Source organism: Rhizobium laguerreae (assembly GCF_019778565.1).
Taxonomy (GTDB): domain Bacteria; phylum Pseudomonadota; class Alphaproteobacteria; order Rhizobiales; family Rhizobiaceae; genus Rhizobium; species Rhizobium laguerreae.
This window is the reverse complement of the sequence record NZ_JAAXQT010000004.1, coordinates 173014-230684: the sequence shown is the minus strand read 5'-3', so window position 1 is coordinate 230684 and position 57671 is coordinate 173014. Positions and strand designations below refer to the sequence as shown.

At 61.7% G+C, this 57671-nt stretch carries 52 protein-coding genes, 1 pseudogene and 1 riboswitch (2 of these 54 only partly in view); of the genes and pseudogenes, 14 read left to right on the top strand and 39 right to left on the bottom strand.

Going from position 1 to position 57671, the window contains the following annotated elements; all coding sequences use genetic code 11:
- From amaB to hglS, 3 genes are all read right to left on the bottom strand, one after another.
- Positions 1-394: the start of an L-piperidine-6-carboxylate dehydrogenase gene (gene amaB / locus HFO71_RS15080; RefSeq protein WP_077977915.1), read on the bottom strand. The gene continues 1145 nt to the left of window position 1, outside the view; 394 of the gene's 1539 nt are visible here — the first part of the coding sequence; the start codon lies at positions 392-394; its stop codon lies off the left edge, out of view.
- Between the two features lie 45 nt (positions 395-439).
- Complete coding sequence (locus HFO71_RS15075; RefSeq protein ID WP_221988206.1) at positions 440-1723, bottom strand: NAD(P)/FAD-dependent oxidoreductase; 1284 nt, start codon at positions 1721-1723, stop codon at positions 440-442.
- A 69-nt stretch (positions 1724-1792) separates the two neighbouring features.
- On the bottom strand, positions 1793-3223 hold the full coding sequence (gene hglS, locus HFO71_RS15070) for a 2-oxoadipate dioxygenase/decarboxylase HglS (protein ID WP_221988205.1): 1431 nt from the start codon (positions 3221-3223) through the stop codon (positions 1793-1795).
- 84 nt (positions 3224-3307) lie between these two features.
- Here hglS and HFO71_RS15065 point away from each other — a divergent pair, with 84 nt between their 5' ends.
- The 3 genes from HFO71_RS15065 (at position 3308) to HFO71_RS15055 (ending at position 5849) form a co-directional block, all read left to right on the top strand.
- Entirely contained in the window at positions 3308-4216 is a 909-nt protein-coding gene (locus HFO71_RS15065) for a LysR family transcriptional regulator (RefSeq protein ID WP_183594559.1), read from the top strand.
- Positions 4217-4286: 70 nt separating this feature from the next.
- Positions 4287-4523 carry an Lrp/AsnC ligand binding domain-containing protein gene (locus tag HFO71_RS15060; RefSeq protein WP_003543721.1) on the top strand — a complete coding sequence of 79 codons (237 nt, stop codon included), beginning with the start codon at positions 4287-4289 and terminating at the stop codon, positions 4521-4523.
- Between the two features lie 147 nt (positions 4524-4670).
- Positions 4671-5849, top strand: coding sequence for a glycosyltransferase family 4 protein (locus HFO71_RS15055; protein ID WP_131640857.1), 1179 nt, complete (start codon positions 4671-4673; stop codon positions 5847-5849).
- A 69-nt stretch (positions 5850-5918) separates the two neighbouring features.
- Here the strand turns inward: HFO71_RS15055 and HFO71_RS15050 are convergent, their stop codons facing one another.
- From HFO71_RS15050 to epmA, 9 genes are all read right to left on the bottom strand, one after another.
- Entirely contained in the window at positions 5919-9230 is a 3312-nt protein-coding gene (locus HFO71_RS15050) for an oligosaccharide flippase family protein (protein ID WP_221988204.1), read from the bottom strand.
- Between the two features lie 184 nt (positions 9231-9414).
- On the bottom strand, positions 9415-10593 hold the full coding sequence (locus HFO71_RS15045) for a glycosyltransferase family 4 protein (protein ID WP_077977920.1): 1179 nt from the start codon (positions 10591-10593) through the stop codon (positions 9415-9417).
- Positions 10594-10638: 45 nt separating this feature from the next.
- Positions 10639-13119 carry a glycoside hydrolase family 2 protein gene (locus tag HFO71_RS15040; RefSeq protein WP_077977921.1) on the bottom strand — a complete coding sequence of 827 codons (2481 nt, stop codon included), beginning with the start codon at positions 13117-13119 and terminating at the stop codon, positions 10639-10641.
- Between the two features lie 16 nt (positions 13120-13135).
- Positions 13136-14128, bottom strand: a complete 993-nt coding sequence (locus HFO71_RS15035) for a DUF1839 family protein (RefSeq protein WP_183594567.1) — start codon at positions 14126-14128, stop codon at positions 13136-13138.
- Entirely contained in the window at positions 14119-15027 is a 909-nt protein-coding gene (locus HFO71_RS15030; RefSeq protein ID WP_012759415.1) for an amino acid--[acyl-carrier-protein] ligase, read from the bottom strand. The genes HFO71_RS15035 and HFO71_RS15030 overlap by 10 nt, the downstream gene beginning before the upstream one ends.
- Positions 15028-15032: 5 nt before the next feature.
- Positions 15033-16214: an acyl-CoA dehydrogenase family protein gene (locus tag HFO71_RS15025; protein ID WP_025396394.1), complete on the bottom strand. Its 1182-nt coding sequence runs from the start codon at positions 16212-16214 to the stop codon at positions 15033-15035.
- Positions 16214-16465 carry an acyl carrier protein gene (locus HFO71_RS15020; protein ID WP_025396395.1) on the bottom strand — a complete coding sequence of 84 codons (252 nt, stop codon included), beginning with the start codon at positions 16463-16465 and terminating at the stop codon, positions 16214-16216. Before HFO71_RS15020 ends, HFO71_RS15025 begins: the two co-directional genes overlap by 1 nt.
- A 263-nt stretch (positions 16466-16728) precedes the next feature.
- Positions 16729-17781, bottom strand: a complete 1053-nt coding sequence (locus HFO71_RS15015; protein ID WP_131640859.1) for a lysine-2,3-aminomutase-like protein — start codon at positions 17779-17781, stop codon at positions 16729-16731.
- Positions 17778-18839: an EF-P lysine aminoacylase EpmA gene (gene epmA / locus HFO71_RS15010; protein WP_077977923.1), complete on the bottom strand. Its 1062-nt coding sequence runs from the start codon at positions 18837-18839 to the stop codon at positions 17778-17780. The genes HFO71_RS15015 and epmA overlap by 4 nt, the downstream gene beginning before the upstream one ends.
- Positions 18840-18987: 148 nt before the next feature.
- On the opposite strand from epmA, the gene efp reads away from it, so the two are divergent.
- Positions 18988-19557, top strand: coding sequence for an elongation factor P (efp, locus tag HFO71_RS15005; protein ID WP_017962511.1), 570 nt, complete (start codon positions 18988-18990; stop codon positions 19555-19557).
- Positions 19558-19761: 204 nt separating this feature from the next.
- On the opposite strand, the gene HFO71_RS15000 is transcribed toward efp, so the two are convergent.
- From HFO71_RS15000 to metA, 6 genes are all read right to left on the bottom strand, one after another.
- Positions 19762-20490 carry an SIS domain-containing protein gene (locus tag HFO71_RS15000; protein ID WP_077977924.1) on the bottom strand — a complete coding sequence of 243 codons (729 nt, stop codon included), beginning with the start codon at positions 20488-20490 and terminating at the stop codon, positions 19762-19764.
- A gap of 17 nt (positions 20491-20507) precedes the next feature.
- Entirely contained in the window at positions 20508-21659 is a 1152-nt protein-coding gene (gene nagA / locus HFO71_RS14995; RefSeq protein ID WP_077977925.1) for an N-acetylglucosamine-6-phosphate deacetylase, read from the bottom strand.
- Positions 21659-22690 carry an SIS domain-containing protein gene (locus HFO71_RS14990; protein WP_077977926.1) on the bottom strand — a complete coding sequence of 344 codons (1032 nt, stop codon included), beginning with the start codon at positions 22688-22690 and terminating at the stop codon, positions 21659-21661. The genes nagA and HFO71_RS14990 overlap by 1 nt, the downstream gene beginning before the upstream one ends.
- Entirely contained in the window at positions 22687-23460 is a 774-nt protein-coding gene (locus HFO71_RS14985) for a GntR family transcriptional regulator (RefSeq protein WP_003543751.1), read from the bottom strand. Before HFO71_RS14985 ends, HFO71_RS14990 begins: the two co-directional genes overlap by 4 nt.
- Before the next feature lie 161 nt (positions 23461-23621).
- Complete coding sequence (locus HFO71_RS14980) at positions 23622-24644, bottom strand: aldose epimerase family protein (RefSeq protein WP_077977927.1); 1023 nt, start codon at positions 24642-24644, stop codon at positions 23622-23624.
- A gap of 227 nt (positions 24645-24871) precedes the next feature.
- Positions 24872-25795: a homoserine O-acetyltransferase MetA gene (metA, locus tag HFO71_RS14975; protein ID WP_003543755.1), complete on the bottom strand. Its 924-nt coding sequence runs from the start codon at positions 25793-25795 to the stop codon at positions 24872-24874.
- 47 nt (positions 25796-25842) lie between these two features.
- Positions 25843-25920, bottom strand: a riboswitch (SAM riboswitch).
- A gap of 114 nt (positions 25921-26034) precedes the next feature.
- On the opposite strand from metA, the gene HFO71_RS14970 reads away from it, so the two are divergent.
- Entirely contained in the window at positions 26035-27921 is a 1887-nt protein-coding gene (locus HFO71_RS14970) for an ABC transporter ATP-binding protein/permease (RefSeq protein ID WP_183594557.1), read from the top strand.
- A 13-nt stretch (positions 27922-27934) separates the two neighbouring features.
- Here HFO71_RS14970 and HFO71_RS14965 read toward each other — a convergent pair whose 3' ends face one another.
- From HFO71_RS14965 to HFO71_RS14950, 4 genes are all read right to left on the bottom strand, one after another.
- Complete coding sequence (locus HFO71_RS14965; RefSeq protein WP_077977929.1) at positions 27935-28564, bottom strand: hypothetical protein; 630 nt, start codon at positions 28562-28564, stop codon at positions 27935-27937.
- Positions 28565-28683: 119 nt separating this feature from the next.
- On the bottom strand, positions 28684-30501 hold the full coding sequence (locus tag HFO71_RS14960; RefSeq protein WP_077977930.1) for an ABC-F family ATP-binding cassette domain-containing protein: 1818 nt from the start codon (positions 30499-30501) through the stop codon (positions 28684-28686).
- Between the two features lie 3 nt (positions 30502-30504).
- The gene (locus HFO71_RS14955; protein WP_025396406.1) at positions 30505-31161 is read right to left on the bottom strand and encodes a thiamine diphosphokinase; all 657 of its coding nucleotides are present in this window, start codon (positions 31159-31161) and stop codon (positions 30505-30507) included.
- Between the two features lie 57 nt (positions 31162-31218).
- Positions 31219-31746 carry a MarR family winged helix-turn-helix transcriptional regulator gene (locus HFO71_RS14950; protein WP_077977931.1) on the bottom strand — a complete coding sequence of 176 codons (528 nt, stop codon included), beginning with the start codon at positions 31744-31746 and terminating at the stop codon, positions 31219-31221.
- Between the two features lie 116 nt (positions 31747-31862).
- On the opposite strand from HFO71_RS14950, the gene HFO71_RS14945 reads away from it, so the two are divergent.
- Complete coding sequence (locus tag HFO71_RS14945) at positions 31863-33401, top strand: MDR family MFS transporter (RefSeq protein WP_077977932.1); 1539 nt, start codon at positions 31863-31865, stop codon at positions 33399-33401.
- A 389-nt stretch (positions 33402-33790) separates the two neighbouring features.
- Positions 33791-35335, top strand: a complete 1545-nt coding sequence (locus HFO71_RS14940) for a M48 family metalloprotease (protein WP_077977933.1) — start codon at positions 33791-33793, stop codon at positions 35333-35335.
- A 215-nt stretch (positions 35336-35550) separates the two neighbouring features.
- On the opposite strand, the gene HFO71_RS14935 is transcribed toward HFO71_RS14940, so the two are convergent.
- The 5 genes from HFO71_RS14935 to HFO71_RS14915 form a co-directional block, all read right to left on the bottom strand.
- Positions 35551-36414 (bottom strand): RNA polymerase factor sigma-32, encoded by an 864-nt coding sequence (locus HFO71_RS14935; RefSeq protein WP_131640860.1) that lies wholly within the window; start codon positions 36412-36414, stop codon positions 35551-35553.
- Positions 36415-36791: 377 nt separating this feature from the next.
- A complete protein-coding gene (locus HFO71_RS14930) occupies positions 36792-37364 on the bottom strand; it encodes a CarD family transcriptional regulator (RefSeq protein WP_003543775.1) in 573 nt (190 codons plus the stop codon).
- 392 nt (positions 37365-37756) lie between these two features.
- Complete coding sequence (fdxA, locus tag HFO71_RS14925; RefSeq protein WP_003543777.1) at positions 37757-38095, bottom strand: ferredoxin FdxA; 339 nt, start codon at positions 38093-38095, stop codon at positions 37757-37759.
- Between the two features lie 194 nt (positions 38096-38289).
- The gene (locus tag HFO71_RS14920; protein WP_017962526.1) at positions 38290-38694 is read right to left on the bottom strand and encodes an RNA-binding S4 domain-containing protein; all 405 of its coding nucleotides are present in this window, start codon (positions 38692-38694) and stop codon (positions 38290-38292) included.
- 2 nt (positions 38695-38696) lie between these two features.
- Positions 38697-41960, bottom strand: a complete 3264-nt coding sequence (locus HFO71_RS14915) for a helicase-related protein (protein WP_077977935.1) — start codon at positions 41958-41960, stop codon at positions 38697-38699.
- An 807-nt stretch (positions 41961-42767) separates the two neighbouring features.
- Here HFO71_RS14915 and HFO71_RS14910 point away from each other — a divergent pair.
- Together HFO71_RS14910 and HFO71_RS14905 are read left to right on the top strand one after the other, a co-directional pair.
- Positions 42768-42923: a DUF3309 family protein gene (locus tag HFO71_RS14910; protein ID WP_017962528.1), complete on the top strand. Its 156-nt coding sequence runs from the start codon at positions 42768-42770 to the stop codon at positions 42921-42923.
- Positions 42924-42950: 27 nt separating this feature from the next.
- Positions 42951-43211 (top strand): YMGG-like glycine zipper-containing protein, encoded by a 261-nt coding sequence (locus HFO71_RS14905; protein WP_003543792.1) that lies wholly within the window; start codon positions 42951-42953, stop codon positions 43209-43211.
- Positions 43212-43623: 412 nt separating this feature from the next.
- On the opposite strand, the gene phbB is transcribed toward HFO71_RS14905, so the two are convergent.
- Positions 43624-44349, bottom strand: coding sequence for a beta-ketoacyl-ACP reductase (gene phbB, locus HFO71_RS14900; RefSeq protein ID WP_025396412.1), 726 nt, complete (start codon positions 44347-44349; stop codon positions 43624-43626).
- A gap of 71 nt (positions 44350-44420) precedes the next feature.
- Positions 44421-45602 carry an acetyl-CoA C-acetyltransferase gene (locus HFO71_RS14895; protein WP_025396413.1) on the bottom strand — a complete coding sequence of 394 codons (1182 nt, stop codon included), beginning with the start codon at positions 45600-45602 and terminating at the stop codon, positions 44421-44423.
- A gap of 239 nt (positions 45603-45841) precedes the next feature.
- Here HFO71_RS14895 and phaR point away from each other — a divergent pair, with 239 nt between their 5' ends.
- Positions 45842-46414, top strand: coding sequence for a polyhydroxyalkanoate synthesis repressor PhaR (phaR, locus tag HFO71_RS14890; RefSeq protein WP_017962532.1), 573 nt, complete (start codon positions 45842-45844; stop codon positions 46412-46414).
- Here phaR and HFO71_RS14885 read toward each other — a convergent pair.
- The 5 genes and pseudogenes from HFO71_RS14885 to mtgA all read right to left on the bottom strand — a co-directional run bounded on the left by HFO71_RS14885 (position 46409) and on the right by mtgA (position 48880).
- Positions 46409-46816 (bottom strand): hypothetical protein, encoded by a 408-nt coding sequence (locus HFO71_RS14885; protein WP_077977937.1) that lies wholly within the window; start codon positions 46814-46816, stop codon positions 46409-46411. The two genes, phaR and HFO71_RS14885, sit on opposite strands and share 6 nt — an antisense overlap.
- Positions 46817-46961: 145 nt before the next feature.
- On the bottom strand, positions 46962-47147 hold the full coding sequence (gene rpmF, locus HFO71_RS14880) for a 50S ribosomal protein L32 (RefSeq protein ID WP_003543812.1): 186 nt from the start codon (positions 47145-47147) through the stop codon (positions 46962-46964).
- A 155-nt stretch (positions 47148-47302) separates the two neighbouring features.
- Entirely contained in the window at positions 47303-47950 is a 648-nt protein-coding gene (locus tag HFO71_RS14875; RefSeq protein WP_077977938.1) for a glutathione S-transferase family protein, read from the bottom strand.
- A 13-nt stretch (positions 47951-47963) separates the two neighbouring features.
- Positions 47964-48050: pseudogene (locus HFO71_RS35835) on the bottom strand (DUF1868 domain-containing protein); the annotation flags it as partial.
- A gap of 92 nt (positions 48051-48142) precedes the next feature.
- The gene (mtgA, locus tag HFO71_RS14870) at positions 48143-48880 is read right to left on the bottom strand and encodes a monofunctional biosynthetic peptidoglycan transglycosylase (protein ID WP_025396415.1); all 738 of its coding nucleotides are present in this window, start codon (positions 48878-48880) and stop codon (positions 48143-48145) included.
- 135 nt (positions 48881-49015) lie between these two features.
- Between mtgA and HFO71_RS14865 the strand changes: the two genes are divergently transcribed.
- Positions 49016-49930: a polyprenyl synthetase family protein gene (locus HFO71_RS14865; RefSeq protein ID WP_025396416.1), complete on the top strand. Its 915-nt coding sequence runs from the start codon at positions 49016-49018 to the stop codon at positions 49928-49930.
- Between the two features lie 9 nt (positions 49931-49939).
- Here the strand turns inward: HFO71_RS14865 and hisC are convergent, their stop codons facing one another.
- From hisC to HFO71_RS14845, 4 genes are all read right to left on the bottom strand, one after another.
- The gene (gene hisC / locus HFO71_RS14860; protein WP_077977939.1) at positions 49940-51001 is read right to left on the bottom strand and encodes a histidinol-phosphate transaminase; all 1062 of its coding nucleotides are present in this window, start codon (positions 50999-51001) and stop codon (positions 49940-49942) included.
- Between the two features lie 16 nt (positions 51002-51017).
- Positions 51018-52268, bottom strand: a complete 1251-nt coding sequence (gene ispG, locus HFO71_RS14855) for a flavodoxin-dependent (E)-4-hydroxy-3-methylbut-2-enyl-diphosphate synthase (protein ID WP_017962537.1) — start codon at positions 52266-52268, stop codon at positions 51018-51020.
- A 96-nt stretch (positions 52269-52364) separates the two neighbouring features.
- Entirely contained in the window at positions 52365-53555 is a 1191-nt protein-coding gene (locus HFO71_RS14850) for an MFS transporter (protein ID WP_077977940.1), read from the bottom strand.
- A 63-nt stretch (positions 53556-53618) separates the two neighbouring features.
- Positions 53619-54395, bottom strand: coding sequence for a DeoR/GlpR family DNA-binding transcription regulator (locus HFO71_RS14845; protein ID WP_077977941.1), 777 nt, complete (start codon positions 54393-54395; stop codon positions 53619-53621).
- Between the two features lie 516 nt (positions 54396-54911).
- On the opposite strand from HFO71_RS14845, the gene HFO71_RS14840 reads away from it, so the two are divergent.
- From HFO71_RS14840 to HFO71_RS14830, 3 genes are all read left to right on the top strand, one after another.
- A complete protein-coding gene (locus HFO71_RS14840) occupies positions 54912-55685 on the top strand; it encodes an amino acid ABC transporter substrate-binding protein (protein ID WP_011653981.1) in 774 nt (257 codons plus the stop codon).
- A 203-nt stretch (positions 55686-55888) separates the two neighbouring features.
- Positions 55889-56569, top strand: a complete 681-nt coding sequence (locus HFO71_RS14835; protein ID WP_077977942.1) for an amino acid ABC transporter permease — start codon at positions 55889-55891, stop codon at positions 56567-56569.
- On the top strand, positions 56566-57327 hold the full coding sequence (locus tag HFO71_RS14830) for an amino acid ABC transporter ATP-binding protein (protein ID WP_027668543.1): 762 nt from the start codon (positions 56566-56568) through the stop codon (positions 57325-57327). The genes HFO71_RS14835 and HFO71_RS14830 overlap by 4 nt, the downstream gene beginning before the upstream one ends.
- A gap of 39 nt (positions 57328-57366) precedes the next feature.
- Here the strand turns inward: HFO71_RS14830 and HFO71_RS14825 are convergent, their stop codons facing one another.
- Positions 57367-57671: the 3' portion of an NADPH-dependent FMN reductase gene (locus tag HFO71_RS14825; RefSeq protein ID WP_077977943.1), read on the bottom strand. Its footprint extends 268 nt past the window's final position; 305 of the gene's 573 nt are visible here — the last part of the coding sequence; the start codon falls outside the window, past its right edge — the gene reads right to left on this strand; its stop codon occupies positions 57367-57369.

The window sequence follows — 57671 nt, the reverse complement described above, 5'->3', positions numbered from 1 at the left end:
GGCCGTAGAGCTGACGGGAAAGGCCGACGGCGAAATCGCAGATGTCGATCATCTCCTGCACTTCGCCCAGGCCTTCCGAGGTGATCTTGCCGACCTCGATCGAAACGAGACGGCCGAGCGCCGCCTTGGAGGCGCGCAGCTCCTCGCCCAGCAAGCGGACCAGTTCGCCGCGCTTCGGCGCCGGCACGGCACGCCATTCGAGGAAGGCCTGGTGCGCCTCTTCGATCGCCGTCTTCGTCTCGGAAACGGAATGTTCCCTGAGTTTGCCGATTTCCTTGCCGGTGACCGGCGAGGTGACGGAAAGCGTGCCGCCGTGATAGCGGCCGGCATCGACGCCGAGTTCGGCAAGCAGCTTGGCGGTTTCGGAGGCGAGATCGAGGACGGCGATGGTCATTGTCGTGTTTCCAATCTTATTATTCTCAGAAGCGTGTATCGCTTCTCAGAGGCGGGCATCGGCGAAATGGGCGACCTGAGCGCCGGCTTCGTACCATATTTCCTTGAGTGCACGGAAGCTTGGCTCGGTGGGCGAAGTCAGCGGCAGCGGCAGATCGGCTTCCGGAAGCCGGCCGAGGATAAGATCCGCCAGTGTACGGCCGAAGACCGTACCGGGGGCAATGCCGCGGCCGTTGTAGCCCGAAAAGCCGACGACACCAGGTGCGAATTTGTGGAAGCGCGGCAACGCATTATCGGTCATGCCGATCTGGCCATACCATTCGCACTCGAATTCGACGTTGCCGATAACAGGGAAGAGCCGCTTCAATGCGCGCTTGGCCCAGCCCTTGTGTACGGCCAGTCCGGTATTGCGCAGCGCCCCGACACTGCCGAAAACGAGACGGCCGGCCTGGTCCATACGGAAGGAGGAGAGGATTTCTTTGGTATCCCATGCGCCTTCCCGCCCCGGCAGGATCGACTGACGCAGATTGTGGCCGAGCGGCACAGTGGCGAAATTGAAATAGGGCAGATGCACCTGTTCGCTGCGCACCTGCTCCCACGGGCCGGTGCTGTAGGCATCAGTCGCAACGATGATCCACTCCGCGCTGACTTCACCCTTAGCTGTCTTCACCATCCAGCGGCTGCCATTACGCTCCGTCGCGATGACCGGGCTGGATGTATGAATGGCGACGCCCGCCTTGACGGCGGCATGGGCAAGGCCGCGCGCATAGGCAAGCGGCTGCAGCGTGCCGGCGCGTTTGTCGAGCAGCGAGCCTGTATAGCCATCGCTGCCGATACGTTTTGCCGTTTCGGCCGCATCGAGCAGCCTCACGGCTGCGCCGCGCGCGGCCCATTGCGCCGCGCGTGCCTCGATCTCCTTCAGCCCATCAGCGCCGACCGCGCAATGCAGCGTGCCGTTCCGTTCGAGTTCGCAGGCAATCTGATGTTTGTCGATCAGCTCCATGACGAGCTTCGGCGCATTGCCGAGCAGATCGAGAAGACGTTCGCCATGCACCGGACCGAGCACGCCGGGCAGATCGTTCGGCATCACCCACATGCCGGCATTGATCAGCCCGACATTGCGCCCGGCACCGCCGAAGCCGATCTCCTTCGCCTCCAACAGCACCACCTTCGACCCGGCTTCGGCAAGATGCAGGGCGGAAGAGAGGCCGGTGTAGCCACCGCCGACGATGACGACATCGGCCGACATCGCGCCGTCGAGAGGCGACGTCGTCGGCGGTTCGGGCGCTGTATTTTCCCAGAGGCCGTGGGAGCGCGGATCATTCAGCATGGCTCAGTCCGATCAGAGCGAAATCGCGGGATACTCTAATGCATAAAAGAAAGTGTTGAACCTGCCATTTCACGCAACCGTCTTCAACGGCAAGCCCACAAGGCCGAGCGCCTCCAGCGCCGAATCCAGCGATGCCGCCTGGCGTTCGGCGTAGAGCGCCAGCTCGTCCTGGACGGTGGCGCCAAGTGCTGCCTCGAAGGCGTCGCGGTTCGAGCGGGTCGCGTAGTTCTGCTGCTGGTCGGTGCCGAGGTTCGACTGGAAGATGCCGGCCGCGCTGACGGGCAGGAAGTCTTCGTAGACGATCGGGGTGAAGGTGAGGTAACCCGAGGCGATCAGTGCCTCCGGATCACCGGGCAGCGTGCTGCCGGCCGCGGCGGCAATGCCCGCAGGCGTCGCGGAATAGCGGAAGAAGGCCAGATTCTCTCTGCGCAGCTCATCCCAGCTGTCCGGCAGTGCCTTGAAACGTGCGGCGAGTTCGTCGTCGTAGGCACCGGCCTTGGCGCCGCCGTCGCCGACCTGCACCTCGCCGCGAACGGAGGCGAGCAGCTGGTCATAGAGCGTCCGGCCCTTCGCCGTCAGCGCCACGCCGCGCTGTTCGATCTCCCCGAAGCGGGCGGCATGCGTCCCTTGCATCGCGCCGTCATCACCGGAAAAGGCGATCATTTCCTCCAGCGCCTTGAAACTCGTCTGCCGCAGCAGGATATCGCAATGACGACGCGGCGGCCCTTCGATGACCGCCTTTGGCGTAATGCCGCGTTCCGGCATGCGGGCCTGGACTGCGTCGATATCGAGCGTGCGCGGCGTCAGATGGTTGATATGCGGCCCCTTGAAGCTGACGACGTCGGCGATCAGCCGATGGGCGTCATGCAGCCGCTTGTAGGTGTCGGCGCTGACTGTCGCTTCGCCATGCCAGCGGAAGGTTTCAAGCGCCTCGGCGACGAATTCCATCGCTTCTGCCTTGGTCAGGCCGCCGTTCTGCTCGTGGCGCTCGATCAGCGTGACGGCGCGCGGCGTGTAAATCCGCCGTTTCGCCAGAATGGCTTCGGCTTCGCCGCGCAACCCCTCGTCCTCGATCAGCTCCAATCGCAGCAGCGAGGTGAAGACCCGGAATGGATTAACGTTGAGCGCGGCCTCGTCGATTGGCCGGAAGCTGGTGGAATGAACCGGCACGCCGGCGACCGAAAGATCGTAATAGCCGACAGGCTGCATGCCCATGACCGCAAACAGCCGCCGAATGGTGAAGAGCTCGTCGGCCGTACCGAGCCGGATGGCGCCGTGGCGCTCGACATCGATACGCTCCAGCTCGCCGGCGCGGGCCAGGCGATCGCGCAGGTCAGGATCCTTTTCGAGGCAGCCGGCATTCACATCCGCCACCAGTTCGATCAGCGTGCCGTATTGCGGCACCTCCGCCCGGTACATCTGCGACATCGCCTCGGTAAACAGCGATCGGATGCGGTCTCGGGAAACGAAGGCTTGCGGCATTGGGAAACTCCGGCTCATTCCGTTTTTGCAGGATGAACCTCTTTACACGCGCGACAAAGCCGCAAATATCGCTATTTCGGAAATAGCCCATTCTGAAATGGAATGACCATGCTGACATCTAGACGTTTTCTGCCGTCGATTTCGCATCTCGCCGCCTTCGAGGCGGTCGCCCGCACCGGCAGCGTGACGGCAGCGGCGCGCGAACTCGATCTGACGCAGAGCGCCGTCAGCCGCCAGGTGAGCGCGCTGGAGGAGCAGCTTGGCGTCGAGCTCTTCCTGCGCGAACGCCAGACTATGCGGCTGACGCTTGCCGGCGACGGCTATGCCCGCGAGATTCGCGAGGCGCTGCGGCGGATATCGAGCGCCTCGCTGAACCTGCGCGCCAATCCGCATGGCGGCACGCTCAATCTCGCCATCCTGCCGACTTTCGGCACGCGCTGGCTGGCGCCGCGCCTGGGACGCTTTCTCGCCGCCAATGCCGGCGTGACCATCAATCTGGTGACCCGGCTTTCGCCCTTCGATTTCCGCCTCGATTCGATCGACGCCGCCATCCATTTCGGCCACCCGCACTGGCCGGGCGCCGAACTCGCGCTTCTGATGTCGGAGCGCACGGTGCCGGCCTGCAGTCCGGATTTTCTGAAGCGATACGCGATCAAAACACCGGAGGATCTGCTCGCCGTTCCGCTGCTGCACCTGACGACGCGTCCTGACGCCTGGGAGCAATGGTTCGCCGGCAATGGCGTTTCCTTCGAAAATGTGCACGGCATGCTCTTCGACCAGTTCGCTACCGCCGCGCAGGCCGCAATCGCCGGCCTCGGCGTTGCCCTGCTGCCGACATTCCTGATGCAGGAGGAGATCAGGCGCGGCGATCTCGTCGCCGCTGTCGATCGTGAAATGGAAAGCCGCGAGCGCTATTATCTCGCCTTTCCGCCCGAGCGCGCCGACTATGCGCCGCTTGCCGCCTTTCGCGACTGGATCGTCGCGGAAGCGGCCGCCAACCGGGCTCCGTGACGAACGGCTTGCATCGGCATGGCGCTTTCGACCATTATACCTACCAAACAAACCTCTGCAGGAAACCTCCATGAAGCCGATCTTCGTCCAGCTCCAATGCGCACCCGGCAAGACCTATGATGTCGCCGACGCCATCTACCAGACCGAACTGGTTTCGGAGCTTTATTCCACAAGCGGCGACTACGACCTGCTGCTGAAGGTCTATATCGAGGAAGGCCAGGATATCGGCAAGTTCATCAACGACAACATCGCCAATATTCCCGGCATCGTCCGCTCGCTGACGACGCTGACCTTCAAGGCATTCTGAATTCCCGTCAGACACGGTTAACCTCTTTCGCGAAGATTGGCCCTCGCAAGCGGTCGCTTAAACCGTGCCTTAACGCCGGACATATCTGGTCTTTGCTGTGTTAAGAGCCCGCGTCAACACGGGCCGGCGTGCAGCGATAGGTGGAAAATGTCGATCATCGAGGCAGATAGGCTACGCGAAAGCCCGCAGTTGGATACCGCTCCGCTGATCGTCCATGTCGTGCGCCAGTTCCTGCCCAATCGCGGCGGTTTAGAAGATGTCGTCGCCAATCTCGCCCGACAGACCGTGCGCCGCGGTTATCGCGTGCGCGTCGTCACGCTGGATTCGCTCTTCACCGCGCCTGAGGACAAGCTGCCGCTTCGCGAAAATATCGACGGCATCGAAGTGGTGCGCATTACCTGGTTCGGCAGCAGCCGCTATCCGCTGGCACCGCAGGTTTTCCGCCATCTTGCCGATGCCGATCTCGTCCATGTCCATGCCATCGACTTCTTCTTCGACGCGCTCGCCTGGGGCCGGCTGCTGCACGGCAAGCCGATGATCGTCACCACCCATGGCGGCTTCTTCCACACGCGGAAATACGCGACGATCAAGAAAATCTGGTTCCGGACGCTGACCCGCGCTTCGGCGATGGCCTACCGCCGCGTCGTCTGCTGCAGCGCCTCCGACCTCAAGCAGTTTTCCGAGATCGTGCCCGACAGCCTGCTGATCGAAAACGGTGCCGATATCGGCAAATTCGCCGACACCGCTTCGCGCTGGGCAAAGCGCCGCATCGTCACGATCGGCCGGTTTTCGGTGAACAAGCGGCTGGACCACCTGCTCGATGCGATGGCCATGCTGAAGACCCGCGATCCGGAATGGCATCTCGACATCGTCGGCGCCGAATCCGACCTGAACCGGGCGGATGTCGAAGGCGCAATCGAAAGCCGTGATCTCTCCGGACGCGTCACCCTGCATGTGTCGCCCGAGAACGACACCATCCGGCGCATCATCGCAGAAGCCTCGATTTTCGCCTCCGCCTCGGAATATGAAGGTTTCGGCCTGGTGGCGCTGGAGGCGATGAGCGCCGGTCTGCTGCCGGTGCTGAACGCCAACGATGCCTTTTCGACGCTCGCCGACCGGCATCCTGTTCTCCTGCTTGCCGATTTCACCAATCCCGAGAGCGCCGCCACGGCGATCGAAGCCGCCCACCAAGCTCTTTCGCGCCAGCCGGACGCCGTTCGCGCCGGGCTTCTCGACGCCGCCCGCGGCTACTCCTGGGATATCGTCGCCGGACGCTACATCGATCTCTACAGATCGCTTGATGTCGTCGCCGCGAAAAGCATCTGATCCTGTCTTCCTGCGGCATAAGCTACGGGGTTGCGCGTGTGAAAAGACGCGGCGCTGTAAAATCGCCGGTTATGCTCTCGCCAGACGAATGATCTCGTCGAGTACGAATTTGCGCGATTGCGGCGGCGTCAGATTGTGGTCGGCATCCGGCAGCATCAGCAGCCGCACGTTCGGATAGCGCGACAGCCTGGCGCCGCGCGGCCCAAAGTGGAAATAGACGTGGTCGAGCCCGACATCGGCCTCGCTGTAGATCAGCGTCAGCGGTACCTTACGCTTGCCGAACAGCGCGAATGAGTGCCGGACCTCGCGGGCGATATGGCGCCGGTCGGGAAGTAACTCGAGCAGCGGCGCGATCCACGGCGACAGCCGGCGGCCGGCGGCGATGACGATGTTCCGCAGCGCCGCAACCACGTCGACCTGGCCGCGCAGCAGCCGCTTCAGCGTGTCGAGTCGCGCGAGGCGCTGGCTATAATCATCGAGGCTACGGGGCACGGAGACGACATGCTCCCGTCGCACCGGCATGTCGGGATCCCAATAATAGACGAACGGATTGATCGACACGACCGCCTTCAGCCGTTCGTCGGCGACGCCGGCGCGGAAGGCGACATAGCCGCCGCTGCATCGGCCGGCGACCATGACGGGCCCGGCGACGACGCTTTCGAGCAGATCGAGCGCGGCGACCGCATCCGTGGTCTGCGTATCCGAATAAAGCACCTGTTCCGGCGCATCCGGCCGCGGCGGGCTGTCGCCGACATTGGCGGAATCAAAGCGCAGCGAAACGACGCCTTGGCGAGCGAGCTCGCGCGCCATATCAACCGTCGTCCGTCCCCAGCCGGCATGCCGGTCGTAGGCCGTCGACAGGAAGAGCACGGCATTACCCTTGATCTCGCCGAGCGGCCGGCTGACGACGCCGACCAGATGATTATGGCTTCCGAAACGGACCGGCGTTTCCGCAAAACCATCGCCGGCAAGCGGCAGGCTGTCGATCGCTACCGGCGATTGGGCGGCGGATGTCTCCGTCGTCGTTGTCTCTAGCCACGTCGTCAGCAGTGCTACGACAGCCATCGGCGTCTTGGCAAACAGCGGATTGGTGGCGAGCTCGTCATAACCTTCGAAAGCCTTCTGCTCGACATCGGCGCCAAGCGCCTTCAGCGTATCGGCAAAACCGGTATCCTCGGCCTTGGCAGGACGTTCTAGGATCAGATAGCGGGGAGCTGCAAGCTCCTGCGGCGAGGCGATGCTGAGCTTGCCGAGCTCGGCAGCGATCTCTTCGGGCATGACGAGCCCGGCAATCTGCACCTTGGCAGTCTGGACATGCTCCTTGCCGAGGCCGAGATCGGCATCGATGATCTTGGACCACATGTTGAGTTCGCGCAGATAGGCCCGGCCGCTCAGCACCGGCGCCAGCATGACGAGGCTGTCGACGCCGTCGATCGAGGAACCGACGCGATGGGCAAGGGTCGCGCCGAGGCCTTGGGCGATGAGGATGACGCGGTCGCAGCCGCTCAGTGATTTCAGCTTGGCGGCGGCCGCACGGATCGAATCTTCCCAGGTTTCCAGCCTTGCCGGTAGAGCGCCGAAATCGAGCGCATCGCCGGTGCCGCGATAGTCGAAGCGCAGGCTCGCCACGCCGATATCGGCGAAATGCTCGGCCGCGACGCGGAAGAATTTCCGGCTGCACATCTCCTCGAAACCCCAGGGGCTGACGAAGAGCACGGCGGCCGAACGTTTCTTGGCGAGAGGATTCTCAGGCATGAACAGCCCGATCGTGCCGTCGAAGACGACAGGCAGGGCGGCACGGCGTCCCGCACCCTCGGCCGGCTCGAGCGAGAATTCACCAGGCGCGACCTTGGCGCGATCGGGATCGCCGGGAAGTCGTGGCGCGATGAAATTGATCGCACGGCCGACCGGCCGGCGCAGCAGGGACGGCATCTTCTCGAGAATGGAGCGCATGACTTCGACATCCTCGCCCGGCACGGCGCGCAGCACCCGCAGTGCTGCGAAATAGCAGAATGCGCCGGCGATGATCGCGCCGACCAATCCGGCCGGACCCTGGACGAATTCCAGCACGGAAATCGCGCCGCAAGCACACAGCACGGAGGCGAGCGTCACCTTCGTCAAGCTCGCGTAGAGGCCCGAAAGCTGGGATCCGAATCCTGTCTGTCTGATCATCATCACCGACATCGCAACGAATACGAGGATACGCACGAGTGCGGCACCCTCGGCTGCAAGCCTAGGTATGATGAGTAAACAACCCACTACCATCAGAAGGCCACCTATCACACTGATGTTCAGGCGGGAGCGGGCCCTGTCCATCGACAGCAGGTAGAGGCTGAGGATCTGCATGAAGGTATAGGCGGGAGCAACAAGCGCAAGCAGCGCCACCACCGTCCCGCTGCGGCGGAATGCTTCACCGAACACGACGAGCACCAGTTCACTGGAGATCGCGGCAAGCCCCAGGCTCATCGGCAGCACGATATAGGCCATGCTGCGGGTGACGGCGGCAAAGACCTCGACCGGCAACGTCGAATCGTCGCTGCTGTGCCGCCGCTCGGAATAATAGGGCAGCAGGCTGCCGGTCATCTGGATCGGCAGTTGCAGCGCGATATTCGCGATCGACAGACCGACGGCATAATAGCCGACCATCTCCACCGACCAGAACTGCTGCAGGAAGAGCAGCTCGAGCCGGTTGAGGAAAATGGAATCGATGATGAACTGGATCGACAGGATGACGGAGGAGGAGGCGAGATATTTCAGCGAGACCCCGCACCAGTCGCGCCGCGCCAGAAGGATCGGCAGCGTGGCGAAAAACAGCACCAGTTGGCCGAGCGCATAACCGACGAGAACGCCTTCGACGCCGTAAAAAACGGCGCCGACGGCAACGCCGGCAAGCTGCACGATCGAGACGGCGACCGTCAGCTTAAAGAAGGCGCCCAGTTTCTTTTCGCCGATCAGGTAGAATTTGACAAAGGAACCGATCGCCTGGACGAAGAACAGCACGCCCGTGACCAGAGCGACGGAAGGCGCGGTGTCGGCCCAGTGCATCTTTTCGGAGGTCAGGAAGAATAGGGCGTAGAGCGCCAGCAGCACGACGGTCGAGAACATCATGAAGCTGACGAGGATGGCGGCAAAACCCCGGCGGCGGCGCGCGTCGAAGCCGTCCGCCGAAAGTTGCGGCAAGGTCTTCAGCAGCGTGATGCTGGAGCCGAGCTCGGCGATCGAGGCGCCGGTCACCACCAGCCAGAGCGAAAAGGCGACGATGCCGTTGGCTTCCGGCCCGAGCAGCCGCGCGGTTATGATCGAGGAAACGAAGCCCGTCAGAAGCAGCAGCATGCCTGCCGCGCCATTCATCACCGAGTTTGCGACAATACCCTTCGACATCTGTCCATCCGTCAGGATCGGCCTAAAGCGCGTCGCGATCTTCAGATCGCTCCTCGCACTTTAGGTTTTTGTTTTTACGCATGTCGTTATCGCAAAACCGCTGCACACTTTTGCGCGACATGCTCTAAAGCCGCATACCCGCCATCTCTAATGCGAAAATGTTAAAATAAAGCGGAGTGGCACCTTAGCTGGCCTGCATCGCCGCCAGCGTCTGAAGCGCCTTCTCGTAGCTGTTCTCGGCGAGGTAACGCAGCAGGAACTCCCGCGCCTTCTCGGCCTTCTCTCGTGCACGCTCGGGTGTGCGGAAGATGTCCCGCAGGTGCGCGGCCGCCGCCTCGGGTGAGGGATCGGCCCAGACCGCGCCTTCGAGCCCGGCAAATTCGGGATGGGCATCGACCACCGGAATGAGGGGAGAGGCAACCAGCCAGCTATTGTCGGGATCGCAGAAATCCACCGTGCCCGACCAGGCCGTGGAAACGACGGGGGTACGCTGCATGATCGCCTCGGCCACCGTCAGCCCGAAACCCTCGGAACGATGCAGCGAAAGATAGGCGTCTGAACAGCGGATGAGGCCGTTGATATCGGAGTCCGACATCCTGTCGGTGACGATCCTGATCCGGGTATTGCCCGCGACCGAGCTTATCAGTTCGCGCAGGCCCTCATCCTTGTTGATATCGCCGCTGGCCTTCATCAACAGGAAGGCGCTGGGGCATTCGGCGGCAAATATCCTGAAGGCCTCGATGATGGCCTGCGGATTCTTCCGGTTGATCGAGGAGCCGGCGCTGAAGATGAAGCTGACGAGAAAGGCGTCCTCCTCGATGCCGAATTTCTGGCGCATGCCTTCCGTCGCCGGCTTCTCTGTGACGGGATGCGGAACGACGATGACCGGTGCCGCAGTGAGGGGCGCAATCGCCCGCCTGGTGAATTCCGACGGCACGAAGACGGCATTCATGTAATGCATCGCATTGCGCCACTCGGCCGGCACGACTTCGAGCTCCCAGGCGAAATAGCCGATGTTGAAGGCGCGGGTGAAATTGGCAACGCCCTTCTTCAGGATGGCGCGCGGCAGCATCGGCGGATTGAGATGCCAGATCCGGCTCCCCGCGGCTTCGGTGGAGAGATGCGACGGCATCCATCCGGCAAAGGAATTCTCGTCAGGATGCGTGCTGACGTCGGAGAGTGAAATCGCCCGCCCAGCTTCCGACAATGCGCCAGCGCAGAGCCTTGCCGATTCGCCGACGCCGACCGCCATCGAGAGATAGCCGACGATTTCCACCGGCCTGCGCGGATTGAAGGCAAGACGCGACCGCGGGATCAGCCGCTGCAGGACATGGGCGCGCAGAAGGCGGTATATCGTTCTCAAATCACGGTCTTTCCCAATGGATCGGCATCACTCTTCGCAGGGGCGTCAGCCCTCGATTGCGACGCGATGCGAACTGCCTAGACTTCTGATCTCGCCCGCAGGCGGAATATCGCTTTCCACGCCGGACAGCGCGTGGAGCCTCACACGCCGCATCGGACCGGGGGCAAGGTGGAACCAGTCGTCCTCGGCCCGATAGCCCTCGACGTCGATATGCACCGATTGCGCCAGCCGGTCGGTCCTGATGTCAACGAACCAGTCGTCGCCGTCTCTGGTGAATGATGCTTCGATACCTGCATCATGCAGCGCCTTCCCCCGTCCGCACGGGAAGTGGAAGCTCTCGGCGAGAATGGCGCCGTCCGCCAGCGAGCGCAGGCGCGCCACACCGGCATCATGCGCCGGCGGCCCGAAACGGAAGGCATAGGTCGTATCGAAGAAGGCGCCGAACAGCGCGGTGCAGGCAAGGCGCTCCGTGTCTCTTGCCGCCAGCTTGAAGGCCCTGCTGCCGCTGACGACCTGCTGTTTTCCGCCGCGCAGGCACACGACTTCGAGCTCGACGTCGAGTGCTGCATCCGTCTCGTTGATGACATGCACGTCGAGACCGTTCGTTCCCTCGTCGGTGAAGATCACTTGCACCGGCCGGAATGCACGGCGCATCGCATACCAGACCGGCTTCGGCTCTCCGGTGGAGTCGATCACTCCCCAGCCCGGGCCCGGCAGCAGGTCTTGCAGCGTCCAGACGAGCGCGCCATTGCAGGCGGAGCCCTTGCGCCGCCATTCGGCAAAAGTCTCCTCGATCACCTCGCCGGTAACGGCGCGGGAGAGATCGAGATAGCGTTCCGGATCTTCGCGGCGCAGCTCAGCCGGATCGAAACCGTAGAGAAGCTGCAGGTAAAAGTCGCGAACGTCCTCGAAATCCCATGATGCGCTGCGGTCGCGGGGCACGCGGGCCTTCCACAGCGGGCTGTGGACGGCGGGCACATCGAGATGGCGCTGCAGCGTCCTTTGCTGCGGCACATGCGCGAAGGCGAGGCTTTCGGAGGCAAAACGCACATCGGCGCGGCGCGCATCGGCAATCGGCCGCATATAGGCGCCGACGCCGTAATAATGCGCGATACCGGCATTGGGCGAAAAGGGCATCGCTCCGCCATATGGCGAGTTCGGCACATAGGGCACGTCGGGGCGCATGCGCGCGACGACCGCCGGGATGATTTCATCGGTGACCGGCCCGCTCCAGAATTCCGCCGGCAGGCCGAGCATTGCCGCCTGCTGGTGAATTTCGCTGCCGCCGCAGAGCACGGCCAGCGAAGGCGACGCCTGCACGCCGTGCAGGAATTCCTCGACCTCCGCATGCACGTGGCCGAGAAAAGCCTTGTCGTTGCGCGGATAATCGAAATTGGCGAACATGAAGTCCTGCCAGACGAGCAGACCGAGCTCGTCGCAGAGCGCGAAGAAATCACGCGTTTCGTAGGCCATGGTGCCACCGATGCGGATCATGTTCATGCCGGCTGCAGCGGCCAGCCGCAGGAACGGCTCATAATCCGCCCGCCCGCCCGGCAATCGCGCGATATCGGCCGTCGTCCACACCGCGCCGCGGCAGAAGATGCGTTCGCCGTTGACGAGGAGCGCGAAGTCGTCGCCATCGGCACCACGGTCGACGTCGATACGTCGAAAGCCGGTCCTGCCGAGCGGATATTCCGCGCCGTCGGAAACCAGCGTCAGCGCGTAGAGACGCGGAACGCCATGCGTATGCGGCCACCAGGCCTCGATGTCGGAAAGCTTGAGGATAGCCGAGTAATGACTGTCGCCGACCTTTTCGAAGGGCTGCTCCATTCCGCCGCAGCGCAGCAGCATTGCCGGATCCTCGGCATTGCTATGGAGGGAAACGCTGAGGCGGCCGACACCACTCTCCTCCAGTGCGGCGCGGATGGAGACGTTGTCGATCGAGACGGGATTGCGCCGCACCATCGAAATCGGCCGCCATGGCCCGACGGCATGGATATCGGGGCACCAGCCGGGCATATGGCCGAGCAGCGTCGTGCGGAAATTCTTCAAGCCCGCCGGCGTGATCATCTGCGGCCGCCAGCGTGCGCGCGGGCCTGGCTCCGACAGGCGGGGGCCGAGCGCCCGGAAGCACAGTGCCAGTTCGTCGCCGCCCGAAAGCGTCACCGGAACCTCGTGCGCCGTGAACATGCTCTCGGAAAACAGGATTTCCTGGCCGTTCAGGAAGACGTGGCAGAGTGTCGCCAGCCCTTCGAAACGCAGGATCGCGTCGCCGGGCTCGGCATCGAAAAGCCGGCAGAGATACCAGGCATCCCGCGTGTTCAGCGGCTCTGGATTTTCCCGGTCGAAGAGCCCGGCTTTTTCGAGCGCGGCGGCGACGGTGCCGGGAACGGGTGCTGGAATGAATTGTGCGGAAAGCGGGATGTCGTGCGGCACGGCGCAGGCGCCCGGCTCCGTCAGGATCAGGTTCCAGCCTTCGGAAAGCAAACTTTCCTCGGCACCGATGCTTGCCAAACGCCCCCGCATGGTCAGATCTCCGGCCTCAGATTCGCCCCGCAAGCGACGCCATCATGGAATCCCATGCATCGGCGGCCGGATCAAGTGCTGCCTGCAACGGCTCGAACTTCCTGCGGGTGACGGCGCGGGCAAGCTGGAACTGCACCGATTTCGCCACCTCGGAAATGCGCCGGGCATGCTCGGCGGCAGCCGCGAATTCATCAGGGGAGAGCCAGGTGAGGTAATCGGCCGCCAGTTCGAAATTGGCGCCCACCTGGCGAAGGGTGTTGAAGGCGTATTTGTGGAAGAAGCCGAACGGCCGTTCCGCCACCGCTTCGACCTGTTGTGGAAAAACGCTTGCAAAGGCGCGGATCGGATTTTCTCGGGGACGCCGAGCGAAGTGAAAGCCGGCAAGCCGCCGCGCGGTCGACCGCAGATGCGTGTCATCGGCCGGCCTTTCCGGGAATCGTGCAAATTCCGTGTAGGGCAGGAACGGCGGATCGTTTTCCGTCAGCTGCAGCTGGAACAGCCCGTCGAAATCCTCGCCTTCGAGCCGGAAATAACCGGCATTGTGGAAATAATCCACGCGCTTGGCCGCAACGTCCAGTCGGTTGATCGCAACTGTCGTCTTGCCGTGCTCCTGCCGGTAGGCGGTACCGCGCGTATCCGGCATGTAGAAGGAATCCATTTCGATCAGGCAGAGACGGGCCCGCGCGATCTGAACCTCGACATGGCGTTCGACACGATCGTAGATGGCAAGCTCGGTCGCACGAATGTCGTAGAGCGCTTCGAGATCCTCGAGCGGCGCCTTGAAGAAGGTGAACTGGTCGCCCTCGAAATCCTGCGTCAGGGTAAAACCGAGCATCGCCTCTGGCGCAACGCCTGATGTTGCCAGAACCTCGATCCAGAGATCGACATAACAATTGGTTTCCGGCCAGGTGCGCTCACCCGAATGCAGCGCATGCGCCCGGTAGGTTTCCGGGTCGATTCCCGAAAATACCCCCGAAAATACCGACGTCATCGATTTGCTCAGCCCCACAGCGCTTTCCGTACGCTGGCCGGCCATTGCTTCACATCGAGCCCGTGATGATGGAAGAGGGCAAGGGCGATGCGCTCCAGTCCGAAGCCGACGCAGGCGGTGTGCGCCACACTGCCGTCTTCGAGATTGAGACCCCACTTCGTGCCGAAGGCATCCTGATGGTAGTTGAAGCTCATGCAGGCGGTCGGATTGGCAGCCGAGGTGATCGGGATCAACAGCTCGAACTTCAGGTTCTGGTCGCGCTGGTTATTGGCGAGCATCTTGCCGGCGCGGCCGAAGAACGGATCATTGGCGACGTCGATCGTCACCTCGAGGCCGACGGCCTTCATCATCTCGACGCCGCGATCCATCCAGCGCTGGCGGAAATCGGTGACGTGCAGCTCGGTGCCCATGCAGACATATTCACGCATGCGGAACAGCTGCTGGCGGGCTGGGTCTTTCGACGGCTCATGCCGGAAGCAATAGGATTGCAGGTCGAAGAGGCCGCCCGTCTTTGGCAGGTTGCCGCGCTTGGCGATCGTCGGATAGAGCGGATAGCAGGCAGCCGGCGTCAGCACGATGTCGGTCGCCTCCTGTCCCTTGGTCCAGTCTTCGCCGACCTCCATGCATTGCAGCAGGCTGACATGATCGAGCTCGCTGCCGCAGAAGCTGTGCACCGTGCCGGCGAGCTGCGGAAAGCTCTTCATATAGCCGCTCTTTTCGAAGAAGGCACGGTTCATGCCGGGCGGAAAGCGCATGGCTTCGGCACCATCGGCGCCGCCGAACGTGTCGATCAGGCGCTCGAAGGCAGCGATCACATCTTCGAACTGGCCGCTGCGGCCGTAGAGCCCGTCGATGCCGGTATCGATCAGCAGACCGGATTCGAAAAGCCGGTCCAGAAACGAGGTCTGCATATCCATGACTGTCACCCCAGTAGGCTAGTGTCCTGTTTATGGACAAGAAGCATGCTCGACGTGTTGCCGAGGATGCGGTCATTCGAAATCATGAGCTGTGCGGAATGCGCGTCGCGCAGATGGCGTCCGAGGCTGAAGGGCGTGCCGTTCTTGTAGCCCATGATGCCGCAGATCAGCATCGCATGGTTGACGATCTCCAGGATCGTCTCGGACGAAGCGATCTTGACGTTGTTCATCGCCACCGCAAATCCCATCGAAGACAGCCTGTCGGCATCGGCCTTGGCATCCTCATAGGCCTTGAGGCCGGCAACCACGTTGGATTTCACCATCTGCAGCAGGTTCGAAACCTCGGCGAGGCGCAGCGCGCCTGGCGGCTGGGCATCCGGCGCCCTGCGGGCTGCGGCACGCACAAAAGCCTGGGCGCGCACGACGGCGTCGACGGCGATGCCGTACCAGACGCCGCTCCACAAGAGGTGCGAGGAGGCAAGCATGGACTGCGCCGCGATCTCCGCGAAAGGCTTCGGCAGGATCTGGCAAGCCGGCGCTTCGCCCTTGAACAGGAAGCCGTCGGAACAGGTGCCGCGCATGCCGAGCGTATTCCAGACATGCGTTTTCTCGAGCGTGTACTGGTCCTTGAGGAAGGCCGTCAGCACCTGATCGGAGGAAGCCGCCTGCGCGTGGGCACGCGAGGTGATGAGAATGGCGTCGGCGTGCGAGCCGTAGGAAATGACAGTCGCATCCTTTTCGAGACGGCACGTGTCGCCATCGACCTCGACCGCACAGATGCTGTTGCGCAGATTTCCGCCGATACCGCCTTCGGTGGTGGCGGATGCGATCAGCAGCTGCTCGGCGGCGATGCGGCGCATGAAACCGCGATGCCATTCGCTGTCGGCGCCGTGTTCAACGAGGCTCGACAGCTTGATGTGGTGCATGGCGAAGACCATGGCGCTTGCAGCGCAGGCCTGGCCGAGCATCGAGCACAATTCGGCGATCTCGGTGATCGAGGCGGATTCGCCGCCGAGATGGCGCGGCACCTGGATGCCGAGCAGCCTTTCGGCCTTCATCGCATCGACGGCTTCCCGAGGGAAACGGGCTTCGGCATCAACGGTATCCGCGTGTTTCGCCGCAATTTCGGCGACGCGGGCCACCCTTGTGACAAGACCGTCCTGCATGATCTTGACAGGGAAATTCATCAGGCGACCTTCCGGCCGTCCCGGATGAGATCGACGGTCCTGGCGATGGCCGAGATGCTCGCGAAGGATTTGCGGTTCAGGAGATTGTCGGGAAATTCGATGTCGAAGGCCTCTTCGAGGCCAAGCATCAACTGCACAGAAGCAAAGGACGTCAAACCTGCCGCATAAAGATCGGCGTCGTCGGCGACCTGATCGATCGGCCCAGGAAGCTTGCCGAATTTGGCTACGAGGTCGCGGATTGCCTTATTCATCCCATCACTCCAAGATTCTCATGATCCCGATCCGGCGTTCATCGCCTTGTCATGAGCGTTCTTTTAGTGCGGAAAACAGAACATTCCGCTAATTTATTGAGTTAAATATGACTGAGGCTCATAGTTAGGATTTTAGCGATCATTCCCGCGCCGTCGTAAACAACCACCTTATATCAATGACTTAAGATAATTTCGATACTGCGACACAGTCTGGTTTCTGGCGTGGCGAGTACAGAAATGACACGCAAAACGCCGCGTTTGTCTCAACCGGCCGGTGGATAGGAATGCTCGCCGCCGCGATAATCGGTGACGGAATAACATCCGTCGCCTGTCGCACGGATCGCACTCCCAGTGACGACGGCCTTGCCGTGACCGCCTGGGATATCGAGGATGTATGCCGGCTGGCAGAGACCGGAAATCCGCCCGCGCAGCGCCGCGACGATCTCCTGCCCCGCCTCGATCGTCACTCTGAAATGGCTGGTGCCGGGCGCCAGATCCGGATGATGGAGGTAATAGGGTTTGACGCGGGTTTCGACGAAGGCCCGCATCAGCATCGCGAGCACGTCTGGATCGTCATTGACACCCTTGAGCAGCACCGACTGGCTGACCATGGCGATGCCGGCATCGACGAGGCGGCCGCAGGCGGCCCGCGCTTCCGGCGTCAGTTCGCGCGGATGATTGGCGTGCAACGCCACATACACCGTCTTGCCGCTCGCCTTCAGCGCGGCGATCAGCGCCGCATCGATCTTCTCGGGATCGACGACCGGAACACGCGTATGGAACCTGATGATCTTGACATGCGCGACGCCGGCAAGCGCCTCCATGATCTCGCCGAGCCGGCGCGGAGAAAGCACCAGCGGATCGCCGCCGGTGAGGATGACCTCCCAGATTTCCTCATGACCTCGGATATAATCGAAAGCGGCCTGCATCGCCGCCGCATCGAGCGTGCCGAGGCCCTGCGGCCCCACCATTTCGCGCCGGAAGCAGAAGCGGCAATAGACCGGGCAGACATGCACGGCCTTGAGCAAGACACGATCGGGATAACGGTGAACGATGCCTTCGACGGGGCTGTGGGCATGATCGCCGATCGGATCGGCACGTTCTTCCGGGGCGATTGTAAGTTCGGCTGCATCGGGCACGAATTGCCGTGCGATCGGATCATCGGGATCGGCTCGATCGATGAGCTTGCTGATCGCAGGCGTCAGCGCAACCGCGTAACGCGCCGCCACCTCCTCGAGCGTTGCGCGATCGGCAGGCGCGACCAGCCCCGCCTTCACAAGATCGTCGACGCTCTTGATCGGTTTGACGACATTCATCTTCCAACCTCCGCCACCGGCGCCCAGAGCACCTGGTCGATGCGTGATGCTCCCGTCGTCAGCATCACCAACCGGTCGAAGCCGAGCGCGATACCGCTTGCCTCAGGCATCAGCGACAGTGCGGCGAGGAAATCCTCGTCGATCGGATAGGTCTCGCCGTAGACCCGCGCCTTCTCGGCCATCTCGATCCCGAACCGTCGCCGCTGTTCGGCAGCGTTGGTGAGTTCACCGAAACCGTTCGCAAGCTCGACGCCGCAGGCATAGAGCTCGAAACGCTCGGCGACCCTCGGATCGCGTGCCGAGCGACGCGCAAGGGCTGCCTCCGAGATCGGATATTCGTCGAGGATGGTGATGCGGCCGAAACCGAGACGCGGCTCGATCTTTTCGACCAGCACCCGGCTGAAGAGATCGGCCCAGCCGTCGTCATCGGCAACACGCATGCCGACGCGCTTCATCTCGGCGGCCAGATGGTCGCGGTCGGTCGAACCGTCGGCGGCGACCGAGGCGAGAAGATCGACGCCGGCATGACGCTCGAACGCTTCGGCAACGCTGATCCGCTCCGGCCCCGCGAAGGGATCGCTCTCGGCGCCGCGATAGGCAAGCTTCCCGGTCTTCGCCGTCTCAGTCGCCAGCGCCAGGATCCGCACGCAATCCATCATCAGGCTCTCGTAGCCTTCACCGGCCCGATACCATTCGAGCATGGTGAACTCGGGATGGTGCAGCGGTCCGCGCTCTCGGTTGCGATAGACATGCGCAAAACACGAGATGCGCTCCTCGCCCGCCGCAAGCAGCTTCTTGCAGGCGAATTCCGGCGAGGTATGCAGGTAGAACGGCGCCTTTTGCCCATCCGTCGTCAGCGCTTCCGTCGCGAAGGCATGCAGATGCGCCTCGTTGCCGGGAGAGACCTGCAGCACCGCCGTATCCACCTCGATGAAATCCTCGCGCGCGAAAAACCCGCGCAACGCCGCCTGGATCGCATTGCGTCCGATCAGGAACGGACGGCGGTCGGCATGCACGGACGGGGTCCACCAGGGGGACGCTTTCGCCGAAGAGTTCATTCCAAGCTTTCTTCGCCGGAGAGGCCGGTATGGGGGGTGGCTATTTCCCGGATTTTAGGTTAGTTGCGCCCCAAAGAAAAACATTTGCGTCTTCGGAGCGTCTCGACAGTCATCTACGACGCCGAAAGCCGAGTTACAAGGAAGTCTTATGGTCAAGGTCATCGCCTCTTCGGTCCGCAAGGGCAACGTTCTCGATGTCGACGGCAAGCTCTATGTCGTTCTCACCGCCCAGAACTTTCATCCGGGCAAGGGCACGCCGGTCACCCAGGTCGACATGCGCCGCATCGTCGACGGCGTGAAGGTTTCCGAGCGCTGGCGCACCACCGAACAGGTCGAGCGCGCCTTCGTCGAGGACGTGAACCATCAATTCCTCTACGAGGACGGCGAAGGCTTTCACTTCATGAACCCTCAAAACTACGATCAGGTCGTCGTCGATGTCGACACGATGGGGGACGACAAGGCTTATCTGCAGGAAGGCATGACCTGCGTTCTGTCAATGCATGAAGGCATTGCGCTGGCGATCCAGATGCCGCGCCACGTCACGCTCGAAATCATGGAGACGGAACCGGTCGTCAAGGGCCAGACGGCATCGTCCTCCTACAAGCCGGCGATTTTGTCGAACGGCGTACGCGCCATGGTGCCGCCGCACATCAATGCCGGCACCCGCGTCGTCATCGCCACGGAAGACAATTCCTACGTCGAACGCGCCAAGGACTGATCCTGGTTTCAGCCTATCGAAGAGGCCGGCTCACGCCGGCCTTTTTTGTATCCGCCGTCTCATGATGCCGAAAACCGCTCACACTTTTCGGCATCATGCATCTAAAGCGCGTCGCAATCTTTCAGATTCGCTCCTGACGCTTTAGCTCTTTGTTTTACGCATGCCATTATCGCAAAACCGCGGCACACTTTTGCGCGACATGCTTTAGAGATGCGGGTTGCGCGGACGGTATTTCTTGACGAGCTTCTGGTTGATCTCAGCGGCGCCCGGCATGTTGGCACTGAGATAAACTGGCGCATCGCCGGATTTCGAAAGCTCCGAGGCGACGTCTGCGAAGATCGCATTGATGACCGTCACCCCGACTGCTGTCGAGACTGGCCCAACCCGAAGCCCCGTGCCTTCGAGATCGAGAACGGCGTCACCCGGTGGCAGCCCGTTGTCGAGCACCACATCGGCCACGTCGGCGAGCCGTCGGCGGCCATTGGCGATCGCTGAGGAGTAGGCGATCGAGGTGATGGCAATCACCTTTGCGCCGATTTCGCGCGCATAGTCGGCGGCCTCGATCGGCGCGGCGTTCACGCCCGAATTGGAGGCGATGATGATGACATCGCCCGGCTGCATGCCGTAACGCTCCAGCATCGGCCGCACCAGGCCTTGCGTGCGCTCATAGACCGAACTGATGACCGCACCCTCATGCAGCATGGCCGAGCCGACGAGCACCGGCACGGTGAAGGCGAGCCCGCCGGCACGATAATGCACCTCTTCCGCCAGCATATGCGAATGGCCGGTGCCGAAGACATAGACGCGCTTGTCACCGCGGGCAGCATCGAGGATGACGGATGCTGCCTGCGCCATCGGCTGGGCAAGCGTCTGCTTGAGTTCTTCCAGCCGACCGATAAGGTTTGAGAAATAGGCATCGGTGATATCAGTCATCCGGCTTATCCTTGATTTCAGGTCGCTTCGCCGCTGAGCCAGGTGGCGGTGACGGCAAGCGCATCGGTGAGATGCACCAGATCGGCACGCGCGCCCGGCGAGAGATGGCCGCGATCGCCAAGCCTGAGGAACCGGGCCGGATAAAGGGTCGCCATGCGCAAAGCCTCGGCGAGCGTCAGGTCGAGATAGGTGACGCCGTAACGGATCGTCGAGATCATGTCGACATCGGAACCGGCCAGCGTGCCGTCGGACAGCACCAGCTTCGAGCAGAAGCCGCCCCTTTCGCGCCGGACGGTGCGCCCGTTCAGCGTGAACGAATCCTTCTCCGATCCGACGAGCGACATCGCGTCGGTGACGAAAAACAGCTTGCCTTCGCCGCGTTTGGCGCGCAGCGCCGTGCGCAGGGCCTTCGGATCGACATGATGGCCGTCGGCGATAATGCCGCACCAGGTCGAGGGATGATCGATCGCCGCGCCGACGAGACCGGGCGCACGGTGTCCCAACTGGCTCATGGCGTTGAAGAGATGCGTGACGCCTCGCGCGCCGGCGTCGAAACGTTCTTCCGCCGCCTCGCTCGAACAATCGGAATGGCCGATGCTGACGATGACGCCGGCTTCCGCAAGCTCGCGCACCTGGGCAACCGTCACCTGCTCGGCGGCCACGGTGACGAGCAGCGTACCGATCGCCTCGCGCACCCGGATGAAGGCCTGGACATCGCGGTCCTCCACCGGCCGCATCAGTTCGGCCAGATGCGCGCCCTTGCGCGCAGGCGCCAGATGCGGGCCTTCGAGATGCAGGCCGGCGACACCGCGGTTCATTTTCACTGCCTCCTTGGCCGCCTCGATGGCGGCAATGGAGGCCTCTGATGTATCGGTGATCAGCGTCGGCAGCAGCGACGTCGTGCCATAGGGTCGGTGCCCGCCGGCAATAATGTCCATCGAGGCAGCCGAAGGCTCATCGTTCAGCATCCGCCCGGCGCCGCCATTGACCTGCGCATCGATGAAACCGGCCGACAGAACACCGCCGGCAAGCGTCACCACCTCGCCGTCCGGCAGATCATTTCTGGCAGTGATCGCTTCGACGCGGCCGCCGGCAACGATGAGGGCTTTGTCGTCATGGAAGCGCTCGCCGTCGAAGATGCGGGCGCCGAGGAAGATCTTGCGTCCCATCAGACCGTCTCCGTCACCTTGAGCAGGTTTGCCGGCTTGTCGGGATCGAAGCCCTTGCGGCGTGTCACCGACTCGATCAGCCGGTAATAGACGAGCAGCGACACCAGCGGATCGACGAGGCCGTTGCCCGTTGTCGGTACGCGCAGATGGACGCCGGAAAGCGGCTGCGTCGAGAAACCGACGGTGGTGGCGCCGAGTTTCTGCAGGCGTTCCAGCGCCTGCACATTGTTGGCGAAGGCCGCATCGTCGGGCGCAAAGGCGACGATCGGGAAGCCCGGCTGCACCAGGCGCATCGGGCCATGCATCAGTTCCGCCAGCGAGAAGGCCTCGGCATGCAGGCCGGAGGTCTCCTTTGCCTTCAACGCCGCTTCGAGCGCGATCGCGAAGGCCGGGCCGCGGCCGGCTGTATAAAGCGAGGTCGCGTTGAAGAGCACGTCCTCGGCTGCCGCCGTATCGATCCCGGCAGTCGCCGACAGTGCCTCCGGCAGCTTGCCGAGCGCGGCCTGCAGGTCGGGCGCACCGCCGATCGCAGCCGTCACGCCGGAAAGGGCGGCGACCGAGGCGATGAAGGATTTTGTCGCCGCGACACTCTTTTCCGCGCCGGCATTGAGACCGAGAACAATATCGGCCTGCCTCGCAAGCGGGCTGTCGGTGACGTTGACGACGGCGATCGTCGTCGCTCCGCCCTTCTTCGCCGCATCCTGCAGCGCGACGATGTCGGGGCTGGCACCCGACTGCGAGACGGTGAAATGGACACCGCCCTTCAGATGCAGTGCCGCACCATAGACGGAAGCGATCGACGGGCCGACCGAGGCGACCGGAACGCCGCAGGTGATCTCGAAGAGATATTTGAAAAAGGTGGCGGCATGGTCCGAGGAGCCGCGCGCCGCCGTCGTCACCACGCTCGGGCGAGCGGACGAAAACAGCCGGGCGATCTCGGCAAAGACCGGTTTTTCCTTTTCGAGCAGCGTGGCGACCACCTCCGACGATTGGCCGGCTTCCTGCAGCATCAGTGACTGGTTGTCATTCATAGGTCATCTCCGATTCTCAATTCGGCAACGAAATCATAAGCATCGCCGCGATAATGCGAGCGGGTGTATTCGACGACGCGCTGGTCTTCCAGGCGCGAGACACGTTCGATCAAGAGCGCCGGCGCGCCTGATTTGACGTTCAGGATCGCGGCGGAGGACGGGTCGAGCGTGACCGCCGTCAGCCGCTGCAGCGCGCGCACGGGCCTGTGGCCGCTGGCCGTCAGCGCATCGTAGAGCGATCCCTCACCGCCGGCATCGTGTCCCAGGAACTTGATCGGCACCACGGCGCGTTCGATCGCCAGCGGCAGGCCGTCGGCAAGGCGCAAGCGGTCGAGTCTCAGCACCGGCTCGTCGCCGCCGAGGCCGAGCAGGAAGGATTCCTCCGGCGACGGCGTGTTGACCGCCCGCGACAATATCCGTGCGGCCGGCAGACGCCCGCGCGAGCGCATGTCGGCGGAGAAGGAGGAAAGCCGCCACAGCGACTGTTCCATGCGCTCCACCCTGCTCGATACGAAAGTACCGCTTCCGTGGCGCGATTCCAGTGCGCCAGATGCCATCAGATCGCGATAGGCGGTGCGCACGGTGACTCGGCCGAGCTTCAGTGCCTCGGCAAGGTCGCGCTCACCCGGCAGCGCGGTACCGGGCTTCAGCAGCCCTTCCTGAATGAGGCCGGTCAGCGTCTGCGCCAGCCGCTTGTAGAGCGGCCCGGTCAGCGCCTCGTCACGCAGGCCGCGGCTGTTCAGTTCCGCTATCAGACTGGTTCTATCCATGGGCACACAATAGAACCTATATAGAACCAATCAGCAAGACAGAATCGAGCGCGGAACGAAAAAACTCTCGCCGGCGGACCAGCAAGGGTTTCATAGCGCTCAAATTTGACAGTCGTGCGCGACAGCGCCGCGCGTTAAAAACGCGCGGCGCTGGAGGATGCTCAGTTCTTGGTGAAGATATAATCCGTCTCCTGGCGCAGCACTTCGCCGGGGCGCAGGACCGCATTCGGAAAACCTTGGTGATTGATGGCATCCGGCCAGATCTGCGTCTCCAGGCAGAAGCCGGCGAATGGGCCGTATTTGCGCCCGCCGATGCCGGGAGCCGCGACATCGAGCTTGAAGCCGGCATAGAACTGCACACCTGGCTCCGTGCTGCGCACTTCCAGCGACACACCGGAATACAGGCTGCGGGCAAGCGCGACGCTCCGCTTGGCGGTACGCTCGCCCGACAGGCAGAAATTATGGTCGTAGTACACTTGTTCGCTGCCGACGAAACGCTTCATCGGCGCCATCTCGCGGAAATCGAATTCCGTGCCCTCGACGGGACGGATCTCACCGGTCGGCACCTGTCTCTCGTCGGTCGGCAGATAGTGATCGGCGGCGATCATGATGTCATGGCCAAGCGCGTCTTCGCGGCCGTCGAGATTGAAATAGGCGTGCTGGCAGACATTGGCGAGCGTCGGCTGGTCGCTGGTCGATTCGTAGGTGATCGACAGTTCACCATTGCCATGCACCCAAAAAGTCGCCTGGATGGTGCAATTGCCGGGATAGCCGGCGCGGCCATCGGGATCGACGATCTTCAGCACCACGCGGTCGACGTCATGCTCGACGATCGTCCAATTGCGTTTGGCGATATTGTCGCTGCCGCCATGCAGATGCGTGACGCCGTTTTCATTCGGCTCGAGCTGATAGTCCTTGCCGTCAAGCGTGAACCTGCCGCCGCCGACGCGGTTGGCGCAGCGGCCGGGCGTCGCGCCGAAATAGGACGAATAAAGAAGATAGTTGTCGAAATCGTCGAAGCCGAGCTGCAGCGGCGCATCATGTCCCTCGAGACGCAGATCCTGGATGACCGCGCCCCAGCTGATGATCTTGGCCGTCAGCCCGCCGCCCTTGATCTCGACGCGATAGACGGTCTCGCCCGCCTGCGTCTGCCCGAAAACGTCCCGCTCCAACTTATCCGACATGATCGACCGTCCATTCTATCTCTTCTGCAAATTCCTCAATTCGGAATCGATTTGAGGAATTTGCAGCGATTCAATGTGTGCATTGCACGTCCGACGAAGACGCGCGGTGTGGTAGGCTTCAGGACAGGAACCTGCCCGGATTTGCTTCAATCCGCAACCGGCGGATCAGAAAGAAAAGCCGCAGCAGTGGTGCGGCGGCCTCGCCTCCAGGCGTGATTCGGCAACGGTCAGAGATCGGTGCCGATCTCTTCCACATCAAAGGGCGTCGTCTGGTAAATTTCGTTGATCCAGTTGCCGAACAAGAGATGCGCATGGCTGCGCCAGCGGTTCTGCGGCGCAAGCGCCGGATCGTTATGCGGGAAGTAATTGTGCGGCATCTTGATCGGCACACCGGCATTGACGTCGCGGAAATACTCGTCGGAAAGCGAGGTGGAATCATATTCGACATGGTTGAACATGTAGAGCCGCCGGCCTCTCTTCTCGTGCACGAGGCAGACGCCCATTTCGCTGGACTCCATCAGGATCTCCAGGCTTTCGGATTTTTCGATATCAGCGCGACGCACTTCGGTCCAGCGCGACACCGGCACCTCGAAATTGTCGGAAAAGCCGTTGAGATAGATGGAGGACGGCTTGAGGTTCCGGTGACGGTAGACGCCGAAGGCCTTCTCCTTCAGCTCGTATTTCGGAACGCCGTGAAAATGATAGACCGCCGCCATCGCGCCCCAGCAGACGTTCATCGTCGAATGGACATTTGTTTCCGTCCAGTCGAGAATCTCCTGCATCTCCGGCCAATAGGTGACGTCCTCATAGGGCAAAAGCTCGATCGGCGCCCCGGTGATGATGAAGCCGTCGAACTTGCGGTGCTTTACCTCTTCCCAAGTCTGGTAGAAGGCAAGCAGATGATCCTCGGACGTATTCTTCGCCTTGTGGCCGCCGATGCGGATAAGCGACAGTTCCACCTGCAGCGGCGAGGCGCCGACGAGACGGGCCATCTGCAGTTCGGTCTTGATCTTGTTCGGCATGAGGTTCAGCAGCCCGATCTGCAACGGTCGGATATCCTGACGGATCGCCAACGTCTCGGTCATCACCCGCACACCCTCCTGAACCAGGGTTTCGAAGGCGGGCAGCGTATCGGGGATCTTGATGGGCATTGCGGTCACTCGATCAAAAACAAAAACCGGCGGCGACAAAAATCGCTACCGGTCCGCACGCGGCCCTTTAGCGACTTTTTTAACGTGGCTGCAAGCCGGCCGGCCAAATCACCACGGAGGCCTTAATTAGACCCAGTCTGATTGCGAATCAACTGGCGAATGCATGCAGGGGAGACTCATGCAAGCATCATCACACTTTAATGACTGATAGAATCTGTTGATAGACCGGTAACGCCACCATGTTATTTATAGGGGCATGGGCGATTTGGAAAAGCGTAATGGCAGATAAAATCGAGAGGAGGCCGGGCATCCGGAGGCAGGATAGGGTAGGGTATGATTTAAGCCTGACATATCGCCTCGGCGTCATGTTCTCAGCATTCTGGAATTCGGAAGTGCGTGGCAAGGTGCTGTTTCTGGCGACCGTGCTGATCCTCGTCATCCTGGCGACATCCTACGGCCAGGTCATCCTGAACGAGTGGAATGCTCCTTTCTACGACTCGCTGGAGCGCCGCGACCTCGGCGAATTCTTCCACCAACTCGAAATCTTCGCGATGATCGCCGGCACGCTGCTGCTGCTCAACGTGCTGCAGGCCTGGCTGAACCAGATGACCGCGCTCTATATGCGCGAAGGCTTGTCGCGCGATCTGGTCGATCAGTGGCTGAAGCGCAAGCGGGCGCTGCGGCTCGCCTCCAGCGGCCTGATCGGCGTCAATCCGGACCAGCGTCTGCACGAGGATTCCCGCAATCTCGCCGAAAGCACGACAGGGCTGGTTCTCGGCCTGCTGCAGTCGACCATTCTCCTGGTGAGCTTCATCGGCGTGCTCTGGGAGCTTTCCAGCGGCTTCATCTTCCGCATCAGCGGCCATAGCTTCTCCATTCCAGGCTACATGGTCTGGGCGGCGATTTTCTATGCCGCTTCCGCCTCGGTGCTGAGCCAGGTCGTCGGCCGCAAGCTGGTGAAGCTCAATGCCGATCGTTTTTCGAAAGAGGCCGAGCTTCGCTTCACGCTGATGCACGCCAACGAAAACATGCCGGCAATCACCGTCGCCCGCGGCGAGGAGAACGAGCGTCGGCGCATCAACACCGATATCAGCTCGGTCCTGACAGTCGTCAAGCGGCTTGCCATGGCCAATACCAATCTCACCTGGGTCTCGGCCGGCTATGGCTGGCTGGTGATCGTCATTCCGATCATCGTTGCCGCCCCCGCCTATTTCTCCGGCGGTCTCACCCTCGGCCAATTGATGATGTCCGTCGGTGCCTTCAACCAGGTCAACACGGCGCTGCGCTGGTATGTGTCCAATTTCGGCCCGATCGCCGAATGGCGCGCCACGCTGATGCGCGTCACCGATTTCCGCCAGGCGCTGGTCGAGATGGAAGAGGACTTCGACCTGAAGGACAGCATCGCCTATGAAAACGCCGCGCCCGACACGCTGACGCTGAAGGACGTGGTGATCGTCGCCAAGATCGGCGAAGACATCGAGGAATGCGGCGGTTTCCGCCTGCGTGAAACCGATGTCGTGATCAAGGCCGGCGAAAAAATCATGATCAACGGCGATCACAGCGTCAATCGCAAGCTGCTCTTCCAGGCGATGGCCGGCCTCTGGCCCTGCGGCAGCGGCACGATAGGCCTGCCGCCGATCGACGACATGCTCTTCGTTCCGCAGGTTGCCTATGTTCCCGGCGGCACGCTGCGCGAGGCGCTGGCCTTCCCCGAACGTCCCGAAGCCTACGAGAAAGCCGACGTCGAGGCGGCCCTCGACAAGGTTGGTCTCCATTCGCTGATCGCAAGGCTCGAAACCCGCGCCCGCTGGGACAAGCTGCTCGACAGCGACCAGCAGAAAGCGATCGGATTTGCCCGGCTGCTTCTCGTGCGCCCGCGCTGGATCATCTTCGACGAAGTGCTGGAAGGCATGGAGCCGGAATTTCAGGAAACAATGGCCAAACTGCTCACCTCGATGCCCGAAAGCGGCATGATCTATATCGGCCGCTCCGAGGCCTATCTCGAGGTGCTGAAGCCGCGCGTGCTGCATCTGCAGGCGCTGCCGTCAAAATCCGAGGAACAGCCATCTGTCGTCCAGACCGGCGCCAGTGCCGGCGCTGCCGCCATGCCCGCGCCGGCGCTTTGATGCCGCGCATCCGTCACATCGGCGGTATGACGCCGTTGAGACCGACGGCGATCTGGCTGGCCGAGATGCTGCCATCCGCCGCCGTCTCGCCGGTGATGACGACACCGGCACCGGGCTTCAGATCATCCTTGGTCGCAGGCGCCAACGTCACGATCGGCGTGCCATCGGCAATCGAGATGGTCTTTTCCTTGCCCTGATAGGTCAGCGTGATCGTGTGGCCGTCGACAGATTTGACGGTGTTGCTGACAGTCGCGTTGGTCATCTGGCTGTTCGGCTGCGCATCCCAGGGACGGTTGCCCTCACCGGTTCCCTTCATCGACGCCGGAAAGATCAGCACCTCGATCGCCCCGTCCGGGCCCGTGCCCTTCGGAAGCGAAGCGACGCCGACGAAATCGCCGGGTTTGATATCCTCGATGGAAGCTTTTTTGATGCCGCCGACCTTCCAGCCGGCTTTCAGTGCGACCGTCGCATCGTTGCCCTCGCGCGTCTTGACGACGAGCGTATCGCCGCTGAGTGTTTCGATTGCGCCGCGAACACGAATGCGCTGGGCGTCTTGCGCCTGTGCGGTTTGCGACAGGGCAAGCGCCACGAGGCTGCCGGCAGTAAGTGCTGTGAGAAAACGGGAATGAGGCTTGCGAGACATATGACTTTTCCTTGTCGCCATTGCAATCGGCAATATCCCCGGCTGCCGGACGGCACCTTATGCCGCAGGACGACACACTGACGAATCAAGGAAAAGTGAGCCTCCAGCTCGAGAAAATCTCAGCCTTCCAGCTCTTCCCGCAGCATTTCGAGCTCCAGCCACTCCTCTTCCATGTCAGTCAGGCTGGCACGCAGTTTTTCCATCTCGCCGGCAAGCCGGTTGAAGGCTGCAGGATCGCGCGTGAAAAGATTGGGATCTGCCATCACCTGCTCGCGCTTGGCGATTTCGGCTTCGGCCTTCGCCATTTCCTTTGGCAGGTTTTCCAGTGCGAATTTCTGCTTGAAGGAGAGCTTGACCTTTGAGCTGCCTGAAGCTGTTGCTTGCTGCGTCTTCGGCTTCTCCGTCGCCTTCTCGGCCCTCTTGCGCTCCTCAAGCGCGCCCTTGCGCTGTACAAGCATGTCCGAGTAGCCGCCGGCATATTCGATCCAGCGACCATCAGGCGCATCCGGCACGGCGGGTGCGATCGTCGAGGTCACGGTGCGGTCGAGGAAATCGCGGTCGTGGCTGACAAGGATGACGGTGCCGGGAAAGCCGGCGACAATCTCCTGCAGGAGATCGAGCGTTTCGATATCGAGATCGTTGGTCGGCTCGTCGAGGATCAAGAGGTTCGTCGGGCGCGAAAGGATACGCGCCAGCATCAGCCGGGCGCGTTCGCCGCCGGAAAGGTTTCTGATCGGCGTACGCGCCTGTTCCGGCTGAAACAGAAATTCCTTCATATAGCCGGTGACATGGCGCTGCTCGCCGTTGACGAGCAGGTTTTCGCCGCGCCCATCCGTCAGATAGTTGGCAAGCGTATCCTCGGGATCGAGATCTTCGCGTTTCTGGTCGAGTGTCGCAATCTCCAGATTGGTGCCGAGCTTGACGATGCCGCTATCGGGTGAAAGCTGTCCGGTCAGCATCTTCAGCAGCGTCGTCTTGCCGGCGCCGTTCGGCCCGACCAGACCAATGCAGTCGCCGCGGTGCACGCGGATCGAAAACGGCGTGACGATTGCCCGCTCGCCGAAGCTCTTGGTGATCTTGTCGGCCTCGATCACCAGCTTGCCGGATTCCTGCGCATCCGAAACCGTCGCCTGCACCGTGCCCTGCGGTCCCTTGTGGCCGCGATAGTTCGAACGCATCGTCTGCAGCTCGCCGAGACGGCGCATGTTGCGCTTACGCCGCGCCGTGACGCCATAGCGCAGCCAGTGCTCCTCGCGCTCGATCGACTTGCCGAGCTTGTGCTGCTCCAGCTCCTCGGCCTCCAGCACCTGGTCGCGCCAGGCTTCGAAATGCGCAAAGCCTCTGTCCAGCCGGCGCGAAGTGCCGCGGTCGAGCCAGACGGTTGCCGTCGAGACCTTTTCGAGGAAACGCCGGTCGTGCGAGATCAGCACCAAGGCGCTGCGTGTCTTTTGCAGCTCGCCTTCCAGCCATTCGATCGTCGGCAGGTCGAGATGGTTGGTCGGTTCGTCGAGCAGAAGAATGTCCGGCTCCGGTGCCATAACCCGGGCAAGGGCTGCGCGCCGCGATTCGCCACCGGACAGCATCTTGGGGTCCTCATCGCCGCTCAGCCCGAGATGCGACAGCAGATAGGTGACACGATAGGGGTCATCGCCCGGCCCGAGGCCGGCCTCGGCATAGGCCTGCACCGTGTTGAAGTCGGCAAAATCCGGCGCCTGTTCGAGATAACGCACCGTCGAGGACGGATGGCGGAAGACTTCGCCGGACTGCGCCTCGACCAGGCCGGCGGCAATCTTCAGCAGCGTCGATTTTCCCGAGCCGTTGCGCCCGACGAGACAGATTTTGTCACCGGGCTCGATCTGCAGGCCAGCACCCGCCAGAAGCGGTGCACCGCCAAAGCTCAGGAAGATATCGTCGAGTTTCAGAATGGGAGGGGCCAAAAATCAGACTCCGGAAAGATCATAGGGCCGGGCGAGCACAATTGTCCGGCCGCTGCGGAGCGAAAAGCGAACCTTGCCTTCCGCAACATTGGAAATGGTGCGCGACGAGCCGAAAGGCAGATGGAAATCTGCCAGCGGATAACGCGCATTCTCGATGGTAAGCCCTCTCAGCTCGCTGAATCCGGGCACGGAAAACAGGCTGCCTTTGGGAAGGTCCAGTTCGATCGTACCGGCCACCAGCGGCACGGCCTCTTCCTTGCCCGAGGTCAGCAGCAGGTCGAAACCCTCTTCCGCCAGGCTGACGGCCGACAGCAGATGCTGAAGCGCGTGGTCGGAACGTTCACCGCCGAGCGCACCGGCGAGGATGAGCCGCCGCGCGCCCCGCGCGATTGCCTCCGCCACGGCGATTTCACCGTCCGTCGCCGCCTTCGCGGCCGGATAGGGCTGTTTCGGCACATCGGGAAACGCACCCGCGAGATCATCAGGTGTCGAATCGAAATCACCGACCCAGAGCTCCGGCGTAATACCGAGTGCTGCCGCATGCCGCATGCCGCCATCGGCCGCGATGAAGCGGCTGTCTTCGATGGCATCGCGCAGGCGCTCCGTCAGGCTGAGTTCGCCGCCAAGGAGAATGGTGAAGGTGGATTGGCTCATGGGCATTGCCCTTAGCGCAAACGAGGGGTCGAGGGGAAGGGCCGGCGAACGACGGCGTCTGCCTCAGCCCGGTGTATCCTTGTCGCGCGACAGGAAAACCGCCTCGTAGCCGCCGATGAAGCGCTCGAAAAGCACCGCGAAGCGCTCGACATCTTCCTGCGGCCAGTCGGAAACGATCTCGGAAATGATCGCAAGCTTCTGAGCGACGATCTCGGCAAGCAGGTCCTGGCCGACCTCGGTCATGACGACGACGATCCGCCGCGCATCGGCCTGCGAGGCCTCGCGGCGCAGCACGTTGCGCCCGACCATATCGGCCACCACCCGGCTTGCCCGTGACGGATCGATGCGCAGCATCTCTGCGATCATGCCGACCGTGACCTCGCCGGCAGGCTGTGCCCTGCGCACGGCATCGAGCACATCGAGATGCGAAAGCTCAAGGCCCGGTGCAGCACTCTGGATCGCCAGCCGGCCGATCAGCCGCCGCCCGGTCATCAGCCGCATGCGCGCCATGCTCCGGCCGATACGCGGCACGTTTTCACGATCCGGCTCGGCCGGCTCCGCAGAAGGGGTCTTGGTCAGGACGTCGCTCATCACAGGACCATAACAGAGCCGATTCAAAAATTGAATATGCCGATGTCATTAATGTGCCATTGACAACTATATGCTGTTAGCACATAAATACAATTCAACCCGGAACGATGCCTCCCATGGACATGCAACTCGCGCCTGCGCCGCTCGTGACGGATCCTCGTCGCCGGCTTATCCTCTTCTTCTTCCTGATGACCGCCATGTTCATGGCGACGCTTGATAATCAGATCGTCTCCACGGCGCTGCCGACGATCGTCGGCGAATTCGGCCATCTCGAGCGTTTCGGCTGGATCGGCTCGGCCTATCTCCTGTCGCTGAGCGCCGTCATGCCGCTCTACGGCAAGCTCGGCGATCTGTTCGGTCGCAAATACGTGATGATGACGGCGATCATGATCTTCACCGTCGGATCGACAGTCTGCGGCCTTGCGGTCTCGATGAATACGCTGATCGCCGCACGCGTGCTGCAGGGTCTTGGCGGCGGCGGCATCATGGTATCGATCTTCGCCGTCAACGCCGACCTGTTCGAGCCACGCGAGCGGGCGCGCTACCAGAGCTATTCCAGCCTCGTGCTGATGGCATCGGGCGCGATCGGCCCCGTGCTCGGCGGCACAATGAGCGATCTCTTCGGCTGGCGCTCGATCTTCCTCGTCAACGTGCCGATCGGCTTCATCGTGCTCGCCGGCCTTGCCTTCATGCTGCCGTACCGCAAACCGCATCGCCGCCCCAAGATTGATTATGCCGGAGCGCTTCTGCTTGCCATGACGACGACAAGCATCGTGCTTGCCACCGACAGCAGCGAACTGTTCGGTGCATTGATTTCGCCTGAGAGTATCGGCATCGTCGCCTTCGGCGTCGTCTGCGCCGTCACCTGGGTGTTCGTCGAGCGCCGCGCGCCCGAACCGATCGTTCCCCTGCAGCTGTTTCGCAATTCGACCTTCAGCCTGCTCCTGGTGATCTCGATCATGGGCGGCGCCATCGCCATCGGCATGGTCAATTATCTCGCCCTCTTTCTGCAGACCACGACCGGCCTTTCGCCGTCGGCCGCCGGTCTGCTCTTCATCCTTCTCACCGGCGGCCTCGTCTGCGGGTCGCTTTCCGCAGGCCGCATCATCTCGAAGACGGGGCGCTACAAGCCCTTCGCCATCGCAAGCCTCACCTGCAGCGCCATCGCTTTTGCCCTGATGTCGCAGATCCACGCCGGAACGCCGATCGCCTTCATCGGCGCGGTCATGATGCTGCACGGCATCGGCATCGGCCTTGCCCAGCAGGTTCCCGTCATCGGCGTACAGAATGCAGCACTTGCCCGCGACGTCGGCGCCGCCACCGGCTCGGTGACGCTGTCGCGCATGGGCGGCGCCTCGATCGCCATTTCCATCTATGGCGCCATCATCGCCTCTGAGCTCGGCAAGGTCGGCATCTCCATTCCCGGCGTCGCCGATATCGAGCAACTGACGCCGAAAATGATGGCCGCCCTTCCCGAAGCGAGTCGCCAGGCCGTCGCCGATACCTATGCCGCCGCTTTCTCGCCGCTATTCATGACTTCCTGCGCCATTGCGCTGATCGGCCTTGCCGCCGCCATCATGCTGAAACCCGTGCAGCTGCCTCGCGCCGGCGAGACCACGAAGCCGCAACCGGCGACGGCGGAAGCTGCCGAATAGTCGAAGCGTTACGGCGAGAGGATGCTTCATCGGGAGGCGTTCCTCTCGATGCCTATATCAGGGGTTGCAACTTTCTCGCAGGACTGTCGCTATCGAGCCGGTTGCTTCAATCGGGCCGTTCTTTTTCCGCGCCGTCGACGAATCTCGGCCTTGTGACGGAACTTTCGCCATAATTTCATCCGAGCGAAAGGAAGCCTTAATGCCTGAGGCTTGCTAAAATGCAACGGCGCCACATTTAAACGAAGTCTCGCTATGCAACCGATGCGTAAATCAGCTACAGCAACGACTTGTATCGGCCGATTGTGCAGCGCGAGATCAGGGGTGCGCACCTGTTGAGTTCCCCTTGCCACGGTCGGTCCGAATCTGCGGCAAACCGGCAAGACAGCGACATGATGCGGAGAATCAGACTGGACAGCTTGACGACGTGGAAATCGCCCGCGCTTTCCAGTGATGCCATCTCCGCGCCGCGGCGCTTCGCGCGTCGCATGATGCTGCTTTCGGCCCTCGCAATGGCGCTGAATGGCTGTCAATCGCTGATCGACCAATCCTATCAGCCCAGTGTTTCGCCTTCGTCCAATCCACAGATCGTCGACGAGGTGCAGAAGAACGATCCGCGCGCAGCGATGGGCGCCCGTGAGCATCCGCGCATCGTGGCAAGCTATGGCGGCGAATACAAAGACGCCAGAACCGAGCGCCTCGTCGCCCGCATCGCCGGCGCGCTGACGGCGGTGTCGGAAAATCCGAGCCAGTCCTACCGCATCACCATCCTGAATTCGCCGGCGATCAACGCCTTCGCGCTGCCGGGCGGTTATCTCTACGTCACCCGCGGCCTGCTCGCCCTTGCCAACGACGCCTCGGAAGTCGCTGCCGTGCTGTCGCACGAAATGGGCCATGTGACGGCAAACCACGGCATCGAGCGGCAGAAGCGCGAAGAGGCCGAGGTTATCGCCAGCCGCGTCGTCGCCGAGGTCCTGTCCAGCGACATCGCGGGCAAGCAGGCGCTTGCCCGCGGCAAGCTGCGGCTCGCCGCCTTCTCCCGCCAGCAGGAGCTGCAGGCCGATGTCATCGGCGTGCGCATGCTCGGCGAAGCCGGTTACGACCCCTATGCCGCCGCCCGGTTCCTCGATTCGATGGCCGCTTACAGCCGCTTCATGTCGGTTGATCCCGAAGCCGACCAGAGTCTAGACTTCCTGTCGAGCCATCCGAATTCGGCCCAGCGTATCGAACTTGCCCGCACCCACGCCCGCGCCTTCGGCCAGGAAGGCTCGGTCGGCGACAAGGGTCGCAACTATTACCTCGACGGCATAGACGGACTGCTCTACGGCGACAGCCCGGAAGAAGGCTATGTGCGCGGCCAGACCTTCCTGCATGGCGGCCTCGGTATCCGCTTCGACGTGCCGCCGGATTTCCACATCGACAACAAGGTCGAAGCGGTGATGGCCACCGGCCCGAACGACATCGCAGTCCGCTTCGACGGCGTCGCCGACAACGAGAAACAGAGCCTCACCAACTATATTTCCAGCGGCTGGGTGACCGGGCTCGACCCGTCGACCATCCAGCCCATCACCATCAACGGCATGGAAGCAGCCACCGCGCGCGCCAGCGCCGACCGCTGGGATTTCGATGTGACCGTGATCCGCAACAATTCGCAGATCTTCCGTTTCCTGACCGCCGTGCCGAAAGGCAGCGGCGCCCTTGAGCCAACGGCGAATGTGCTGCGGGCGAGCTTCCGCCGCATGACGCCGGCAGAGACCGCCTCGCTAAAGCCGCTGCGCATCCGCGTCGTCACCGTCCGGCCGGGTGAGAACATCTCGACGCTCGCCGCCCGCATGATGGGCACAGACCGCAAGCTCGATCTCTTCAAGCTCATCAACGCCCTGCCCACGGGTGCAGCCGTTGCAACAGGCGATCGCGTCAAGATCATCGCCGAATAAAAAAGGCCCGGTTTGCGCCGGGCCAGTCTGTGCTGCTGGAGGGGATAAAACATCTCGCGCAAAACTGTGCGGCGGTTTTGCGACAATAACCGAAAGCGCGACGCGCTTTAGAGCAATTCCAGCAAAAGTGCATAGCGGTTTTGCGTCCGGAATTGTGTGAAAACAAAGAGATAGGGTATTTCCGGGATTCGAAGAAAAACGGAAATGCTCTAGCTTCAGGCGTAGGCGGCCATATGTGGATCGGCGCTGACGAGCGCGCTGCGAAGCTTCTCCATCGCCCGGCTTTCGATCTGACGCACGCGCTCCTTGGAAATACCGAGATCGGCACCGAGCTCTTCGAGCGTGGCACCGTCTTCCGCCAGACGCCGGGCGCTGATGATCTTCATCTCGCGTTCGTTGAGATGTTTCAGCGCCGAGGCGAGCCAGACTCGGCGGCGCTCGCCGTCGATCATGTTGGACACCTGCTCGTCCGGCAGGGGATCGTGGCTGACGAGGAAGTCCATCTTCTCCGCACTCTCGGCATCGCCGGAGACCGAAGGCGCCTGCAGCGAGGCGTCATTGCCGGAGAGCCTGGCATCCATCGTCTGCACATCCGAGAGGCTGACGCCGAGGGCCGCGGCGATTTCCTGGTGAATGGATTGCAGCGTCAGCTGCGTGTCGCCCTTGGCGAGCTTGGCGCGCAGACGGCGCAGATTGAAGAACAGCGCTTTTTGCGCCGAACTCGTGCCGCCGCGCACGATCGACCAGTTGCGCAGGATATAATCCTGGATCGACGCCCTGATCCACCAGCTTGCATAGGTGGAAAAGCGCACGTCGCGTTCCGGCTCGAAGCGGGCGGCGGCCTCGAGCAGACCGACATAACCCTCCTGCACCAGATCGCTCATCGGCAAGCCGAAATTGCGGAACTTGCCGGCCATGGATATGACGAGGCGCATATGGGCCATGGCGATCTGGTTGCGCGCACCGCGGTCGTCATGATCCTTCCAACGGGTGGCGAGATCGTGCTCTTCCTGGCGGGCGAGATAAGGCGCGGCCATCGCGATTTTGATCATGCGCCGATCTGCAGACATGTTCTTCATTTCAATCTCCCGAAACAGGCCTCTCGCCCTGAAATGAACAATAAAACTCACCTTCCGGAACGTCGCAGTCCGGATCGAATAGGGTTCTGAATGCATAAAAGCCTCGCCCCTGGACTTTTCAGGGGGAGGCCCTATTTCTCATCATGTGCCGGTAAGACGGCTGGGCAGGATCTGTTTCTTCACCTTGCCGGATGGGCAATATAGAAAAGGCATGATCCGCTCCTCATCGAACATTGACGGAATAGCAGTTTGCCCGTGAGGCCATTGCCCGACGAGCAGTCCGCAATTACGTGTGATAAACGCGGCAATCGGGAAAAAGTTCCAATAAAAAAACCCGGCTCGAAGGCCGGGTTTTTTGACAGAAAAACAGGGTCGCTTTATGCGGCTTCGTCCTGTGAATCGTCTTCTTCGATCGCCTTGCCGCGCTTCGGACCCTTGTTGAGATTGGTCTCGACGAGGCGGACGGCTTCGGTTTCCGACATCTTGTTGACGGCGGCGATTTCGCGCGCCATGCGGTCGAGCGCAGCCTCATAAAGCTGACGCTCGGAATAGGACTGTTCAGGCTGGTTCTCGGCACGATAGAGATCGCGCACGACTTCAGCGATGGAAATCAAGTCGCCGGAATTGATCTTGGCATCATATTCCTGGGCGCGGCGGGACCACATGGTGCGCTTGACGCGCGCCTTGCCCTGCACAACCTTCAAAGCACGCTCGACGAAATCCGTTTCCGAAAGCTTGCGCATACCAATGCTCATGGCCTTCGCGACCGGAACCTTCAGACGCATTTTGTCCTTCTCGAAATCGATAACGAAAAGTTCGAGCTTCATGCCGGCAACTTCTTGCTCTTCGATAGCGGTGATGGTACCGACGCCATGAGCGGGGTAGACAATTGATTCACCGGTCTTGAAGCCGTGACGTGCTGTAGAAGGCTTTTTCTGCTGAGTCGTCATTCTATTCAAAAACTCCCTGTTACGCTTCCGGCGGCGGCCGGAGCCGGGTCAGTCAGGCCCGGGTGAGAAGGTAGTATCCGTCGGGTGACTTCACTCTGGTCCCATCGGGCAAAAGCAAAGACTTCTTGCGCACGATCTTGGGACCCGGCGCTCAAAGCGTTGATATGTCACGGAAACCGTGTACGGATTTGTTTTGCTTTCGTGATGGTTTTGGGCATGCGTTATGCCACAAATGGAACAGTAGACGAAACCTATCATAAAAATATGAGGAAATCAATAATTTGCTTCGCTTGAGTCATGCGGGCAACACATGTCACCCATATGCCTCACGCAGCTTTTAAAACGTTTCGCGCCGCGGTCGCCCGAATTCGGGACCGGATGTGGGCGCTGTCTCAATCGCCGGAACCGGGCTTCTCCGAAAAATACTTTTCGAATTTTCCGGTCTCGCCATCCATGTCCTTGGCCTCGGGCAACGGGTCCTTCTTGACCGTGATATTCGGCCAGATCGTGGCATATTCGGTATTGATTTTCAGCCATTTGTCGAGGCCCGGCTCGGTATCGGGCTTGATCGCCTCGGCGGGACATTCAGGCTCGCAGACGCCGCAATCGATGCATTCGTCGGGATGGATGACGAGGAAATTCTCGCCCTCGTAGAAGCAGTCGACAGGGCAGACTTCCACGCAATCGGTATATTTGCACTTGATGCAATTGTCGGTCACGACATAGGTCATGAAGAACTCCAGGATTTCCATGCGGATGGGGCCGGGCAACCTGGAACGTCGCGCCTATCCCCGTGCCGGAGGAAAAGCGTGAGCAGGCTTGGGAGGCAAGCACGCTTCCGGCAGGTTGTCAGTGACCTATCGGCTTTATCGCCGGATTTCAAGGATAAACGATCTGCAAAAGCCGCCGCCGCAGACAGAGTTTTCTAATCCTCGTCCGACATCAGCCTGTCGATTGCACGTCTTTCCTTTTTGGTCGGACGGCCGGTGCCGGTCGCCCGGATCGCCTGCTCGTAGGGCGTGAGACGTTTTGCCTCATCGGGCGGCGGGGACTGGTCGTCGTAGAGCAGCCGCGCCTCCTCGTAAGGCCCCCGCCGTTCGCCGGCAAGGCGCATGACGAGAACGACATCGCGCCGCTCCATCGTCAGCTCGATACGGTCGCCCGGCTTGACCATCTGGCTCGGATGGCTGCAACGCTCGCCATTGATGCGCACATGGCCCGATTGGATATGGCTCTGCGCCAGCGAGCGCGACTTCACCATGCGCGCGAAGAACAGCCACTTGTCGATGCGCTGGCGCGAACCGCTTGTCGGCTGTGTCTCCCCACTCATGATTACTTCTTCATCTGCTCCTTGAGAGCTGCGAGCTTGGCGAAAGGCGAATCCGGATCGATCGGCTTCTCCTTGCGCGGCGGCTTGGCCTCGAAGCGCAACGGCTGCGAGCCGCCACGATTGTTGTTGCGATCGTTACGCTCGCCGCGATCCTTGCGATCGCCACGATCCTGCCGGTCGCCACGCGGCTGGTCGCCCCGTGGTTGGTTGTTGCGGTCGCCTCTTGCCTGCTGCGGTCGGCCACCATCGCGACCGCCGCCTTCCTTGCCGCGGTTCTGGCGATTGTTGTCGCGGCCGTCGCCGCCGCGATTGCCCTCGCCGCCTTCACCGCCGCCCGGCCGGCGATTGCGGTCGCCGCGCTCCTGGTTTTGACCGCGCTCCTGGCCCTGGCCGCCACGGCGTTCGCCATGCCCGCCGCGCCCCTGGCGCTGATTGTCGTTGCGACCGCCAAGACGCCACAGAAGAACCGGCTTCGGTTCCGTCGGCTCGCCGGCTTCCCCAGGAGCAGGTCCTGCTTCCTCGGAAGCCGATACCGCTTCCGCAGGAGCGGAGGTTTCTTCGGCGGCTGAGGCTTCCGCCGGAGCGGCTGCCTCGATCGCTTCGGCCGGAGCGGTGCTTTCGACGGCTTCCGTCACCGGCGCGTCGGCGACCGCCGAAGCCGCCTCGGTTGTGGCTGGCTCGGCAGCAGTCTCTTCCGCGGCGCCATCGGCATCGTCGTGATCGGCCTTCTCGGCCGTCTCTTCCGCAGGCGTTTGCGCGCTGGCGGCAGGCACGGAGGCCGCATCCTGCGCCGCAAGATGGACTGATGCCTCTTCCGCCTTCACGGCATCGGCGCGATAGCCGAGACCCTTGAGGATTTCTTCCATGTCCTCGAGCGTCGCACCGAGGATCGACAGCATCGCCGTCGTCGTCGTGAAGCGGCGGCCATCATAGGCGCCCTCCGGACGGTTGTTCTGACCGGGCTTCCATTGCAGCAGCGGACGGATGATATCGGCAAGCCGTTCCAGGATGTCGATGCGCACGGCGCGCTTGCCGAGGAAACGGAAGCCGGCGAGCTTGTAGAACATCCGCTCATAGCTCGGATCGGTGACGACGGAGGTGCGGCCGGCGGCGAGCACCGGAATGAGATCGCCGTAGCCCGGCTTGTCGAGGCCGTCGTTCTTCAGCGCCCAGAGCAGCGTGATGAGCTCGGCCGGCGCCGGCTTCAGAAGCGCGGGTACGAAGATATGATAGGCGCCGAAACGCACGCCATAGCGGCGCATGGAGGCGCGGGCCTCCTGATCCAGCGACTTCACCTCCTCGGTCACATCGCGGCGGAAGAGCACCCCGAGATTCTCGACGAGCTGGAAGGCAAGCCCCTTGGCGAGACCCTGCAGGTCCTCGGCGCGCGACAGATCATCGAGCGGCTTCAGCACCGTGCTGATATGATGATTGACGAAGCGCTCGATGCGGGCGGCAACGTGATCGCGGGCATTGCCCGTCAGTTGCTCGTCGGCCAGCAGAATCACGCGCGGACGCATGATGTGATCGCTGCCCGAAAGCCGCGCTACCGGGTCGCCCAGCCAACGGATCAACCCATCCGAACCGATCACCAGATCGCTGTTGCCGGCGGCATGCATCCGGGCCGCGCGGGCTTCGAACTCGAGCCCGAGCGCCTTCTGCGACGCAGCCTGAACCGCCTTGGCATCCGGTCCGTCCGTTCCCGCCACCGGCGTGAAACGGAATCCGCTCAACTGCCCTACATGATGTCCTTCAACGAAGACATCGCCATTCACACTGATTTCAGCTTCCAGCATCGCATTCTCTCTCAGGCGCTTCATGAGCACAGATGTCCTGCGATCAACAAAGCGTTTCGTCAACCTTTCATGTAACGCGTCGGACAATCGATCTTCGATTTCCCGCGTCTTTTCCTGCCAGTGTGTCGGATCGGCAAGCCAACCGGGCCGATTCGAAACGTAGGTCCAGGTTCTTATCTGCGCGATTCGCGCCGAAAGCGTGTCAATTTCGCCATCTGTTCGATCGGAGCGATGAACCTGCTCCGCAAGAAACTGCTCGTTCACCGTGCCATAGCGGACGAGATCGGAAAAGAGGGTCGAGATAAGATCGGCATGTTGTGCTGGGGTGATACGCCGATAGTCGGGAAGCGCGCAAGCCTCCCAGAGTTTTTCGACGCGCGCCGGCCTGTCGGCGAGATCGATGACCTCGGGATAACGCGATAGCTGTTCCAGCGCCTGCTGGTCGACCGCAGGCAGCGCCCGCGTCAGCCCCGGCACGCGCGGACCCGCCTCGAGGCTGGCGCGCAGCGACGCGATAGAGGAGAAGTCCATCTCCGTCGTCCGCCACTGCAAAACCTTGACGTTGTCGAATTCATGCCCCTCGATGCGCTGCACCAGCTCGTCGTCGAAGGGCGCGACTTGCCCGGTGACGCCGAAGGTCCCGTCCCGCACGTGCCGCCCGGCGCGCCCGGCGACCTGGCCGAGTTCACCCGGATTGAGATTGCGGAACTGGTAACCGTCGAATTTCCGGTCCTGGGCAAAGGCGACGTGATCGACATCGAGGTTGAGGCCCATGCCGATCGCATCGGTCGCCACCAGATATTCGACGTCGCCCGCCTGATAGAGCGCAACCTGCGCATTACGGGTGCGCGGGCTGAGCGCACCGAGCACCACCGCCGCGCCACCGCGCTGCCGGCGGATGAGCTCGGCGATGGCATAGACCTCGTCGGCGGAGAAGGCGACGATGGCCGAGCGCTGCGGCAGCCGGGTGATCTTCTTCTGCCCGGCATAGAAAAGATGCGAAAGCCGCGGCCGCTCGACGATAGTGATGCCGGGCAGGAGCTGCTGCAGGATCGGCCGCATCGTCGCCGCGCCGAGCAGCAGCGTTTCCTCGCGGCCGCGCAGATGCAGGATGCGGTCGGTGAAGATATGGCCGCGCTCGAGATCGCCGGCGAGCTGCACCTCGTCGATCGCGACGAAGGCGGCCTTGGTCTCGCGCGGCATCGCCTCGACCGTGCAGACGGAAAAACGGGCATTGGGCGGCGAAATCTTTTCCTCGCCGGTCACCAGCGCCACATTCTGCGCGCCAACCTTCTCGACCACCCGCGTATAGACCTCGCGCGCCAGCAGCCGGAGCGGCAGGCCGATCACGCCCGTCCCGTGCGCGACCATGCGCTCGATGGCATAATGGGTCTTGCCGGTATTGGTCGGCCCGAGCACCGCGGTCACACCGCGCCCACTCAGAATCATCGGCTGCGAAGTCAGAGTCATGGGTCCATGCAAATGAGGCGGGGTGGCCCCAGGAAAATCTTGGCTCCCGATGGAAGCTGGACAACACATGGACAGCTGCCGCCGCAAACGCAAGGGCAGATTTCAAAATGCCTCGGGGATTACGACCTTTGCGAGTCGTCCGAAACGCGCGTATTTCCGATTCGGAACAGCGTGAGAACGAATCAGCGACGAATCGACGACTCCCGCTGATTCAGCTTTTGTTCACGGCTAAGTATTGATTTTGAATCACTTTTTCCCACTACATGCTGAATCGCAAGACTCTCTCCTGTCCCTATCTTCGTCGTCGTGAGTGACGATCTTCGCCCGATCTCGAACAGGCGAAAATCCGGCCAAAATTAACCTCTCGACCAAAGCCGGAACGAATCGGAGACGAATCGCTGACGCCGCCATTTTCGCCTTTCGTTCACGGCCACATCTGGTAGCGCTATCAGGTCCAGGCCCTAGATGCACATTGGCGGCAGATCGCCTCGCTCCGCCTCGTCGTATCAGTATTAATCTTTCAAGCGCCGGATTCAGATAGCGTTAAGTCAGGGCGGCCAATCTCGGCTCGCCGATCAAAAACGGAACGAATCGCTGACGAATCGGCGACATCGCGATTTTCCCGCTTTGTTCACCGCAACATATTGTATTTAAATGTCTTTTTAACCATAGCGGCATTTTTACGAGAAGACGGAAATTAAACCGTGAATCGGGCTTCGTCACATTTCAGAGCTCAACCGGGAACAAAAATCGCCAATGCGTGTTTCTCGTCCATCCAAATTGCGGATGAAATGAAGGAAACACACCATGCTTGGCACGATACTTCTTATTATCCTCATTCTGCTCTTGATCGGAGCCTTGCCGAATTGGGGTTACAGCCGTGGCTGGGGCTATGGACCTTCCGGCGGTTTGGGGCTAGTTCTCGTGATTATCATTATCCTTGTACTAATGGGCCGCATCTAAAGCCCAACTAACCTGGGGAGTTACGACATGATGAAGAAGATTGTTCTTATTGGTGCCCTCGTCGGCGCCTTGGCATCCTGCACAGCGACCGAGCAAGGTACGGCGATTGGCGCCGGTACCGGTGCGGTCATCGGCGGTGCCGTCACCAACAGCTGGGGTGGTGCCGCCGTCGGCGCCGTTGCCGGCGGTTTGACCGGTGCTCTGATCGGCCAGTCGGTTGAACGCCGCGGCTACTGCGTCTATCGCGACCGCTACGGCCGCCGCTACGAGGCCCGTTGCCGCTACTGATCGGCAAGCATATCGGACTCCCGACGGGCGCCTTGGCGCCCGTTTTTCTTTTGGCCTGCTGCATCCGTCAACGTGACGTTGACAATCGGTTGCGAAAGTCAAATCTACCGCCGCCCAACTGCCAGACACATATTTCCTTCACGAGCGCAACGGACAGGCAAAGCCGCCCGGCGCAGCTGAAAGGAACGCCTCCATGACCCAGATTTTGCTTAATTCTCTCGTCGCTGTTCTGATTACATCGGCTTTCCTGACGACCGCGATATCAGCCCTTAGCGGGGAAAATCGCTCGCTGCGCAAAGTGCCGGCGAGAGCTCGGCCACAGCGACGTCCATAAACAGCAATTGGCGCGTCCGGCCGGACGCGCCAATTGCTTTGACTCTGATCTCTACTGTCGACTCGAAGACAGAAATGCCTAGGCGAAGAACTGTCCGCCATTGGCCGTCAGCGTCGAACCGGTGATGAAGCCGGCATCGTCGGAGACGAGGAAGGTGACGCAACGCGCGATCTCTTCCGGTTCGCCGAGACGACCGACGGGGATCTGCGGAATGATGCGTTCGTTCAGCACCTTCTCCGGCACGGCAAGTACCATTTCCGTTCCGATGTAACCGGGGCAAATGGCGTTGACGGTGATGTTCTTGTTTGCCCCTTCCTGGGCCAGCGCCTTGGTGAAGCCGAGATCGCCCGCCTTGGCCGCCGAATAGTTCACCTGGCCCATCTGGCCCTTCTGCCCGTTGATCGACGAGATATTGACGATACGGCCGAAGCTGCGGTCACGCATGCTGGTCCAGACCTGATGCGTCATGTTGAACAGGCCCGTGAGGTTGGTATTGATCACCTCGTGCCACTGCTGCTGTGTCATCTTGTGGAACATCGCGTCGCGGGTGATGCCGGCATTGTTGACGAGGATTTCGACCGGGCCGATCTCGCTTTCGACCCTGGCAATTCCTTCGCCGCAGGCGAGGTAATCCGAAACATCCCATTTGAACACCGGAACGCCGGTAACGTCGTGGAAGGCTTTGGCCTTCTCGTCGTTGCCGGCATAGCTGGCGGCGACCCTGTATCCGGCATTTTTCAGTGCCATGGATATTGCCGCGCCGATGCCGCGTGTACCCCCGGTGACCAAAGCCACTCTGCTCATGTTCCGCTCCCCTTTTGTTTTTCGCCTCGCCGCGTGGCGGGATCTTCAATCAATCCTGGATCGTATGCTATTTAAAGTGCTTCAAAGCACATGGCCACACCCATGCCACCCCCGATGCAAAGCGTGGCGAGACCCTTCTTCGCGCCGCGGCGCTTCATTTCGAACAGCAGCGTGTTGAGAACGCGCGCACCGGAGGCGCCGATCGGATGGCCGATCGCGATCGCTCCGCCATTGACGTTGACGATCGACGGATCCCACCCGAGATCCTTGGTGACGGCGCAGGCTTGCGCCGCGAAGGCCTCGTTGGCTTCGACGAGATCGAGATCGTTGACCGACCAGCCGGCCTTCTCGAGCGCCTTGCGCGAAGCCGGGATCGGTCCGGTGCCCATGATCTGCGGATCGACACCCGCCGTTGCCCAGGAAACGATGCGGGCGAGCGGCTGGATGCCGCGCCGGACTGCCTCGGCTTCGCTCATCAGCACGGCTGCCGCGGCACCGTCGTTGAGGCCGGACGCGTTCGCAGCCGTGACCGTGCCGTCCTTGTCGAAGGCCGGGCGCAGCTTCCCCATCGCCTCTATCGTCGCGCCGTGACGGATATATTCGTCGGTATCGACCGTAACGTCGCCCTTACGTGTCTTGATGACGTAGGGGATGATCTCGTCGGTAAAGCGGCCGGCCTTCTGCGCCGCCTCCGCCTTGTTCTGAGAGCTGACCGCGAACTGATCCTGGTCGTCGCGCGAAAGCTGCCACTGGCGCGCAATATTCTCGGCGGTGATGCCCATGTGGTAGCCATGGAAGGCGTCGGTCAAGCCGTCCTTGATCATCGTGTCGATCATCTTCATGTCGCCCATCTTGACGCCGCCGCGTAAGTGCGCGGCATGCGGGGCCATCGACATGGATTCCTGGCCGCCGGCAACGATGATCTTGGCATCGCCGGTGGCGATCTGCTGCATGCCGAGCGCAACGGCGCGCAGGCCCGAGCCGCAGAGCTGGTTGACGCCCCAAGCCGTCGCTTCCTGCGGAATGCCGGCCTTCATCGCCGCCTGCCGAGCCGGGTTCTGGCCCTCGCCGGCGGCAAGCACCTGGCCGAGGATCACCTCATCCACCTCGCCGGCATCGACGCCGGCGCGCTCGAGCGCGCCCTTGATGACGGCCGCCCCGAGCTCATGCGCGAGAACCGTCGCGAAAGCGCCGTTGAAGGCGCCGACTGCTGTTCGCCCTGCGCTGGCGATGACGATGGATGGATTGCTCATGGGGACGCTCCTCGTTTTCGTCTCACTTACATAGGTGGAAACTGGCAAAGCTTGGAGCACAAGTCAAACGCGAAGACCGGCTGCGGCCATTTTTCGGCAGCAGCCCGCCGGAGCCCGATTCATCTGCTCCGTGAAAGGTTTGCCGCATCGCACAAAGAGATTGTCACCGGGCTTCTTTTGCGTTTACAGTCTCAAATGGAGGAATATCCATAAATCAGACGGGGGTTCAGGAGACTGATATGGCGAAGCATGAGGGTCAGATCGTTATCAAGAAATACGCCAATCGACGCCTATACAACACGGGCACCAGCACCTACGTGACGCTGGAAGACCTGGCGGAGATGGTGAAGAAGGGCGAAGAATTTACCGTCCAGGATGCAAAAAGCGGAGATGACATCACCCATTCGGTGCTGACCCAGATCATCTTCGAACAGGAATCGAAGACCGGCAACACGTTGCTCCCGATCTCCTTCCTGCGCCAGCTCATCACCTATTACGGCGACCAGATGCAGATGGTCGTGCCGAGCTTTCTCGAACATTCGATGCGCTCCTTTACCGAACAGCAGGCTCAGATGCGCGAGCAGGTGAACCGCGCCTTCGGCGAAACGCCGCTCGGCAAGAACCTGCAGTTGCCGATGCAGATGGTCGAGGACCATGTTCGCCGCAACACCGAGCTGTTTCAGCAGGCGATGCAGATGTTCTCGCCCTTCATGACGCCGCCCGCCAAGGAAAGCCGCAAGGCCGAGGCCAAGGATATCGACGAGCTGAAGGAACAGCTCCGCGCCCTTCAGAACAAGCTCGACAACCTATAATCCGATCGAGACATCCCGCCCGGCGCTCCGGATCGACACGGCAAAACCGCCGATGACATCGATCAGAGCGATCGTCATCAAAATGAAGAAGACCTGCGTCGCAGCATCCCGGACGAGCAGAAACTCGACTAGGAAGGCGATGAACACCAGCATCGACAGCATGTGGTTGACGAGATTGCCGGGACCGGTTCTGGTGGCTTTGAGGATTTCGAAGAACAGCACGACAAGTGCGATGACGATGAAAAGATCGCCGAGCGCCATGCTCCAGATCGCGCCCGAGATCATCGACAGCACGATGATATCATGTTGCAGTGCCGGAATGCCGCCATCGCCCATCAGGCCCAGCATCGCAAGATTGTAAAGAATAAACGGGATAATCATTAGGGGCATGGCGGTTATCATCGGCAATCTCCCAGCGCATCATGGAAGAATACTGCCGCAAACCCTTGCCCCACCGCAAGTCATTGCAAATATTATATTGTCGAAATGCAAAAGGCCGGCATGACGCCGGCCTTGAAACTTCGATCGGACAAGCCGGATCGGGAAATTATGCGCTTTCCTTCGGCGTCAGAACCTGGCGGCCGCGATACATACCGGTCTTCAGGTCGATATGATGCGGGCGGCGCAGTTCGCCGGAGTTCTTGTCTTCGACATAGGTCGGAGCCTTCAGGGCGTCTGCCGAACGGCGCATACCGCGCTTGGACGGGCTTGTTTTTCTCTTCGGTACAGCCATTTCTCTTACTCCACTTGCGGGCAAAACATTCCCACGGCCACACCGGCGGCCGAAACGGACATGTCGCGATTTCGGAATTTGGCGCGCTTATACATGCAAGGGGTGACCTTGACCAGTCCCCATGCGTATTTTTTGCAAAGCCGATGATTCCAGGCTCAGACTTCGTCTTCCGGCACGATCCAAGGCTCGGCGCGGGCCGCCTCTTCCCATTTCCGCCAGGCCGGATGCGCCTTCATGGTCACCATATAGGCCAGCGTATCGTTTCGGCTGACGAGGTCATAAATGTCGAACCGGTTGACGACAGGCGCAAACATCGCATCCGCCCCGCTGAACGCGCCAAACAGAAACGGTCCGCCGGATTGCTGCAGGAGGTCGCGCCAGATCGTCTCGATGCGGCTGATATCGGCGTCGACACCATCCGGCAACGCGATCCTGCCCTTCGGCCGGCGAATATTCATCGGGCAGGCACTGCGCAGCGCCCGGAAGCTCGACAGCATTTCCATCGAAACCGAACGGGCGAGCGCCCGCTCGGCGCGATCCCTCGGCAGAAGGCCGGCGTCCGGATAAAGCTCGGCGACATATTCGATGATCGCCAGCGATTCCCAGATCTTCAATGCGCCGTGCTGCAGCAACGGCACACGCCCGGTGGGTGAGATGGCCTTGATGTTGGGATTGCCACCCGCATAGTCGAAGGGGATGAGGACTTCCTCGAAATCGACACCGGCGCCCGTCAGCGCCATCCACGGCCGGAACGACCAGGAGGAAAAATTCTTGTTGGCGATGTAGAGCGTCGGTCTGTCCATGGGCCTCTCCCGTTCAGGCTTCGAAATCGAAGATCAGCAATTCGTGAAGATGGTTCATGTCCTTGAGCACGCAGAATACCGGCGGGGCAAGCTCGAAAACAGGGCGCCTCGATGACGCTTGCCGCTTCTCATGATGCCGAAAACTGTGAACGGTTTTCGGGCATCATCATGCTCCAATGACAAGTTCTGGTCTCAATCGTAGATGCACTTGATGTAATCGCCCGCACCTTGCGCACGTCTCTCGATCAAGCCGGCGAGCCGGCGAAGGCCTCGTCCGGGCTTGCCGGCATTGCGGTCGATCGGGTTCGGCAGCGAGACGGCAAGCAGCGATGCCTGGCGCCGCGTCAGCTTCGAGGCCGGCACCTTGAAATGATGCTGGGCCGCCGCCTCGATGCCGTAGATGCCGGGACCCCATTCGGCGATATTGAGATAGATTTCCATCAGCCGCCGTTTCGACAGGACGAAATCCGTGGCAACCGCGAGCGGAAGTTCCAGCGCCTTGCGCACGAAGGAGCGGCTGTTCCAGAGGAAGAGGTTTTTCGCCGTCTGCATCGGGATCGTGCTGCCGCCGCGCGTCGCCTGACCTTTCAGCGTATCCTCGACCAGCATGCGCATTTCCGCCCAGTCGACGCCGCCGTGAAAGCAATATTGCCCGTCCTCCGACATCATCACCGACTGCACCACGACCGGGGCGATCTTATCAAGCGACACCCATTGCCTGTCGTAACCACGCAGCAGCACGAGATCGCGCAGCATCAGTGTCGAGACGGGGTGAATGAAGGGCAGCAGATAGAAAAAGATCAGCGCATAGGGAAGGATCAGCACGATCAGCACGGCAAGAACAATGCGTTTCAACATACGCCTGTCTTCGAACCATCGCCGACGAGCCGGCATGTCGACGCTGTCCTCTCTCTCCGGCGCTATATCCAATGTCCCCAGTCCGATTTCGCTCCTGTGGTTCTCATAACGCCTGTGTGGAGCTTATGCCAGAGTGCGCGGCGAATCTTGCTGTCGCCATCGACAATTCCGTTGCAAGCCCGGGGGCGCTCATGCCAAACAGCGCCCATGGACGCGAACCCGGACACTTTCGAGACGAGGCTGAAGAACAACGCCCGCGACATCGAGGCGCTGCTCGACGCATTGCTGTCGCCGAGTGCCCTTTCCGATGAAATCGCCAGGCCCGAGACGCTGCGCGATGCCATGCACTATGCCGTGCTGAACGGCGGCAAGCGGCTGCGCCCGTTTCTGGTCGTCGAAAGTGCCGCCCTTCTCGGCGGCGACGCCGAGGCGGCCCTTCGTGTTGGCGCAGCCCTCGAATGCGTCCACTGCTATTCCCTCGTGCATGACGACCTGCCGGCCATGGACGATGACGACCTACGCCGGGGCAAGCCGACAGTACACATCAAGTTCGACGAAGCGACGGCGATCCTCGCCGGCGACAGCCTGCTGACCTATGCCTTCGACATCATCGCCGCGCCGGAAACGGCCCTTGCCGATACGAGCAAGGCGTCGCTGGTGCTGGCCCTTGCCCGCGCAGCCGGTCTCGGCGGCATGGCCGGCGGCCAGGCGCTTGATCTCGCGGCGGAAAAGCAGGCGCCCGACGAGGTCGGCATCATCCGCCTGCAAGCGATGAAAACAGGCGCGCTGATCCGCTTCGCCTGCGAAGCCGGCGCCGTCATCTCGGCAAGCCCGCCGGACGATCGCCGCCGCCTGCGCGCCTTCGGCGAAAAGATCGGTCTTGCTTTCCAGCTTGCCGACGACATTCTCGACCAGACTTCGGATGCAGCGACCATGGGCAAGGCGACCGGCAAGGATGCGGCTCGCGGCAAGGGAACACTCGTCGCCCTGCGCGGCATGGAATGGGCCGAGACCCAGCTCCGTGAGCACGTCCGCGATGCCGAGGCGCTGCTTGCCCCTTACGGCGCCCGTGCCTCGACCCTCATTGCTGCAGCGCATTTCATCGCCGACCGGAAGAGCTGAAGCGGCAGGTCAGGCCGCCAGTATCTCCTTGAGAGCGGATACCAGACGGGCACACTCCTCATCCGTGCCGATGCTGATCCGCAGGAAGTCCGAAATACGCGGCTTGGCAAAATGCCGGACGAGAATGCCGCGCTCCCGCAGAGCGGCTTGAAATGCTGCGCCCGAACGGCTTTGGTGCCTTGCGAAAACGAAATTCGCCTGGGACGGCAGAACCTCAAGATCCAGCGCTTCGAGTTCCCTAACAAGGCTTTCGCGGCTGGCGATGATGTTCCTCCGGCCTGTCTCGAACCACGCCTCGTCCTTGATCGCCGCCGTCGCGGCAAGCTGCGCCAGACGATCAAGTGGATAGGAATTGAAGCTGTCCTTGACCCGCTCCAGCGCCTCGATCAGCGGCCGCTGCCCCAGCGCGAAGCCGATGCGCAGACCGGCAAGCGAACGGGACTTCGACAGGGTCTGGATCACCAGCAGGTTGGAATGCATGGATATCAGCGGGATGGCGCTCTCGCCGCCGAAATCGATATAGGCCTCGTCTATGACGACGACCGCATCCGGATGGGCGGTAAGAAGTGCCTCGATGCCGGTGAGCGGCAGGCCGATGCCGGTCGGCGCATTCGGATTGGGGATGATGATCGCGCCACAGGGCCTGTCGTAATCGGCCAGGCGGATCCGGAACCCATCGTCAACAGGCACTTCGATCGCTTCGACGCCGTATAGCAGGCTATAGGTCGAATAGAAGGCGTAGGTCACATCGGGATAGAGAAGCGGCCGCTCATGTTTCAGCAGCGCCTGGAACGCATGCGCAAGAACCTCGTCGGAGCCATTGCCGACGAATACTTCCTCCGCCGTCAGGCCGAAACGAACCGCGATCGTCTCGCGCAATTCCGTGGCAGTGGGATCGGGATAGAGCCGTAGACGATCGTCCGCCGCCTCCCGGATTGCCTCGATCGCCCTAGGAGACGGCCCGTAAGGATTTTCGTTGGTATTGAGCTTGACCATGTTCGCGGTACGGGGCTGCTCGCCCGCGACATAGGGCCGAAGCTTGCTGACGATTGGCGACCAGTACTGGCTCATCCGAAGATGCGGGCGGTCATTCCGCCGCCGTCCGCTGGCCGAAACGCTTCTCGATATAGTCGACGACAAGCGCCTCGAAATCGGCGGCAATATTGGGACCGCGCAGCGTCAACGCCTTTCGGCCGTCGATGAAGACGGGGGCGGCCGGCGTTTCACCAGTGCCCGGAAGCGAAATGCCGATATCGGCATGTTTGCTTTCGCCCGGCCCGTTGACGATGCAGCCCATGACGGCGACGTTCAGCGCCTCGACGCCGGGATATTTTTCACGCCATACCGGCATGTTTTTGCGGATGTCGTTCTGGATATTTTGGGCAAGTTCCTGGAACACGGTCGACGTCGTGCGTCCGCAGCCCGGACAGGCAGCAACCACGGGTATGAACTGCCGGAAGCCCATGACCTGCAGGATTTCCTGCGCCACCTGCACTTCGCGCGTGCGGTCGCCGTTCGGCTCGGGCGTCAGCGACACGCGGATCGTATCGCCGATGCCGTGCTGCAGCACGAAGCCCATCGCCGCCGACGAGGCGACGATGCCCTTGGTGCCCATGCCGGCTTCGGTCAGGCCGAGATGCAGCGCATGATTGGAGCGTTCGGCGAGCATGGAATTGACGGCGATCAGGTCCTGAACCTGGCTGACTTTGGCCGACAGGATGATGCGGTTGCGCGGCAGGCCGATCTCTTCGGCAAGGGCTGCCGACAGCAGCGCCGACTGCACGATCGCCTCGCGCGTCACCTGCCGGGCCGAAAGCGGCGACCCAGCCTCGGCGTTCCGATCCATCAGCGCCGTCAGCAGATCCTGATCGAGCGAGCCCCAATTGACGCCGATGCGCACCGGCTTGTCATAGCGGATCGCCATCTCGATGATCTCGGCGAACTGCTTGTCCTTCTTGTCCTTGAAGCCGACATTGCCGGGGTTGATGCGGTATTTCGCCAGCGCTTCGGCACAATCCGGATGATCGGCGAGCAGCTTATGGCCGATATAATGGAAGTCGCCGATCAAGGGCACGTCCATGCCGAGGCGCAGAAGCCGCTCGCGGATCTTCGGCACGGCGGCCGCACTCTCGTCGCGGTCGACGGTAATGCGCACCAGCTCCGAACCCGCCCGGTGGAGAGCGGCGACCTGCGCGACGGTGGAATCGATATCGGCCGTATCGGTGTTCGTCATGGATTGCACGACGACCGGCGCCCCGCCGCCGACGATGACACCGCCGACATCGACGGCAACGGAAGCGCGGCGCGGTTTCGGATCAAAATCGGCAGCTGAAGACATGGAGAGTTCTTGCACCCCTAAAAACAGTGCTTTTCAGGTGGATCAAGGCCGGCTGCTTGTCAACCGCCCCTGATATCACTTTTGTTGGGAGGCGGCTCAGTGATCGCCTCCGGAGGTCTCATCGGCATAATGGGCCAGGTTGGACAGCAGCAGAACGACGAGCAGCAGCACTGGCAGCGCCATGAAAACGACGGCAAAACCGATATGCTCGGCGACGAAGCCGATCAACGATGGCGCAACCAGCATGCCGGAATAGCCCATGGTGGTGACCACTGAGATGGCGATGCCGGGCTTGAGGCCGGGAATATTGCCCGCCGCCGAGAAGGCGATCGGCACCATGTTGGAAATGCCGATACCGCAAAAGGCAAAACCCAGGATGGCAAGCTCGGCATTGGGCGCCAGGCCTGCAAGCAGCATGCCGACGATGGCAAACAGCGTGCAGATTCGCAGCGTCTTGACGCCGCCCAGACGGTCGCGCACCAGGTCGCCGGCAAAGCGCATGATTGCCATGGTCGCCGAAAAGGCTGCGAAACCAAGGCCGGAAAGCGCGACGGACGCATCCATTTCCTGCCGAAGATAGAGCGCGCCCCAGTCGAGAACAGCACCTTCCGGCACCATGCTGAACAGCGCCATCAATCCGAGCAGCCACGGCAACGGCACCATCGGCAGCTTCGTCTTTTCCTTCTTGGTGTCGGGATGTGGCGGATCCGCAAGGATCATCGGCCAGGCGACGGCAAGGAAGATTGCCGCCAGTACCGTCGCCAGTTGCGCATGGCCGAGAATGCCGAGCTTGGAGATCACGATGCCGCCGAGAGCTGAGCCGATCAGTCCGCCAAGGCTCCAGAAAGCATGGCAGGACGACATGATGGCGCGGCGCATGGACTTCTCGACCGACACTGCATTGGCATTCATCGCCACATCCATTGCGCCGATGAAGCCGCCGAACAGGAAGAGCGTGATTGCCCCAGTGAGCACGTTTGGCGCCAGCGTCAATGCCAGCAGCAACGGCAGCAGACAGACGGCCAGGACTTGAACCACGACACGCGAGCCATGTTTGGCGATCTGCGCACCGGCGATCGGCATCATAACCAGCGAGCCGACGCCGAAGACCAGGATCATCAGCCCAAGCTCGAACTTGGTCAGCGCCAGACGCTCGGCAAAATCCGGAATCTTCGGCGCCCAGCAGCCGACGACAAAACCGTTCATGAGAAAGAGCAGGGAAACCGCCGCCCTGCTTCTGGTAATGAAGCCGCTCCGGGCTCCCGACGTACTCACATGACTATCCATTTCCGGTCTTCCTCATTGCCGGGCTTTCACCCGCCCGGTCTCCCTAAACTTTATGACGTCGCCTCAGTTCGTTTTCTCGGCGAGAACAGTTCTGCATCCGCGCTCGCGGTAACGGGCGAGAATGGCCGGATCGGCATCGTGCTCGACGACCAGGCATTCGCAATGGGCAACCGGCAGGATGCTATGGGGGGCCGCGGTGCCGAATTTTTCCGAGGTTGCAGCCACCAATACTTTTCTGCTCCTGGACGCCGCAAAGCGCTTGAACTCTGCATCCTCGAAGCCGAACACCGTGATGCCGGCCTCGAGATCGACACCGCAGGCGCCAAGAATGCAGAGATCGGGCGAAATCTGCTCCATATCCCGCAAGGCCTTGGCGCCGAGGGAACCGCCCGTCTGCCGGTCGACCATCCCGCCGATCAGAATGACGTTGACGGCAGGCTTGTCGATCAGCGCTGCGGCAATCGCCGGCGCATTCGTCGCAGCCGTCAGTGCAAGCTCGGCCGGTAATGCGTTGGCAATCGCCAGATTGGTGCTGCCGGCATCGAAAAACACGGTCGACCCGGCGGCAATCTGCTTTGCCGCAGCGCGCGCCAGCGCCTGTTTCCGGTCAGCGGCAAAGCCGATGCGTTGGGTCATGCTTCCGTGCGCCGGCGAGACCGGCAATGCACCACCATAAACCCGCTCGCAGAGCCCTGCCGCCGCCATTTCGCGCAGATCCCGCCGCACCGTGTCCTCGGAGACACCGAATTCGAGCGCCAGCTCCGTCGCCAGCACGCGGCCATTCAGCCGCAGCCTCTCGGAAATCACGCCTTGGCGTTCTCGCAACAGAAAATCCTGCATGTTCCTACCGGATCGGGATCTTATAAACAGGAAACGTGCATAACCGCTTATGACCATGCAGGCAATATGCACGGTCACACGTTTTCTGACGTTTCGAAACAAAGCTCCATCGCCAGAGCCAAATATGCCCTGTTGACCGATCCGAGAGCCGGGAACATCGATTAGACACTCCCGATTCCCGCCGGCATATCCGCCACCTGGTGCGTTCTCCCCGTGAAAAGCTCCGTCAGCCTGGGCATCCTGCTCACGACCCTCGCCTATATGGCGTTCACCTTCCATGACGCGATCATCAAGGTCCTGGCTTCAACCATTCCAGTCTGGCAGACCTGTCTTTCCGTAGTCTGACGATCCTCGTCGGTTGTGTCGCCTATGGGCGCGGCAAGCTCGTCCAAACGGACGCTTGAGAAAAATATTTGCAGTTGCTGCTTTTATTCGCAGTTTTCTACGCTTCCGGCGCCCTAGTTTTCTGCAAAGTATCCTCACCCGATGACAACCTCCCAAGGATGGATAGAAACAATGAACTGGTTGAAAACCGTCGCTGCCGCTGCCCTCATTCAGGCTGCGGCCTTGCTGCCTGCCCATGCCGGTGAAAACCTCGCCGCCATCAAATCGGCCGGCGTCTTCAAGATCGGCACCGAAGGCACCTATGCGCCCTTCACCTATCATGACGAAAGCGGCAAGCTTGTCGGCTTCGATGTCGAGATCGGCGAAGCGATCGCCGCCAAGCTCGGCGTCAAGGCCGAGTTCGTCGAAGGCAAGTGGGATGGCCTGATCGCCGGCCTCGATGCCAAACGCTACGATACCGTCATCAACCAGGTCGGCATCACCGAAACCCGCAAGCAGAAATACGATTTCTCCGAGCCCTATATCGCCTCCAAGGCCGTGCTGATCGCCCGCGACGGCGACGACAGCATCAAGTCCTTCGCCGATCTGAAGGGCAAGAAGGCCGCCCAGTCGCTGACCAGCAACTTCGGCAAGCTCGCAACCGAAGCCGGTGCCGAACTCGTCGGCACCGACGGTTTCGATCAATCGATCCAGTTGGTATTGACCAAGCGCGCCGACGCCACGATCAACGACAGCCTCTCCTTCCTCGATTTCAAGAAACACAAGCCGGATGCGCCGGTGAAGATCGTCGCCGAGCAGGAAAATGCCGATTATTCCGGCATCATCATCCGCAAGAACGAGCCGGAGCTTCTCGCCGAAATCAACAAGGCGCTTGCCGACATCAAGGCCGACGGCACCTACAAGAAGATCGCCGACAAATATTTCGGCCAGGACGTTTCCAAGTAAACTCCACTCAGGAAAAAGTCCCCTCCCCACAAGGGGGAGAGGCTTAGCCGGCAGATCGCTTCATCTCCAAATAATCGTTTCGGCCTGCCGCTCGGTCGCTATTTCTTGCGAGGCGGCACCTGGATAAGTCCCTCCCCCTTGTGGGGAGGGGTTGGGGAGGGGTATTTCGAGTATCACGACCCAACCGATGAGAGGGAACGCCCTTGCCGCACTGGCTCCAACTGATGGCGGAATCGCTACCCTCCCTCCTCTGGGCGGGGTTGATCTTCACCATACCACTGACCCTGCTATCCTTCGCCTTCGGCCTGACGCTCGGGCTCGCCACCGCGATCGCCCGGCTCTTCGGGCCGATGCCGCTGTCGGCCGTCGCGCGCTTCTATGTCTGGGTCATTCGCGGCACGCCGTTGCTCGTGCAGCTCTTCGTGATCTTCTACGGCCTGCCGAGCCTCGGCATCTTGCTCGATGCCTTTCCGGCCGCCCTCATCGGCTTCACGCTGAATATCGGCGCCTATAGCTCCGAGATTATCCGCGCCGTCATTTCCTCGGTACCGAAGGGCCAGTGGGAAGCCGCCTATTCGATCGGCATGAGCTGGCGCCAGGCGATGAGCCGCACCATCCTGCCGCAGGCCGCCCGTGTCGCCGTGCCACCTTTGTCGAACACCTTCATCTCGCTGGTCAAAGACACCTCGCTTGCCGCCGCCATCACCGTGCCCGAGCTGTTCCAGGCCGCACAGCGCATCGTCGCCACCACCTATGAGCCGTTGATCCTCTATATCGAGGCAGCGTTGATTTATCTCGTCCTGAGCTCCGTCCTCTCGCAGCTGCAGGTGCGGCTGGAACGCCGCTTCGCGCGTTATGGCGGCATGCTGGAGGCAAATGCATGATCGAGCTTTCCAACATCGAAAAGCGTTTCGGCGACGCCGTCATCCTCAAGGATATCAGCATCCGCATCCCCGAAGGCAGCGTCACCGCGCTGGTTGGGCCTTCGGGCGGCGGCAAGAGCACGCTGCTGCGCTGCATCAACCTGCTCGAAATTCCGACCGCCGGCTCCATCCGCCTCGGAGAGGAAACGCTGGCCTTTGCACCGGGCAAACGAACGAGCTGGCCGGCGATCCAGAAGATCCGCCGCCAGACCGGCATGGTCTTCCAGAACTTTCAGCTCTTTCCGCATCAGACCGCGATCGAGAATGTCATGGAAGGCCTGGTGACGGTGCTGAGATGGCCGAGGCCAAAAGCTCGCGAGCGTGCGATGGAATTGCTGACCAAGGTCGGCATGACCCACAAGGCCGATGCCTGGCCTTCGACATTATCGGGCGGCCAGCAGCAGCGCGTCGCGATCGCCCGCGCGCTGGCGCCCTCGCCGCGCGTGCTTCTATGCGACGAGCCGACATCCGCCCTCGATCCCGAGCTTTCGGCCGAAGTGGTCGATGTGCTGGGCAAACTTGCCAGCGAAGGCACGACGATGGTGATGGCGACCCACGATCTCCGGCTCGCCTCGAAGATCGCCAATGACGTGGTTTTCCTGGAAGCCGGCAGCGTGGTGGAAACGGGCAGCGCCAGAGCAATCTTCAGCGCGCCGGAGCGCGAACGCACCAAACGTTTCATCTCGACGATCAACGCCGCCCATACTTACGATATTTGAGTGCCGGGATGCGAACATCCCGGCTGGCCGGAACTCCAATCAGGAGGCCGTGACGACGGCGCGCGCCGCCTTCAACGCATTGCCCCACCAGGTGAGCTGGTCGAGTTGGTTCTTCGCCGCTTCGTTGAGATGCGCGTAATCGCTGAGGCTCTTGCCTTCCTTGAGAACGCCGAGATATTCGCCAAGCGCGATATGCACGCCGGTTTTCACCGAAGCCGCCCCCATCTCCACGAAGATCAGCCGGAGATGCTCGACCGCACGTGCGCCGCCGACGCCGCCGTAACCGACGAAGCTGACCGGCTTGTGGATGAACTCGCCGAGGTCGATGGCGTTCTTCAGAACCG

Coding starts and splice junctions, on each gene's coding strand:
- HFO71_RS15075 (WP_221988206.1), bottom strand. CDS start 1,723: ATGCTGAATGATCCGCGCTCCCACGGCCTCTGGGAAAATACAGCGCCC.
- hglS (WP_221988205.1), bottom strand. CDS start 3,223: ATGAGCCGGAGTTTCCCAATGCCGCAAGCCTTCGTTTCCCGAGACCGC.
- HFO71_RS15065 (WP_183594559.1), top strand. CDS start 3,308: ATGACCATGCTGACATCTAGACGTTTTCTGCCGTCGATTTCGCATCTC.
- HFO71_RS15060 (WP_003543721.1), top strand. CDS start 4,287: ATGAAGCCGATCTTCGTCCAGCTCCAATGCGCACCCGGCAAGACCTAT.
- HFO71_RS15055 (WP_131640857.1), top strand. CDS start 4,671: ATGTCGATCATCGAGGCAGATAGGCTACGCGAAAGCCCGCAGTTGGAT.
- HFO71_RS15050 (WP_221988204.1), bottom strand. CDS start 9,230: ATGTCGAAGGGTATTGTCGCAAACTCGGTGATGAATGGCGCGGCAGGC.
- HFO71_RS15040 (WP_077977921.1), bottom strand. CDS start 13,119: ATGCGGGGGCGTTTGGCAAGCATCGGTGCCGAGGAAAGTTTGCTTTCC.
- HFO71_RS15030 (WP_012759415.1), bottom strand. CDS start 15,027: ATGGATATGCAGACCTCGTTTCTGGACCGGCTTTTCGAATCCGGTCTG.
- HFO71_RS15025 (WP_025396394.1), bottom strand. CDS start 16,214: ATGAATTTCCCTGTCAAGATCATGCAGGACGGTCTTGTCACAAGGGTG.
- HFO71_RS15020 (WP_025396395.1), bottom strand. CDS start 16,465: ATGAATAAGGCAATCCGCGACCTCGTAGCCAAATTCGGCAAGCTTCCT.
- HFO71_RS15015 (WP_131640859.1), bottom strand. CDS start 17,781: ATGAATGTCGTCAAACCGATCAAGAGCGTCGACGATCTTGTGAAGGCG.
- epmA (WP_077977923.1), bottom strand. CDS start 18,839: ATGAACTCTTCGGCGAAAGCGTCCCCCTGGTGGACCCCGTCCGTGCAT.
- efp (WP_017962511.1), top strand. CDS start 18,988: ATGGTCAAGGTCATCGCCTCTTCGGTCCGCAAGGGCAACGTTCTCGAT.
- HFO71_RS15000 (WP_077977924.1), bottom strand. CDS start 20,490: ATGACTGATATCACCGATGCCTATTTCTCAAACCTTATCGGTCGGCTG.
- nagA (WP_077977925.1), bottom strand. CDS start 21,659: ATGGGACGCAAGATCTTCCTCGGCGCCCGCATCTTCGACGGCGAGCGC.
- HFO71_RS14990 (WP_077977926.1), bottom strand. CDS start 22,690: ATGAATGACAACCAGTCACTGATGCTGCAGGAAGCCGGCCAATCGTCG.
- HFO71_RS14985 (WP_003543751.1), bottom strand. CDS start 23,460: ATGGATAGAACCAGTCTGATAGCGGAACTGAACAGCCGCGGCCTGCGT.
- HFO71_RS14980 (WP_077977927.1), bottom strand. CDS start 24,644: ATGTCGGATAAGTTGGAGCGGGACGTTTTCGGGCAGACGCAGGCGGGC.
- metA (WP_003543755.1), bottom strand. CDS start 25,795: ATGCCCATCAAGATCCCCGATACGCTGCCCGCCTTCGAAACCCTGGTT.
- HFO71_RS14970 (WP_183594557.1), top strand. CDS start 26,035: ATGTTATTTATAGGGGCATGGGCGATTTGGAAAAGCGTAATGGCAGAT.
- HFO71_RS14965 (WP_077977929.1), bottom strand. CDS start 28,564: ATGTCTCGCAAGCCTCATTCCCGTTTTCTCACAGCACTTACTGCCGGC.
- HFO71_RS14955 (WP_025396406.1), bottom strand. CDS start 31,161: ATGCCCATGAGCCAATCCACCTTCACCATTCTCCTTGGCGGCGAACTC.
- HFO71_RS14950 (WP_077977931.1), bottom strand. CDS start 31,746: ATGAGCGACGTCCTGACCAAGACCCCTTCTGCGGAGCCGGCCGAGCCG.
- HFO71_RS14945 (WP_077977932.1), top strand. CDS start 31,863: ATGGACATGCAACTCGCGCCTGCGCCGCTCGTGACGGATCCTCGTCGC.
- HFO71_RS14940 (WP_077977933.1), top strand. CDS start 33,791: ATGATGCGGAGAATCAGACTGGACAGCTTGACGACGTGGAAATCGCCC.
- HFO71_RS14935 (WP_131640860.1), bottom strand. CDS start 36,414: ATGAAGAACATGTCTGCAGATCGGCGCATGATCAAAATCGCGATGGCC.
- HFO71_RS14930 (WP_003543775.1), bottom strand. CDS start 37,364: ATGACGACTCAGCAGAAAAAGCCTTCTACAGCACGTCACGGCTTCAAG.
- fdxA (WP_003543777.1), bottom strand. CDS start 38,095: ATGACCTATGTCGTGACCGACAATTGCATCAAGTGCAAATATACCGAT.
- HFO71_RS14920 (WP_017962526.1), bottom strand. CDS start 38,694: ATGAGTGGGGAGACACAGCCGACAAGCGGTTCGCGCCAGCGCATCGAC.
- HFO71_RS14915 (WP_077977935.1), bottom strand. CDS start 41,960: ATGACTCTGACTTCGCAGCCGATGATTCTGAGTGGGCGCGGTGTGACC.
- HFO71_RS14910 (WP_017962528.1), top strand. CDS start 42,768: ATGCTTGGCACGATACTTCTTATTATCCTCATTCTGCTCTTGATCGGA.
- HFO71_RS14905 (WP_003543792.1), top strand. CDS start 42,951: ATGATGAAGAAGATTGTTCTTATTGGTGCCCTCGTCGGCGCCTTGGCA.
- phbB (WP_025396412.1), bottom strand. CDS start 44,349: ATGAGCAGAGTGGCTTTGGTCACCGGGGGTACACGCGGCATCGGCGCG.
- HFO71_RS14895 (WP_025396413.1), bottom strand. CDS start 45,602: ATGAGCAATCCATCCATCGTCATCGCCAGCGCAGGGCGAACAGCAGTC.
- phaR (WP_017962532.1), top strand. CDS start 45,842: ATGGCGAAGCATGAGGGTCAGATCGTTATCAAGAAATACGCCAATCGA.
- HFO71_RS14885 (WP_077977937.1), bottom strand. CDS start 46,816: ATGATAACCGCCATGCCCCTAATGATTATCCCGTTTATTCTTTACAAT.
- rpmF (WP_003543812.1), bottom strand. CDS start 47,147: ATGGCTGTACCGAAGAGAAAAACAAGCCCGTCCAAGCGCGGTATGCGC.
- HFO71_RS14875 (WP_077977938.1), bottom strand. CDS start 47,950: ATGGACAGACCGACGCTCTACATCGCCAACAAGAATTTTTCCTCCTGG.
- HFO71_RS14865 (WP_025396416.1), top strand. CDS start 49,016: ATGGACGCGAACCCGGACACTTTCGAGACGAGGCTGAAGAACAACGCC.
- hisC (WP_077977939.1), bottom strand. CDS start 51,001: ATGAGCCAGTACTGGTCGCCAATCGTCAGCAAGCTTCGGCCCTATGTC.
- ispG (WP_017962537.1), bottom strand. CDS start 52,268: ATGTCTTCAGCTGCCGATTTTGATCCGAAACCGCGCCGCGCTTCCGTT.
- HFO71_RS14850 (WP_077977940.1), bottom strand. CDS start 53,555: ATGGATAGTCATGTGAGTACGTCGGGAGCCCGGAGCGGCTTCATTACC.
- HFO71_RS14845 (WP_077977941.1), bottom strand. CDS start 54,395: ATGCAGGATTTTCTGTTGCGAGAACGCCAAGGCGTGATTTCCGAGAGG.
- HFO71_RS14840 (WP_011653981.1), top strand. CDS start 54,912: ATGAACTGGTTGAAAACCGTCGCTGCCGCTGCCCTCATTCAGGCTGCG.
- HFO71_RS14830 (WP_027668543.1), top strand. CDS start 56,566: ATGATCGAGCTTTCCAACATCGAAAAGCGTTTCGGCGACGCCGTCATC.